We start from the raw sequence: 57671 nt of genomic DNA, 5'->3' as shown, positions 1-57671 counted from the left end.
ACGAGACGGAGGACGCGTTCGACAAGCCGTTCGGGCTCTTCTACCGCTTCCTGCCGAACAAACCGCTCGGCGGCACCGGCTCGCTGCGGGCCGGCGGCCATCTGGAGGCCATGCGCGTGCCGGGTGTGCCCGACCTCTCCGTGGTCCAGGAGACCGGGGCGTGCTTCGAGGGCATCGAGTGGGTGCCCGTACCCGATCCGCTGGCGGCCGAGACGCCGATCCGGTTCCAGGACTTCGGTCCCAAGGGCATCACACACGCGCAGAAGCTGGAGGGCTGCTACTGGGGCGGCTCCTCGGTCTACTTCGTCTCCAGCTTCGCGCACAGCTCACAGGGGTCGGCCGCCGACCACTACGGCCAGGTGTGGCGGTACGAGCCGAAGCGGCGCCGCCTCACGCTCGTGATCGTCTTCGGCCCCGGCACGGACGTGCAACTGCCGGGCGAGTCCCCGGACAACATCTGCCTCGCCGCAGACGGCGGGCTGATGGTGTGCGAGGACGGCGACGGCGCGCAGCATGTCTTCGGCCTGACGCGGGGCGGCGAGGTCTACGCGATGGCGCGGGGCCGGCAGAACATCGGGACGCCGCAGGAGCCCGAGTGGGGAGAGTTCGCCGGGGTCACGTTCGCTCCGGACGGCGCGACGATGTACGTGAACTGCTACACGCCGGGGACGACGTTCGCGGTGACGGGGCCGTGGCGCTGACGCGCTGAGGTGCCGGGGGGCGGACAGGCGTTGCCCGCCCCCCTTGCGCTGCCCGAACGACCCACGGCCCGGCGGGGTCGAGGTGGTAGGCGGCGACGTGGTCGGCGTTGGTGTCTACGCCGACCATGCCTCGGGCGCGGGCGGCCTCCAGCGGGATCGTCTGGACGGTGGGGCGTTGCCAGGACGCGGTGAGGTACCAGCGGCCACGGTCCACATCGTGGTGGATGCGGTAGGCCACGGCCCGGTTCGCGGCGATCCGGTCACCCCACTCCGCACCACGGCGCGTAAACGTGACGGTGGAGGCGAGGATGTACCGGCCATGCTTGGCATTGGCCAGATGCGCGAGCGGGGCGGGCAGCTTGATCGACACCTCACCGGTGTCGGTGACGCGGATGGTCTCGTTGCCGAACCGCTTCTGGAGCTGACCTGGCCGCAGCCGGTGACGCTCAGCCGGATCGACGTGCTCGCTGATAACGATGTCAACGAGGATCTGATCAACCTGCACCACCACCGGACGCCGTTCGAGACGCTGCCCACCCTGCTGCGGGACTACCGCGTCGAGACGCGCGACGCGGACGGCGCCTGGCGGACCGTCTCCCGCACGACGGACAACCGGTGGCGCCGCCAGGTGCACACCCTGGACGAGCCGGTCACGTCGACGGCACTGAGGACCGTCGTCGAGGCGACCAACGGAGCCCCTTCGGCGCACGTCGTGGCGGTTCGCGCGTACGCGTAGAAGCGGATCGCCCGGGTGAATCCGTACGCGACTCCGTCGAGGAGAAGCACCATATCAACCCATTAGTCGGATAAGTCGATACTTTCCATTAGTGACACATTCCGTAAGGAAAACGACCGCTCTGACCGTTCTTGGTGTGGTGCTCGGCAGCCTCACCGGCTGTGGGGGCCACGGCGGCGCACCCGCCGACGGCCCCCCGGCCGCAGGGCGCACACCTGCCGTGGCCCATGCGCCGTCGCATCCGGCCCCGGCCCCACCGGCCACCCTGGCTCCCGGCCCCGGCGGTCTGACACCGGTCTTCGCGCACGGGGCGAGGACCGGCGAGAAGGTGGTGGCACTGACCTTCGACGCCGACATGACGGCCGCCGAGGGGCCGCGCGCGGCGGCGGGCGAGCGTTTCGACAATCCCGGACTGATCGATCTGCTGCGCGACTTGGAGGTGCCCGCGACGGTGTTCATGACGGGTCGGTGGGCCGATGAGTACCCGGCGCAGGCCAGGTCCATCGGCGCCGACCCCCTCTTCGAGGTCGCCAACCACTCGTACAGCCACTACGCCTACACATCCCCCTGCTACGGGCTGCCGACCGTGGCGAAGGACGACATGCGCGCCGATGCGGCACGGGCCTTCGCCTCGTTCCGGAAGGCCGGGGTGCGCAATACGGTGCCCTACCTCCGCTTCCCCGGCGGCTGCTACGACGATGCGTCGCTGCGCGCGCTCGCGCCCGAGAAGGTGACGGCGGTGCAGTGGGACGTCATCAGCGGCGACGCCTTCGCGACGGACGCGGAAGCGGTGGCCGAGCAGGTGCTGAACGGGGTGAAACCGGGCTCACTGGTCGTCATGCACTGCACCCGCAGCGCGGCACCGGTCACGGACGAGGCGGTACGCCAGGTGGTCCCCGAACTGCGCAGGCAGGGGTACCGCTTCGTGAAGGTCTCCGACCTGATTCGCACGGCGGCCGGCTCGTAGTTCAGCCGCGCAGGGCAGCCAGTTTGCAGGCGAGCGCGGCCGCCGCGGCGGCCAGGGCGGCGGCAGCGACGAACGGCAGGACGGGCAGGTGGACCGTGCCTGTCCGCGATCCGGTGACCAGGCCCGTCACGGCGGTGTTCGCGGGCGAACCGCCGGTCACCAGGGCCAGCAGCGCGGTGAGCACGGTGGCGGCGACGGACCAGCCCCGCCGGTGCAGCAGCGGCCGGGTGCAGAGCGCGCCGACCGCCGCCCCCAGCAGCACGCAGCAGACGGCGGCGAGCAGTCCCGCGATCCCGGCGGGCAGCAGCGCCACCCGGACGGTGTTGTCGGTACTGTTCGGCTTGCTGATCAGCAGCACGACCAGGGTGGCGGCCGCGCCCAGCAGCCCGCCGCAGCCGGTCCCGGCGAGCAGCGGGGCCAGATGGGCCCTCGGCGATCCGGCCACCGCGGCGGTGACGGTCCGGGCGGCGGGCGGCTCCTGGCTGACACAGAGCTGCACGAGCCAGGCGGTGACGGGCAGGAGCCCGGCGGCTGCGTAGCCGAGCGAGTCGAGGACGGGCTGCCCCCACTGCACGCCGACGCCGACGAAGGCCGCGTACAGCAGGACCGGGGCGAGCCAGCGCTGGGAGCGGACCAACAGGGCGGTCTGGTAGCGGAGGAGGGCGGTCATGGTGCCTCGGGGGTCGGGCTGCGGTGCGGGGGCCCGTCGGTCCCCGGGTCCTGCTCGATGCCGGGGGCGGCGGCCAGTTGCCGGATGTGCCAGGGCGGCCGCGCGGTGAGCAGGGCGTGCAGCAGAGCGTCGGAGTGCGTGGCCGCGACGGTGAACAGCACGCCCCCGTCGGCCGCGGGTGCGTGCTCCGGAGCGCCCGGCAGTCCGGCGGGGATCGCGGCGCCGGGCGGGCCCGCCGCCGCGATCCGTACCCGCGGGCCCGTCTTCGCGGCCGGTGCGCCGGACGCGGCGCAAAGGCCGTTCCCCTCGATCCGGAACACGGCGTCGGCCGACCCGGCGAGCCTGCGTGGGTCGTGGTCGACGAAGACGACGGTGGCGCCTGCCGCGACCCGTTCGGCCACGGCCCGGTCCAGCTCGTCGCGGGCGGCCGTGTCGAGCCCGGTCCATGCCTCGTCCAGGATCAGCAGCTCCGGCTCGGCGAGGAGCGCCTGGGCGACGGCGACCTTCTGGCTGGTGCCCTTGGAGAGCTCGGGAAGCGGTGTACGGGCGTGGCCGGCGGCCCCGAAGCGGTCGAGCCACGACCGCGCCCGGTCCGCCGCCTCAGGGGTGCGCAGGCCGTGGATGCGGCCGAGGTGGACGAGATACCCGGCCGCGGTGAACGGCAGCGCGGCGGAGAACCGCTCGGGGACGTACGCCGTACGCGGCCGGCGGCCGGTGATCCGGCCCTCCGTCGGGGAGTCGATCCCGGCGAGCAGCCTCAACAGGGTCGACTTCCCGGTGCCGTTGGCACCCTCGATCCGGATCAGGGTGTGCGCGGGCAGGTCGAGGTCGACCCCGCGCAGCACCCAGGGGCCGCCGAGTCCGTACCGGCGGCCGACCCCGTTCAGCCTCAGTTGGCCGCCTTCTCGGGCTTGGCCTCACTGGGCCGTACGATCACGAATCCCTCTCCGTCCAGCCGCAGTTGGACGGCCTCGCCGGATCCGCCGCGGATCATCGAGCCGACGCTCTGCGAACGGTGCAGCGACGTGGTCAGGTTGGCGCTCCAGCCGACCACCGCGTCCGTGTCGACGCAGACCGGCTGCTGCGGCGTGACGGGAATCACGATGGGGTGGCCCTCACACATCAGGCCGAGCTTGCCGTACCCGGTGAAGACGCTGTTGAAGAGCCCGCCACCGGTCATCCCGGCGCCCTTCACGGTCTTGATCTCGTAGGAGAGGGTGGCGTCGAAACAGAGCACGTTGCGGCCGTTGATGGTGAGGACGTCGCCGTGCTCCATGTCCACGATGAAGCAGTTGGCGGCCTCGTGCGCGAACCATGCCTCGCCCTGGCCGCGGACCGCCATCAGCGGCAGCCCCTCGCCGGTGACGGCGCGCTTGAGCATGCCGCCTATGCCCTGGCCCTTGCGGTCGAACTGCAGATCGCCGCGGAAGGCGATCATCGAACCCTGACGGGCGTGCATCTCGCCGTTGACTGCGTACTTGATGGATTTGGCGTTCTGCAGGGTCATTCCGGGGGCCATCGCCTGCTGCGCCATGTTCTCGCTGGAAAAGAGATCGCTCTTCATGCGGTGCATCCTCACCCGGAGCGATCCATTCCGCCAAGAAACCTTTCCCGGGCGGCTGGCAGACTGGACGGGTGAGCAGCAACGACACTCCCGTATCCCCCTCCGGATCCCCGGCCACGCCCCACTCGCCCGCGACGGACAGCCCGTTCATGCCGGAGCCGACGAACCGCGACGAGGCGCCGCAGTACGTACTGCCGCTGGTCGTGCACATCGAGAAGACGGCTCCCCCGGCCCGTACCGACGCGTTGCGGACCGCCGCCCGCGCGGTGCTCGTGATGCTCTCCGACGAGCGCTCGAACGGCGAGGGCGAGTGGGCGCGGGCGATGCGCGACTGGCAGGACGCACGCATCCGCAAGGTGGTACGGCGGGCGCGCGGCGCGGAGTGGCGCAAGGCGTCCGCGCTGCCGGGCATCACGGTCACGGGCGAGAGCGCCGAGGTGCGGGTCTTCCCTCCGGTGCCGCTGGACGGCTGGCCGAAGGAGCTGGCGAAGCTCCAGGTGTCGGGGACGGATCTGGACGACCCCGAGCCGCCGGCCGCGCCCGGTCCCTCGGACCCGGTGCTGTGGCTCAACCCGGAGCTGGACATGTCGGCGGGCAAGGCCATGGCACAGGTCGGGCACGGCGCGCAGCTCGCCTGGTGGGAGCTGTCGGAGACGGAGCGCAAGGCGTGGCGCGAGGCGGGCTTTCCGCTCTCGGTGGCCACCAGGGAGGCGGACCGCTGGCGGGAACTGACGGAGAGCGGGCTTCCGGTGGTGCATGACGCCGGATTCACCGAGATCGCTCCCGGCTCGTGCACGGTGGTCGCCGACCACCCGGCACTGCGACGCGGCTGAGCACGAGCGGGGCGAATCCGTCCTCGCCCGGTTTCCCGGGGCCCGTCCCCGAGGGCCCTCCCCGCCCTGGCTTCCTCGGACCGGGAACCTCAAATCAAGCTCTGAACGTCCTCCTGTTCGGATTCGGCACCGCCCTCCGGGGCCATGAGCCCTGCACGGAGTGGAGGAGGGGGACGGCATGAAGCTGGGAATCGGTATCGGCTGGCGGCCGGAGATCGCGGAGGCCATCGAGGCGCTGCCGGGGATCGACTGGGTGGAGGCGGTGGCGGAGAACATCTGCACCGGCCATCTGCCCGATTCGCTGGCCCGGCTCAGGGAGCGCGGGGTCACGGTCGTGCCGCACGGCGTCTCGCTGGGCATCGGCGGGGCCGAACGCCCCGACGCGGGACGGCTCGCGGATCTCGCCGCCCGCGCCGAGCTGCTCTCCGCGCCGCTGGTGACCGAGCACATCGCGTTCGTACGGGCCGGGGGGCCGCGCACCTCTTCGCCGGGGCTGGAAGCGGGCCATCTGCTGCCGGTGCCGCGGACCCGGGACGCGCTGGACGTGCTCTGCGAGAACGTACGCATCGCGCAGGACGCGCTGCCGGTGCCGCTGGCCCTGGAGAACATCGCGGCGCTGATCTCCTGGCCCGGCGAGGAACTGACCGAGGGGCAGTTCCTGGCGGAGCTGGTCGAGCGCACCGGGGTCCGGCTGCTGATCGATGTCGCCAATCTGCACACCAACCACGTCAACCGGGGCGAGGACCCGGCCACCGCGCTCGACGAACTTCCGGTGGAGGCCATCGCGTACGTACATGTGGCGGGCGGCGTCGAGAAGGACGGCGTCTGGCACGACACCCACGCCCACCCGGTCACCGCGCCCGTCCTCGACGTCCTCGCCGAACTCCGCTCCCGGGTCGACCCGCCCGGCGTCCTCCTGGAACGCGACGACGACTTCCCGCCCGCCGGGGAGCTGGCGGGCGAACTGGATACGATCCGCGCCACCTTGGACCGGGCGGCGGCGAACATGACGCGGCCCGCGCAGGGTGTCCGTACGGCCGCGCGGACCGGAGCGTCCGCGCCCCCGGACGCCACCCGCGACCGGCTCGCGACCGCCCAGACCTCGCTGCTCTCCGCCCTGGTCGCCGGTGGCCCCGCCCCGCAGGGCTTCGACCGGCGCCGCCTCGGGATCCAGAGCCGCGCCCTGGCCGCCAAGCGGGCCGGGGTCGTCGCCAAGGTGGCACCCGAACTGCCGGACATCCTGGGCACCGGCTACCGGGACGCCTTCCTCGCGTACGCCGCGGACCGTCCCATGTCCGCCGGATACCGGCGCGACGCACTGGACTTCGCCGAGGACCTGCTGATCGCGGGCCGGCCCGCCGACGGCGCCGCGCGGCGCCGTCTGACCCAGTGGTGGCAGGATCGGGCCGGCGCACGCCCGCCGCGCCGCACCACCCGGCTCGTACGAGCGGCCCGCGCGGCCCTGACAGGAAGGTGACCGGCATGAACACCGTGGCACTGCTGGTGGATCTCGGCGTCGTGGTCTCCTGTGTCCTCCTGATCGTGGGGCTGGCGCGGGCCCGCGGCGGCGCCGGCGGCTCGGTCCACGACCTCTACGAGGCCGCCTTCCTCAACGGCGGTCCGGGCAGGGTCGTGGACACCGCGCTCACCGCGATGCATGTGGACGGACGGATCGCCGTCGGCGGTCCCGGAATCGTCGCCGTCCAACGGGCCGACGCCCGGGACCCGGTGGAGCGGGCGGTGCTCCAGGAACACGCCATGGCCCCCAGCGGCGCGCTGCACACCCTGCGCGAGGCGGTGATGCGGCACCCGGCGGTGCAGGAGATCGGCGACGGGCTCGCGGCCCGCGGTCTGCTGGCCGCGCCCGCCGCGGGCCGGACCTGGCGCCGCTGGGGCATCGCCCAGGGGCTGGTCTGCGTACTGGCCGTGCCGCTCACCGTCGTGGCGACCGTCACGCAGTCACTGTCCGACGAACTGTCCCCGGACTCCCCCGTACCCTTCGTCTTCAAGGTGCTCCCGGTCCTGATCCCCGGCTTCCTCACCGGCTTCATCTGCGCCGGCATCGCCCGGGGACGCGTCACCGGGTCGGGGCGGCGGGCCGCCGAGGCGTACCGCTCCGCCCGGGCAGGCAACCCGCAGCCGGCCCATCTGGTGGCCACGCACGGGCTGCGGGCCCTCCCCGATCCCGTGCTCCAGGCCCAGCTGATCGCGGCGGCCAGGATGCAGCCGGGCGGACGGGCGGCGGGCCGGCACGCACACACGGCGGCGACGGCGTCCACGGGCGCCTCCGCCCTGCTCCTCGCACCGGTGGTGTGGTGCGCCGGTACGAGCCCCGGGCACGGCAGTTGCGGGAGCTCCGGCGACGGGGGCAGCGGCGGAGGCGGGGGCGGATGCAGCTCCGGGTCGGGCTGTGGTTCGGGGTCCGGCTGCGGCGGGTCGAGCGGCTCCGGTTGCGGTGGCAGCAGCGGTTCCTCCGGCAGCAGCTGCGGCGGTGGGTCCAGTTGTGGCGGTTAGGGTGATTTCGGCGCCGCCGAATCGTCCGCATGATGAACAGGCCATGGCTTTCCCGGCCCGCCTCGCATAGAAATCCGCCATGCTCTGGGTTCTGTTGCTGCTGGTCGCATGGGGTGCGGCAGCCATCTCGTGCGCCCGGCTCTGCCTCGTATCGGCCCGCACGGGGCTGCTGTACGACGCGTCCGAGGAGGCCGTGCCGGGCATCGGCACCGGTCATGAACTGACCCTGTACGAGACCGCGTTCCTGGCCGGCGGCCCCCACCGGGTGGTCGATCTGGCGCTGGCCACCATGCATCTGCGCCGACGGCTGCTGCTCGCCCACACCGGCTGGGCGACGGTCGTCGACCCGGAGGGCCGGGACGAGATGGAGCGCACGGTGATACGGGCGATAGGTCCGCAGGGCCAGTCCCGGACAACGCCGGTACGGGCGGCCGCGGCCACCGCCGACGCCGTGCGCGCCCTGGGCGACCGGCTCGTCGCCGTCGGCCTGGCGCTGCCGGGCGGTGCGGGGACCGATGTCGTCGGCGCGGTGCGCGCGGTGCGGGGCGCGGCTCTGCTGGTGGTCGCGATGGGCGCGGCAGTGCTGCTGATGCCCGGTCAGGAACACGGGCCCGGCGGCGCGGTGATGTCGCTGCTCGTCTGGTTCGGGCTGCCGTTCGCGCTGACCGTCGGCTGTCTGGCCATCGCCCGGATGGAGATCCATCCGTACAGCTCATGGGCCTCACCGGCCGGTCAGCGGCTGCTGGCCGCGAACGAGGTCCCGGCCGCGGGGGCGGACCGCGACGTCCTGGCGGCGCTCGCCGTACGGGGTGTGCGCGCCGTGGCCGATCCGGCGCTGCGGGCCGCGCTCGGCGGCGGGTCGGGCGGACCGCTGCGGTAGTTGCCGCCGGTCCGTCACGGGGTGGTGCGGATGACGCCGGTGCGGCGCGCGGAACGCGCGCCGCACCGGGAGCCGAACCCGGTGTCGCTGGAACGACGGGCAGCGCGAAAGCGCCGGTGCCCGCCGTCTGATCTTCCGGGTTGGGGTGGTCGGAGCCCGCTCGCTACGCGAGCCCGGCCACCAGGTCTGCAACCGACTTCCTGCGCCCCGTGTAGAACGGGACCTCTTCGCGGACATGCATCCGCGCCTCGGAGGCCCGCAGGTGACGCATCAGGTCGACGATGCGGTAGAGCTCGTCGGCCTCGAAGGCGAGGACCCACTCGTAGTCGCCGAGCGAGAAGGAGGCGACGGTGTTGGCCCGGACGTCGGGGTAGCCGCGGGCCATCTTGCCGTGGTCCGCGAGCATGCGGCGACGGTCCTCGTCGGGCAGCAGGTACCAGTCGTAGGAGCGCACGAAGGGGTACACGCTGATGTAGTTGCGCGGCGTCTCGTCGGCCAGGAACGCCGGAATGTGCGACTTGTTGAACTCGGCGGGGCGGTGCAGCGCCATGTTCGACCAGACCGGCTCCAGTGCCAGGCCGAGCCTGGTGCGCCGGAAGAGGTTGTACGCCTCCTGCAGCTCGTCCGCGGTCTCGGCGTGCCACCAGATCATGACGTCGGCGTCGGCACGCAGGCCGGAGACGTCGTAGGTGCCGCGGATGGTGATGTCCTTGGCCGCGAGCTGGTCGAACAGCTCCTGGACCTCGTCGGCGTAACCGGCCCGGTCCGCGGGCAGGACGTCGCGCAGCTTGAAGACGGACCACAGCGTGTAGCGGATGACCTCGTTGAGGTCCTTGGCCTTCTTACCCGCGTTGGGGCCCTTGCTTGATTTCACAGTCTCAGGCGCACTCATACGGCTATTGTCCCGCCTCGCTCCGTGTGCCCGTAACCAGGGTCGACGTGGCGATGATCTCTTCCCCGGAACCGCCGCCGAGCTCGGCCGCGATCTCGTCCGCGGCGCGGTGGGCGCTCGCGATGCACGCCGGGATGCCGACGCCGTCGTAGACCGCTCCGCAGACCCGCAGCGCGGGCAGCTCGGCGACCTCGTCGCGGATCCGGGCGACCCGGGAGAGATGGCCCACGGGGTACTGGGGCAGTCCGCCCGTCCACCGGGTGACTTCGGTGTCCACGGGCTTCGCGGCCAGTCCGGTCGCCTCGGCGAGGTCGCGCAGCGACACGTCGACGAGCTCGTGGTCCTCGCGGTGGATGTGGTCCTCCTCGCCGTAGCGGCCGACGGAGGTACGCAGCACGAAGAGGTCCGGGGCGGAATCGGCGACCCAGTTCCACTTGTGGGAGGAGAAGGTGGACGCCTTGATGGTGCGGCCGTCGACCGGGGGGACGAGGAAGCCGGAGCGGCCGTCGAGTGCGGTCGTGGCGGCGACGTCGGAGCGGCGGAACGCCATGGTGACGAGCGCCATCGACGCGTACTCGACGGCGGCGAGCTCGGCGGAGGCCGCGGGGGACTCGGCGGCGAGCAGGGTGGAGGCGGACCAGGCCGGGGCGGCGAGCACGATGCCGTCGGCGGTGATCACCCGGCTGTCCGTGCGGATGTCCCAGCCCTCGGCGGTACGGCTCAGGCCGAGGACGGGGGTGGCGGTCAGGATCTCCCCGCCCGCCGCGCGTACGGCGTCGGCGACCGCGCCGGGCAGGGTGCCGATGCCGCCGTCGATGCCCTGGAAGACCGGTCCGGTCTGCTGCCGGGCCGCGGCCCGCTCCTGGATGCGCCGGACCCCGTCGAGCAGCGAGCCGCCCTCCCGCGCCGCTTCGAAGAGCTGCGGTACGGCGGCGCGCATCGAGATCCGGTAGGCGTCGCCCGCGTACACACCGCCGAGCAGCGGCTCCACGAGCCGGTCGACGACCTCGCGGCCCAGGCGGTCGGCGACGTACGCGCCGACGGCGACGTCGTCGCCGACGGTGGTCGGGGTGAGGTCGCGCTCCTGCGCGATGCGGGCGAGGCCCTGAGGGGAGAGCAGTTCGCCGAGCGCCGCCGGATCGCCGGGCACGCCCATCACATGGCCCTTGGGCATGGGCCGCAAGGCGTCGCGCGTCCAGACCGAGGCGGTGGCCGTGGCTGGTGGCTGCAGTCGGTCGCCGAGCCCGACGTCGCGTGCCAGGCCGACCGCCTCCGGGCGCCGGGCGAGCATCGACTCGGCGCCCAGGTCGACCCGGGTCCCGGCGATCTCACCGGTCATGAGCTTGCCGCCGAGCCGCTCGGTGGCTTCGAGCAGGGTGACGCGCAGTCCGGCGCCGAGGAGCCTGTGGGCGGCGGCGAGACCGGCGATGCCTCCGCCGATGACGACGACATGTCCGGTGCCCGGGACCGCGCGGTTGTGTGAACGCTGCATGACCCCACTCTCTCAAACCCCTTCCGAGTCCTGAACGTGACTGCTTCGAAACCGTCATTCGGCAACCCGCACCGGGGTCCGCTACGTCGAACCGGCATCGTCAACGACCCGCCTTGGGGGCAGTCATGCAGACCTACCGGCATCCCGGCCGTTCGTCCGTCCGTCGTCCGCGCACGCTCCTGGCGGCCGGCCTGGTCGCCGGCCTCCTCGCGCTGAGCGGCTGCGGTGCGTCGGACAGTGCGAGCGACGCGAGTACCGGGGACAGCAAGAGAGCGCTCGGCACGGCCGAGCGGGGCGCCGCCGACGCCGCGTCCGGGAAGGCGGAGCAGGGGGCGGGTGGTGCGCCTTCGCAGCGGAAGAAGTCCGATGCCCTGCCCTCGGGCACCCATGTCATCCGTACCGCCACGCTCGCGGTGGAGGTGAAGAACGTGCCGAAGGCGGCCGCGGTCGCCCGTTCGGTCGCGGAGGGTTCGGGCGGTCTGGTGGCCAACGAGGAGACCGAGCGGGTCGACGACACGCATGAGATGTCACACCTCGTGCTGCGCGTTCCGCAGGGCGAGTACGACGCGGTGCTGAAGGAACTCGCGGGCACCGGAAAGCTGCTGTCGCGCACCTCGTCGGCGAAGGACGTCACCGATCAGGTGGTCGACGTGGAGAGCCGGATCGCCACCCAGCGGGCGAGTGTGGCACGCGTGCGGAAGCTGATGGAGCGGGCCGGGAAGCTCAGCGACGTGGTCACGCTGGAGGGCGAACTGAGCAGCCGCCAGGCGTCCTTGGAGTCGCTGCTCGCCCAGCAGGCGTCGCTGGAGGACCGCACCTCGCTCGCCACGATCACCCTCGACCTCTCGGAGCCGGAGACGGCGGCGAAGGACAGCGACGACGACCCCGGCTTCCTGGACGCGCTCGCCGGCGGCTGGCATGCCTTCGTGACGGTGCTGCTGTGGCTCGCGATGGCGGTGGGCGCCGCGGCCCCGTTCCTGGTCGCGCTCGCGGTGCTCCTGCTGCTGTGGCGGCTGCTGCGCCACCGGCTGCCCGGACGCCGCAAGCCGCGGACGCCCGAGGCCGCCGGGTCCTCGCCCGCTCCCCCGGCGTCGTAGCGTGGTCCCTTCGGACTCGGCGTCGAAGGGACCAGGCATGACGGCGGAGCGACTGGTGATCATCGGCGGTGACGCGGCGGGCATGTCCGCCGCGTCCCAGGCCCGCAGGCTCAAGGGCCCCGACGAGCTGGAGATCGTCGCCTTCGAACGGTCCAATTTCACCTCGTACTCCGCCTGCGGCATCCCGTACTGGGTCGGCGGCGACGTCACGGACCGGGACGCGCTCGTCGCCCGTACGCCTCAGGAGCACCGGGCCCGCGACATCGGCCTCCGGATGCGCACCGAGGTCACGGAGATCGATGTCGCCGGGCAGCGGGTGCGGGCCGTGGACCTGGGCACCGGCGAGGCGTACTGGACGGGCTTCGACAAGCTGGTGATCGCCACGGGCGCCCGCCCGGTGCGCCCGGCGCTGCCCGGCATGGACGCGCCCGGGGTGCACGGGGTGCAGACGCTGGACGACGGCCAGGCGCTGCTGGAGTCGCTGGACCGGGCGCCGGGCAGCAGACGGGCGGTCGTCGTCGGGGCGGGTTACATCGGCGTGGAGATGGCGGAGGCGATGCTGAAGCACGGCTTCGACGTGACCGTGCTCAACCGCGGTGAGCAGCCGATGGCGACGCTCGACCCCGACATGGGGCGGCTGGTGCACGACGCGATGGACGGGCTGGGCATCACCACGGTCAACCGGGCCGAGGTCACCGCGATCCGCACCGGTTCGGACGGCCGGGTCCGCGCGGTCGCCACGGGCGACGCCTCCTACCCGGCGGACGTGGTGGTGCTCGGCATCGGGGTGGAGCCGGAGACGACGCTGGCGCGCGCCGTCGGCCTCCCGCTGGGCCCGCACGGCGGGCTGCTGACCGATCTGTCGATGCGGGTCGTCGGACACGACAACATCTGGGCGGGCGGCGACTGCGTGGAGGTCCTGGACCTGGTGGCGGGCCGCACCCGTCACATCGCGCTGGGCACCCACGCCAACAAGCACGGCCAGATCATCGGGTCCAACGTGGGCGGCGGCTACGGGACGTTCCCGGGAGTGGTCGGCACGGCGGTGAGCAAGGTGTGCGATCTGGAGATCGCCCGCACCGGGCTGCGCGAGAAGGACGCCCGCGCGGTGGGCCTGCGGTTCGTCACGGCGACGATCGAGTCCACGGGCCGGGCGGGCTACTACCCGGGGGCGCGGCCCATGACGGTGAAGATGCTCGCGGAGTACCGTACGGGCCGGCTTCTCGGGGTGCAGATCGTGGGCCGGGACGGGGCGGCCAAGCGCGTGGACATCGCGGCCGTGGCGCTCACGGCCGGGATGACGGTGGAGCAGATGACCGCCCTGGACCTGGGCTACGCCCCGCCGTTCTCCCCCGTCTGGGACCCCGTCCTGGTGGCGGCCCGCAAGGCGGTGACCGCGGTGCGCCGGGCGGGCACCGCCTGAGTGCGCGGTGCCCGGCCCCGGCGGCTCAGCGCTCGGTGCTGGTGTGCACGTACTCGACGAGCCGGGTCAGCGCGTCCGGGTCCATCGTCGGCATCACGCCGTGGCCCAGGTTGAAGACATGGCCTTCCAGGCCGGCGGCCGCGTCCAGCACCTCCTGGGTCTTCTCCTCCACCGTCGCCGTCGGCGCGAACAGCACCGCGGGGTCGAGGTTGCCCTGGAGCGCCTTGCCGGGCCCGACCCGGCGCGCGGCCTCGTCCAGCGGGACGCGCCAGTCGACACCGACGACATCCGCGCCCGCCTCGCCCATCAGGCCGAGGAGTTCACCGGTGCCGACGCCGAAGTGGATGCGCGGGACGCCGTACGGGGCGACGGCCTCGAAGACCTTGACCGAGGCGGGCAGCACCGAGCGCCGGTAGTCGGAGGGGGCCAGCGCGCCCACCCAGGAGTCGAAGAGCTGGACGGCCGAGGCACCCGCCTCGATCTGCACCTTGAGGAAGGCGCCGGTGATCTCGGCGAGCCGGTCCAGCAGATCCGCCCAGAGCTGCGGGTCGCCGTACATCAGGGCCTTGGTGTGCTCATGGTTGCGGGACGGGCCGCCCTCCACGAGGTAGCTGGCGAGGGTGAAGGGCGCCCCGGCGAAACCGATCAGGGGGGTGGCGCCCAGCTCGGCGGTGAGCAGGCCGATGGCCTCGGTGACGTAGCCGACGTCCTCGGGCGTGAGGTCGCGCAGCCGGGCCAGATCGGCGCGGGTACGGATCGGGTCAGCGATGACCGGGCCGACACCGGGCTTGATGTCGAGGTCGATGCCGATGGCCTTGAGCGGTACGACGATGTCGCTGAAGTAGATCGCGGCGTCGACCTTGTGCCGGCGGACCGGCTGCATCGTGATCTCCGCGACCAGCTCCGGCATCATGCAGGAGTCGAGCATCGGGATGCCTTCGCGGACCTTCAGGTACTCCGGCAGCGAGCGCCCGGCCTGGCGCATGAACCAGACCGGCGTGTGCGGCACGGGCTCGCGGCGGCACGCCTTCAGGAACGCCGACTCATGGGTGGCGGAGGTCTTCGTCTGCTGGCCCATGGGGCGATCGTTGGCACTCACACCAGGAATCTTCGCACGAAGCGGTATGCAGCCGGGCCCGCCCGGGTGTCTCTCCCTGCGCGAAGCGCCGGTTCCGCCTACTCTTCCCCGCATGGCTCCGGCTCAGGGACAGTTCTCCGATCAAACCGATGGCGCTGACAGCAAGGACAGCGAAGAGGGCGACTCCGTCCCGCCCGCGTTCCGGTCGGCGGTGGACGCGTTGCATTCGGCGCGGCTCCGCCCCGAGCTGGAGGTGGAGCCGACGAGGCCGCCCAAGCGGCTGGCTCCGTACGCGTACGCCCTGGAGGCCGCGGTCGTCGACGGCGAGGACGATCTCGCCGACGGCCGCCTCGTGCTGCTCCACGACCCGGCCGGGCACGACACCTGGCAGGGCACCTTCCGCCTGGTGACGCTGGTGCGGGCCGAGCTGGAGCCGGAGATGGCCTCCGATCCGCTGCTGCCGGAGGTGTGCTGGTCCTGGCTGACCGGTGCGCTGGAGGCGCGCGGCCTGTCGTACGGGGAGGCGGGCGGCACGGTGACCCGGGCGGGCTCGCACTACTTCGGCGCGCTGGGCACCAGACGCCCGGCGACCCAGATCGAGATCCGGGCGTCGTGGACGCCGCGCGAGGGCCGCGGCGGGGTGCCGGACACGGCGGCGCATCTCATGGCGTGGGGCGACCTGCTGTGCCAGATCGCCGGCCTGCCGCCGTCGGACCCCGTCGACGCGGCGGTGGTGACCCTCCCGCAGCGGCGCGGCCCGCAGGTTCCCTGAACTTTTCTCTCCGACTTCTTCGACGAACTTCATCTCTGGCCGAAATCACCCCCCGCCGGTAACTGTGCGTCACATTCGCCGCCCAGTCACCGGCGTTCTTTTCGTACAATCGATCGCATGTCCGATTTGCCCGAATTGTTACTCACGAAATCGTGATCTTCCCCTAAAGGAGCACGGGTCTGCTGCCGAAGAGGTCAATGACCCTTCAAGCACGGTTCGCCCCGGCTTCATCCCCGAGCCGGCCCGTCCCGCCACTCCCCAGGAGGCCTGGTGTCCGTTCTCCTAGAGCAGCCCGCAAGCCTGGTCGCCTACCGCCCGAACAAGCCGACGGCCATGGTCGTCGTGGCCGACCCGCGCGTCCGTTCCACCGTCACCCGCCATCTGTGGGCCCTCGGAGTACGTGACGTCATCGAGGCGTCGTCCATCGCGGAGGCTCGTCCCCGCGTCGGCAATCCGCGCGACATCTGCGTAGCCGACGTCCACCTGCCCGACGGTTCCGGGCTGACCCTGTTGTCCGAGACCCGAGCAGCCGGCTGGCCGAACGGCCTCGCCCTTTCCGCCGCCGATGACATCGGCGCCGTACGCAACGCCCTCGCGGGCGGTGTGAAGGGTTACGTCGTCACCGGCACACGTACCAATATCGGCCACCCCACCCGTCCCGGCGTCGCCCCCATCGGCGCCAACGCAGCCCGTATGCAGCGCCGGCCCCCCGGCACCCCGAGCCACCCGGGCGGCTACCGCGAACTGTCCGGCCGCGAGGTCGAGGTCCTCCGGCTGGTCGCCGAGGGCCAGTCCAACAAGGCCATCGGCGTCTCCATGGGCCTGTCCGCCCTGACCGTCAAGAGCCACCTCGCCCGAATCGCCCGCAAGCTCGGCACCGGAGACCGCGCAGGAATGGTCGCCGTCGCCCTGCGCACGGGAATCATCCACTGACGCCCGCGCTCCGGCCGGTCCACGCAGGCACGGACCGGCTGGTTTGCATTCATCGGCGCCCGTCGACGGAACGTTCCGTCGACGGGCGCCGTACATACACAGATACCCTTGACACGTGACCGACGCCCAAGAGACCGCAGCAGACACATCACTGCGAACCACCGGGGGCGCTCCCCCGGACGACGTCGCCCCGGCGCCGATCCCCTTGCTCGAACCTCGCGAGGGCATCCCCCCGGTGGTGGCGTCCGACGACGCCCTCGCCCGGGTGATCGCCGCCTTCGCGGCCGGCTCCGGCCCGGTGGCCGTCGACGCCGAGCGGGCCTCCGGCTACCGCTACGGCCAGCGCGCCTATCTCGTGCAGCTGCGCCGTGACGGCGCGGGCAGCGCGCTGATCGACCCCGTCGGCTGCCCCGACCTGTCGGGCCTCGGCGAAGTCCTGACCAGCAGTGAGTGGATCCTGCACGCCGCCACCCAGGACCTGCCCTGTCTGCGGGAAATAGGGATGACTCCCACCGGGCTCTTCGACACGGAGCTGGCCGGGCGGCTGGCCGGCTTCCCGCGCGTCGGCCTCGGCGCCATGGTCGAGAGCGTGCTCGGCTACTCGCTGGAGAAGGGCCACTCCGCCGTCGACTGGTCCACCCGCCCGCTGCCCGACCCCTGGCTGCGCTACGCGGCGCTCGACGTCGAGCTGCTGATCGACCTGCGCAACGCCCTGGAGGACGAGCTCGACCGGCAGGGCAAGCTGGAGTGGGCCCGCGAGGAGTTCGACGCGATCGCCTCGGCGCCGCCCGCTCCCCCGCGCAAGGACCCCTGGCGCCGCACGTCCGGCATGCACAAGGTCCGGCGTCGCCGCCAGATGGCGGTGGTACGGGAGCTGTGGACGGCGCGTGACCAGGTCGCGCAGCGCCGTGACATCTCGCCGGGCAAGGTGCTGGGCGACGCCGCGATCGTCGAGGCGGCGCTCGCACTCCCGCCGAACGTCCAGGCGCTGACCGCGCTGCCCGGGTTCGGCCACCGGATGGGGCGGCGCCAGCTGGAGCAGTGGCAGGCGGCCGTCGACCGGGCCAAGGCGCTGCCGGACGCCGAGCTCCCCCAGCCCGGCCAGACCCTCGCCGGTCCGCCGCCGCCCCGCGCCTGGGCGGACAAGGACCCCGCCGCGGCGGCCCGGCTCTCGGCCGTCCGCACCGCGGTGTCGGAGCTCGCCGAGCGGCTGCACATGCCCCAGGAGAACCTGATCACCCCGGACACGGTGCGCCGGGTCTGCTGGGAGCCGCCCAAGAACCCGACCCCGGACGCGGTGGAGACCGCGCTCGCCGGGTACGGGGCGCGCCGCTGGCAGATCGAGCAGGTTGCCCCGCTGCTGCTCCGCGCGCTGACACCGGCGGCCTGAGGGGCTCCGACGGGGGCGCAATCGCGCCAGGTTGTGCGGCCGGTGGCCATGTGGTGTTCCCGATCGCCGGACGGGCTGATTACAGCCCGTCCGGCGATGGCGTTTTCGGGGCCGGGCCGCCGCGCGCCGATGCCGACGTCCGGGGCGGAAGGGCCCGCGCACCGGACCCGACCGCATGTGACCTTCGCCGCTCCCGCCGTGGGGGGTGGGCAGTCTGGTTACCCGCAAGTAGCATGATGGTGGCGGCTCGCTTCCGGGCGTGCCGCGCAGCAGTGCCATCCCGCACCCTGGAGGAGAGCCACCGTGCCTCGTACCATCCGGGACGTCGTCTTCGTCGACGGCGTCCGCACCCCGTTCGGCAAAGCGGGCCCGAAGGGCATCTACCACGAGACCCGCGCCGACGATCTCGTCGTGAAGGCCATCCGGGAGCTGCTGCGCCGCAACCCGGACCTGGACCCCGCGCGGATCGACGAGGTCGCCATCGCCGCGACCACGCAGATCGGCGACCAGGGCCTGACGCTGGGCCGTACCGCCGGAATCCTGGCCGGGCTGCCGCAGTCCGTCCCCGGTTACTCCATCGACCGCATGTGCGCGGGCGCCCTGACCGCCGTCACCTCGACGGCCGGCTCCATCGCCTTCGGCGCGTACGACGTCGTCGTCGCCGGTGGTGTCGAGCACATGGGCCGCCACCCCATGGGCGAGGGCGTGGACCCGAACCCGCGCTTCGTCTCGGAGAAGCTGGTCGACGAGTCCGCCCTGTTCATGGGCATGACCGCGGAGAACCTGCACGACCGGTACCCGCAGATCACCAAGGTCCGCGCCGACGAGTACGCGGTCCGCTCGCAGGAGAAGGCCGCCAAGGCGTACGCCAACGGCAAGATCCAGCAGGACCTGGTGCCGATCTCGGTGCGCCGCACCGCTGCAGCCGATGGCGGCTCCACCGCGGGCTCGGCCGGCGAGACCGGCTGGGGCCTGGTCACCGCCGACGAGCCGATGCGCCCGGGTACGACCCTGGAGTCGCTCGCCGGTCTGAAGACCCCGTTCCGTGCCCACGGCCGGGTCACCGCCGGTAACGCCGCCGGTCTCAACGACGGCGCCACCGCCTCCCTGCTCGCCGCCGAGGACGTCGCCCGTGAGCTGGGCCTCCCGGTCAAGATGCGCCTGGTCTCGTACGCCTTCGCGGGCGTCGAGCCGGAGGTCATGGGCTACGGTCCGATCCCGTCGACCGAGAAGGCCCTGGCCAAGGCCGGTCTGACCATCGACGACATCGGTCTGTTCGAGATCAACGAGGCGTTCGCCGTGCAGGTGCTCGCCTTCCTCGACCACTACGGCATCGCCGACGACGACGCGCGCGTCAACCAGTACGGCGGCGCCATCGCCTACGGTCACCCGCTGGCCTCCTCCGGTGTGCGTCTGATGACGCAGCTGGCCCGCCAGTTCGAGGAGCAGCCGGAGGTCCGCTACGGCCTGACGACGATGTGCGTCGGCTTCGGCATGGGCGCCACGGTCGTCTGGGAGAACCCGAACTTCGACGGAGGCAACAAGTGAGCTCCACCACAGAGCTTCTGAAGGGTGCGGCCGAGCTGTTCCCCGGTGAGGTCGTCACCCAGGCGCACGTACGCCACCTGGACCTTCCGGCCGGTGCGGGCCGCTTCGCCCTCATCACGCTGGACAACGGCCTGGACCACACCAAGCCGACCACCTTCGGACCGCAGTCGCTGGCGAATCTCGACGCCGCCGTCGACCAGGTCGAGAGGGAGGCCGCCGAGGGTGCGATCACCGGTGTCGGCATCACCGGAAAGCCGTTCATCTTCGCGGTCGGCGCCGACCTCAAGGGCGTCGAGCTGCTGAAGAACCACGACGACGCACTGGCCATCGGCAAGGGCGGCCACGACGTCTTCCGGCGCCTCTCCGGTCTCGCGGTCCCGACGTTCGCGTACTACAACGGCGCGGCGATGGGCGGCGGTGTCGAGGTCGGTCTGCACTGCTCCTACCGCACCGTCTCCAGGGCGCTGCCCGCCTTCTCGCTGCCCGAGGTCTTCCTCGGTCTGGTCCCGGGCTGGGGCGGCTGCGCGCTGCTTCCCAACCTGATCGGTGCCGACCGCGCGGTCTCGGTCATCATCGAGAACTCGCTGAACCAGAACCGTCAGCTCAAGGGCAAGCAGGTCTTCGAGCTCGGGATCGCGGACGCGCTCTTCGACGGCGCGGACTTCCTGGAGCAGTCGCTGATCTGGACCGCGAACGTGCTGAACGGCACGGTCGTGGTGGAGCGTCCCGAGGTCGACCGCGGTGAGGCCTGGGACCAGGCCGTCGCGCGGGGCAAGGCCATCGCCGACTCCAAGGTGCACGGCGCCGCCCCGGCCGCCTACCGCGCGCTGGAGATCATCGCCGCGGCGAAGAACGGCGACCTGGGCGCCGGGTTCGACGCCGAGGACCAGGCCCTGGCGGACCTGATCATGGGCGGCGAGCTGCGCTCCGGGATCTACTCCTTCAATCTGGTCCAGAAGCGCGCCAAGCGCCCGGCCGGTGCTCCGGACAAGAACCTGGCCCGCCCGGTCACCAAGGTCGGCGTCGTCGGTGCCGGTCTGATGGCCTCGCAGCTGGCGCTGCTGTTCCTGCGCCGCCTGGAGGTGCCGGTCGTGCTGACCGACATCGACCAGGAGCGTGTCGACAAGGGTGTGGGCTACGTCCACGCCGAGATCGAGAAGCTGCTCGGCAAGGGCCGCATCAACCAGGACAAGGCCAACCGTCTGAAGGCCCTGGTCTCCGGTGTGCTGGACAAGGCGGAGGGCTTCTCCGACGCCGACTTCATCATCGAGGCCGTCTTCGAGGAGATCGGCGTCAAGCAGCAGGTGTTCGCGGAGGTCGAGGCGGTCGCCCCGGCGCACGCCATCCTCGCCACCAACACCTCGTCCCTCTCGGTCACCGAGATGGCGTCGAAGCTGAAGCACCCCGAGCGGGTCGTCGGCTTCCACTTCTTCAACCCGGTCGCGATCCTGCCGCTGCTGGAGATCGTCCGCGGCGAGCAGACCGACGACGCCTCGCTGGCCACGGCGTTCGGTGTGGCGCGGAAGCTGAAGAAGACCGCCGTGCTGGTGAAGGACGCCCCGGCGTTCGTCGTCAACCGCATCCTCACCCGCTTCATGGGCGAGATCCAGAACGTCATCGACGAGGGCACCCCGGTCGAGGTCGCCGAGAAGGCCATCGAGCCGCTCGGCCTGCCGATGTCCCCGCTGGTGCTGCTGGAGCTGGTCGGCCCGGCCATCGGTCTGCATGTCTCCGAGACCCTGAACCGCGCCTTCCCGGACCGGTTCACCGTCTCCGAGAACCTCGCGGCGGTCGTCAAGGCCGGCAAGCGCGGCTTCTACGTCTACGACTCCGGCAAGCCGGAGCTGGACCCGGAGGTCGCCGCCCTTCTCAAGCAGGGCGATGTCGTCCTGTCCGAGGAGCAGGTCCGCGACCGGGTCCTGGACGCGGTGGCGCAGGAGATCGGTCTGATGCTGGACGAGGGCGTCGTCGCCGAGGCCCAGGACATCGACCTGTGCCTGATCACCGGCGCGGGCTGGCCCTTCCACCTGGGCGGCATCACGCCGTACCTGGACCGTGAGGGCGTCTCGGAGCGGGTGAACGGCAAGAAGTTCCTCGCCCAGGGCGTGGCGAGCGTTCCGGCGTAACACCGACCGGCCGCACCGAACGGGCCGTACGGAGACCTCTCCGTACGGCCCGTTCCGCGTGGGGCGAAGCCGGGTACGCACGGGTCCGCGTACGCCCGTGATGTGTCATGTCACATGTGCACGTCAGCGCGCCACGACGACCAGCGCATCGGCCACCGCGCGTTCCCGCACCGGTGCTCCCTCCGCGCTCCTGGGCCGGTTGCGGAGCCGTCCGTTCACCACCATCGTGCTGGATCCTCCGCCGTCGAGGTTGATGGCGTCCCGTGCTCCCAGGGAGCGCAGGATCTCCGCCGCTTCCCGCAGGGTGACGCCCGCGCTGGCGGGGCTGCGGCCGTCGAAGACCGCGAGGAGGAGCGTGCCGTCCGCCTTGACGGCGGCGACCGTGCGGGGCTGGCGCTCGGTCGACGTGTCGCCGGTGAAGCCGTTGGCCGCGTCGTTGATCCATGTCTCCCCGCCGCGCAGCAGCGCGGGGCCCGCGCCCAGTACCGAAACTCCCGGCGTGAGGATGCTCCGTCCGCTCCCGTCCGTCACGTTCGTCCGCCGGACGAACGGAGGTCCCTGACGGGCGTGCTCCCGCAGCCAGTCGGCGCCCTCCCCGATCCCGGTGAGGGTGGAGCCGGTTCGCGGGATCTCGCCGCCGGCGGGGCTGCGGAGCTCCGTCACCCGCCGGTCCTGGTCGAGCACGGCCTCCACGCTGCCGGGTGCGCCGGGGGGTGAATGTGCGCCCCAGTCAGGTGTGAAGGCGACGATCTCGCTGTCGTCCAGGCAGAGTTGGTTGTGCCGGGGCCGCTGCTCCGGCAGCCCCGTACCGGCCGGCCGGTCCCCACCGGCGCCCCCGCAGCCGACGATTCTGCCCGGCACCCGGTCGACCCCGTCCAGTTCACGCACCGCCCCGTCCGGTGCGGTCAGCCACATCCCGGAACGCACTTCGCCGATGCGGGGCCGGCCTCCGGGACCGGGCAGGATCAGCGCGGTCCGGCCGTTCGCCGCCTCGCTGAGCAGCCGGCCGTCGACCACCAGAATGCCCAGCGGGTCTCCTGGATAGCCGCTGAAGACCGGGGAGCCGGCAGTGTCGAAGAAGGAGCCGTTCACCGCGGCCACGGCCCGTTCGTGCCGCGCCGTCCGGCGCACGGTCTCGGTGGTCGCGAGATGGTCGCCGACGACCGGCCTCACCGTGACACGGGCGGACGGGCGGACGGTCACCACGCCGATGGAGACCCGCGCTCCGTCCGCCAGCCGGCGGGTGATCCACTCCTCCCCCACCCCGCACGGCAGGCTCCGCCCGCACGCCCCGGCCGACGCGGACCGGGACGGGCGCGGCAGGTCGTCGCCCCCGGCGGGAGCGTGCCCGGTGCAGCCGGTGGCCGTGGCCGCCATGGCCAGCAGGGCCGCGCACCACCGCACGAGGCGTCCCCGGTACGGCCTCATGTTCCCGGTGCCCAGCCTCCGAGCACTCCGGGTGTCGCGCCGAGGTCTCCGACATGGACCGTCACCCGGCCGGAGACCAGGCGGCCGCCTCCGGCGTCGAGCACATAGTCGAACCAGTCGTAGCCCAGATGACCGGAGAACGGGTGGTACGTCACCGCACCGTCCACCTCGACACTCGTCACCCCGTGCCGGGCGGGTCCGACACCGACCAGCCGGACGTCCTCGCCCATCCCGGCGGTGAGACCGCTCAGCACTCCGCGGTGTCCGGGCACCACCGTCATGCTCCGCCCCTGCGGAGGCAGCGAGGCGATCCGGAATCCATGGTTCTTCAGGGAGAACGTGGTGGAGGTGAGGCCCTTTCCGCCATCGGCGATGATGCCCGCGCGAAGGACGGGGACGAGGAAGGCGTCGGGCGCGACGTGCCTGTTCACCCGGAGCGTGAACCTGGCGATGCGCTCGGCCCCTGGGCCCGTCGATGTCGCGTACCGGTCGCCCGAGGGCAGCAGGCTCATTCCGGCCATGTTCTCGATGGTGGCGACCGAGTCGAACGAGTCGGCCATGAGGTAGCCGTAGTAGCGGGTGCCGTCGCCCTGCGGGGTGAGGATCCACTCGAAGTCGATCTGCCGGCCCGGCTCGACGGGCAGCCGGGGGTCCGCGGTGGACCGGAGCTCCATGTGCGCCACGATCGAAGGGTTGTCCTGCTGGACGCTGCGCATTCCGGTGAGGGTGAAGGTACTCATGATCGTCCGACTCTCAGTTCGAGCCCAGTGTGCGTGACCTGGTCAGCTCGGTGTGTGTCTCCTCGTCGAGCCAGGTCACCCATTCCGGGGGAAAGTCCGCACGGTCGAGGTTGATGGCCCAGTGCGGTGGCACGATCCGCTGTTCCACCAGCGCGTAGGCGACATAGCGTGCGCACGCGATGGCCCCCTCCGGCGTCATGTGACCGGGGTCGTGGAAACCCTCCGGATAGTTCGGGTGCTCCTGCGGTTCGAGGTGGATGAAGAAGGGACGTACGCCCTCCGGCCCCAGTCCCTCCCACCAGCCGTGGCTCTGCTCGTAGAGATCGATGTACGCAACGCTGCACTCGGCCGCGAGGTCGCGCATCGCCATCGGGTACTCCGTGATGCTCCTCGGCATGTTGCCGTGCACATCGTGGGTGTCCCGTTCCGGCGGGCTGATCAGCACCGGGTGGGCATTGCGTTCGCGCGCGCCGTCGACGAACTTCCGCAGGTGGTGGGGGAAGTCGCCGTACGCCTCCGTGCGGAGCCACTCCTCCGGTTTGGCGTCGTTGATGCCGAAGGAGGTGAACAGATAGTCCCCGGGGCGGATGTGCTGGAGGATCCAGTCGAGCCTGCCCCGCTCACTGAACGTGCGGGCACTCGCTCCGGCCCGCGCGCAGTTGACGATCTCCACCTCCTGCGAGCCGAGGAAGAAGTGGAGCACCTGGCCCCAGCCCGTCATGGGTGCCTTGCTCGCCTCCCGCGTCACCGCGGCGGAGTCGCCCGCGAGGAAGATCCGGCGGGGCCTGCCCTGCTCGGGATTCCAGTCAGACAGCACGGTTCCACCCGCCCTCGTACGTCCCCCGGCCCGCCGCGGGCACGGCCGTCCGGCCGGCGTCCTGCGGGCTCCGTGTGCTGTCGCCCGGGTGCACGCGGGTGGCGGGCAGCGCGGCGACAGGTCCCGAGGGGCCGAGATCGGCGGCGCTCGCCGTGCCCAGGGCGTCGATCGCCTCGTAGACACGCTCGCAGTTGCCCGCGCCGCGGTGCGCGAAGAACTGTTCCGCGCGCTCGCGGTAGGGGCTCTCGACGGTGAAGTTCCCGGCCATCGAGGCGATGATCTCGTCGACGGCCTGGTCGACCGTACGGCAGACCGGGCCGAAGCCGTGTTCCGTCAGATTGAAGTAGCCCCGCTTGTAGTGGCGTCCGTAGAAGTCCTCCTCGTCGAAGGGCACATGGACGAGCGGGATCCCCATGTAGGCCACGTCGAAGAAGACGGACGAGTAGTCCGTGACCATGAGGGAGCACTCCTTCATGGCTTCCTGGACATTGCGCGTCCCGGGGTCGGCGACCTCGATCGCGGGGGAATCGATCCGGAAGTTGTGCAGGTAGGGCCGGATCTCGTAGTGCGGGAAGAACTCCAGGTCGACGCCGAAGTGTTCCAGGGCCGCGGCGAGCCGCCGGTCGGAGAGCAGCGACCGGTAGAACCGGAAGTACTCGGACTGGGTGAAGGCCGTCTTGGCCGGACCCGCGGACTTCTTGTACGAGGCCGTGACGATCCACTGCCGCCAGGTCGGCATGAGCAGAATGCGCGGACGCCGCCCCGGCTCGCGCCGCAGCGCGTCGAACCTGGGCAGGCCCGCCAGCACCGCGCGGTCGCCGAAGCCGGCCTCGCGCGCCAGGTAGGCGCGCTCCTGACGGCCCGTGGTCACGATCATGTCGTAACTGGTGATCCGCTGGTCCACACCCGAGGTCACGTCGTTGTAGATGATTCCGTGCTGCAGGAAGACCCGCTGGTACTTCAGCAGCTCACCGAACCGGTGCAGGAAGAGCACCTTCCGGTAGCCCTCGGGCAACAGATACGACTCGGAGTCGTACGAGCCGATCAGCTTGGTCGCATGCAGCAGATACATCCGGTGCTTGAAGGAACCGAGCTTGATCACCCTGCCGTAGGCGGCGACCTTCTTGTAGTCGGGCGAGTTCCCGTCGATGACGTAGTACGCCTTGCGCCGCTTGCGGTGCGTCCGCATCCACTTGAAGAAGTGGTACGAGTTGTCCTGGGCCGTGTCCGACCGTTCGCCGATGAGCCAGATCTCACGGCGGTCGAGGAACGGATGGACGAGCCAGTAGGCGAGACGCATCCGCCAGCCCGGGTTGCGGGTCTTGAGAATGCGGATCTCACGGGACATCCGCCACAGCAGGTGCTTCGCCCGCGCGCCGGCCTTCCGGTCGACGAGGCGCAGGTGCAGCGCGTCCTGGCCCCCGATGGTCAGCATGTAGGGGTAGCCGGCGATCCGGCCGGGGCCCTTCAGCCGGTGCAGCGGAAGGCGCGCCTTCATGACGATGTTGCGCTGCCGCGAGTGATCCACGCGGTGCACCCGGAGCCGGAAGTCGCCGACCCCGAATCCGCTGCGCGCCAGGTCCTTGACCGGGATCTCCGCGTACCAGCCGGCGTACAGGTCGCGGCCGTTGCGGGTGTTCCACAGGTCACGGCGGGCGACCTGGCACAGCGGCACGACGATCTTGGCGTGCGCGGTCTGGTAGACGAACTCCAGCGGGTTCTCCATGGGGCCGCTGATGTTCATGCCGGGGAAGGCCAGGCAGCCCTCCACGACCAGCACATCGCCTCGGGTACGGACCGATTCGACGACGACGTTGGGGTCGTTGACACGGGCGGTCCGGGTGTTCCGGGCGCCTCCCGGGAAGGTCCGGTGGAAACCGTCGTCGTCGATCTCCAGCGCCAGCGGGGCGTTCTCCAGCGCCGGTTCCGGGTTGCAGAACAGCTCGAAGTTCCCGCTCTTCGCCGCGTAGTGGTCGAGCTGCTGGGCGGGGTTGGTGGCGTATTCGAGGATGACCTCGTCGGGTATCTGCGCGTAGTGGCGGCAGATGTCCGGGAACATCTCCTCCAACTGCGTCCGGCCCATGACATTGCGGGCGTTGCACAGGAAGCCCTTGTAGGTGCGGGTCACATAGCGCTGGAACATGTGCCGGACGTCGGCCCGCTCGGTCGCGGTGTAGTCCAGCAGGAAGTGGTTGAGCCGCAGGTGGTCCCGGTAATTGGCCGGCTTGCTCCACAGGGAGTCCATGATCGAGGACCCGTCGGGACGCCCGCGGTAGTAGTACACCGGACGGTCGACCAGGCTGATGGCGTTGGCCCGCAGCATGCTCGGCAGCGTGACCCAGGAGTCCTCGAAGTGGACTCCTTCGCCGAAGCGCACCCCGAGCCTGCGCAGCAGTTGCGTACTGAACAGCTTGTTGCACGCGGATCCGCTGAAGATCAGATCGGGTACGGAGGCGAAGTCGTCGATGAGACGGTCGCCCTGGCCGAAGTACTGCTTCCAGGGGCCGTAGGGCCGGTCGGGGAAGTTCACCAGGTCGCCCACGACCAGCTCGGAGCCGTCCCGCCAGGCCGCCTGGAGCATGTGCGACAGGGCCCGTTCGCCAAGGATGTCGTCGGAGTCGAGGAAGGTCACATACGGTGCGGTGACCCGGTCCAGGCCGTTGTTCCGGGCGTTCCCGAGTCCGCCGTTCGTCTGGTGGACGACCGTGACGTTGGCGTAGTACTGGGCGAAGTTGTCGAGGATCTGGGGTGTCTCGTCGGTGGCGCCGTCGTCCACCAGGATGACCTGGGTGGCGGCGAAACCCTCCTGGGCCGCGATCGAGCCGAGGCAGTCGTCCAGATACTTGGCCACGTTGTAACAGGGCACGACGACGGCCATCTCGAAGGGATGGTCGAGGCGGGATATCGGCGGGTGGAGCCGGTCGCGCCACCACATCCACGGCGCGTCGGGGTCGTTCTGCGCGGACTCGAAGGTCCGGCGGCCCGCCGTCGCCGCCCGCAGGGCGAGGTTGCCGCTGATCGTGCGGTAGCCCTCCAGCTCCTCCCCGTTCGCGAAGAAGGTCAGCCCGGAGAGTTCCACGTCCCGCACATTGAGCGGGGAGCGGGACCTGGCGCGGTTCCACTCGACGACGACCGATACGTTCCAGACCGTGCTCTCGGAGAATTCGTCGCCGAGGACGGAGGGCAGGTCGGCGGTTCCCCTGAAGTCGACGAACCGTTCGTCGACCTCGATGCCGTCGATCGGGACCGTGACGTCCTTCTTCGTGTGGCGGTTGCGTACGGCCAGGGTCAGCTTGAGGTCGTGTCCGGGTTCGATCCGCCCGAAGCGGTTGACCAGCCTGCCCTCGAAGCGGAGCTTCCCGTCTGCCACGGACCACTCGTCGAGCTGGGCGAAGAGCGGTTCCTGGGCGAGCTTGGCCGCCGAGAGGCCGAGCTCCGTCACATCGAGCATGCGCCGGGCGTCCGGCAGGTGCAGATGGTCGCCCGACCAGTACACCCGTCCGTCCTCCTCCACGAGGAAGGAGGACAGCACGCTCTTGCGCTGCACATAGTCGAGCGTGGTGAGCGCGGCCTCGATCTCCTGGTACATGACGAGGTAGGCCCTGACCCGGTCGACCGGGTCGCACAGCTCGAAGGCCTCGTCGCTGAGGGAGAAGAGGTAGTTGCTCGCGATCTCGGCGAATCCCTGCTGGAACTCCGGGTCGCCCTCCGCGAGCGCCCGCATGTACAGGCGCAGGTCGTGTGCGAGGAACTTCGAGTCCTTGCGGACCTTGAGCTGCCACAGGCCGCGGTCGAGCAGGAAGGCGTCCGTGGCCCGGTGCACCGCGACCCGGTCGTTGATCGAGCGCAGCTCGCCCGTGCGGCCGGTGATCGATCCGCCCTCGGGCTCCCACATCCACCGGTAGACGGGGTCGGTGATGATGGTGATCCCATCGGCGAGGCAGCCCGCCACGGTGGAGAAGTAGGTGTCCTCGTAGAAGACCCCCTCGGGGAACCAGACCCCGCCCGCCCGGAGGAAGTCCACCCGGTACAGCTTGGCCGCCGCGATCGGGTCGGCGAGCATCAGCGGGAACTCCACCAGACCGGGCACGGTGCGCGCCAGCGCGTACACCTCGGGGGCCCAGCCCTCGCTCTCGCCGGTGGCCCGGTTGACCCTGACGGCCTTGCCCGCGGTGATGTCGCTGCCGCTCTCCAGCGCGCCGGCCAGCAGCAGCTCGCAGGCGCGGGGCGGAAGCTCGTCGTCGGCGTCGAGGAACATCACGTACCGGCCGGCGGCCTGCGCGATGCCCAGGTTGCGGGGCGCACCGACGCCGCCGCTGTTGGTGGGCCGGCGGAGCACGCGGACGCGGTGGTTGTTCCCGGCGAAGTTCTTCACGACGTCGAGGGTGTTGTCCGTGGAGGCGTCGTCGACGACGAGGACCTCGACCAGCTCGTACGTCTGGTTGACGGCGGACTGGAGTGCCTTGCCGACCGTCGTGGCCGCGTTGTACGCGGGGATGACCACCGTGACCCAGACGTCAGGCGTGTCCTGTTCGTGGTTCATCCGACGCCCTCTCGGTCTCCCGGGTATCCGTGGGTGGGCGGCACGACATAAGGGGCGTACACCTGCTGCTGCCCCTGTGCCGGGTGGCCGTGCCCCTGCGTCCCCAGCGGCCGGTACGTCTGCGTCGGCTGCTCCGGGGCCGGCGGGACCTGCGCCACGTACGAGGGGTAGGGCTCGGGGTACGGCTGGAATCCGGGGTCCTCGTAGGGCGGCGGTGCCTGGAACGCCGGGTCGGCGAGCGGGTCGCCCTGCACACCGCGGCGGTGCCGGCCACGGTGGAGGTGGGGGGCGATGGAGCCCGCGCCGGACGGGGCCTGCGACAGCTCGGCCATCACATGGGTGAAGTCGCGGGTGGAGAGCCAGAACTTGTACATGATGATCAGCTCGAAGATCCCCAGCAGGACCGCGGAGATCACCGTGGTCAGGAGGATCTGGCCGATCAGCGGCCCCACGATGAAGACGAACATCTGGAACTCGATGCCGCTGATGAGGTGTGGCCTGATACGGCTGCGCAGCAGCGCCTGCCGCACCCGCAGGTACCAGGGGAATCGGTGGCGGAACTGGGCGTGCAGGTCGACCACCTGGCCGGCGCCCGCCTGTTCCTTGAGCAGCTCCGCCTCGGCCTCGGGGTTCTCCCGCAGCAGGTCCTCCATGAACCGGATCTGCTGCTCCTCGGGCTCCGCCTGGTTCTCGCCGGCGGCCACGCGTTCCGCCTCACGGCGTTCCTGGGTGACCTTCTCGATCTTCGTCCGCATCGACATGCGCATCTTGTAGATCTGAAGCGCGTCGACGTACCGGAGCATGTCGAGGAAGACGACCATCAGAGCGGCGAGCAGAAACCTTTCATCACCGTTGCGCAGGTACTGCCCGCCCATCAGGGCGAGGGCGCAGAAGAGCACCCTGATGCGGTCGAAGACGTAGTCGAGCCAGCCGCCGAAGACGGTGCCGTTGCCCTTGAGCCTCGCGAGTTTTCCGTCGATGCAGTCGAGGATGAAACTCAGGTGGTAGAGCGCCGCCCCGATGATCAGGGACTGCATGTCGCCCTTGAGGAAGAAACCGGCGGAACCGAGTCCGACGAACAGCGCCGCCCACGTCACACGGTTGGGCGTGATGAAGTTGAACCGCGCCATCACGATGAGCATCCGCGTGGCCACGGGGTCGACCAGGACCACCGTCCACCACGCGTCACGCTTCTTGCAGGTGAGCTTCTGGACGGCACGCAAGGACAGCTTGGCCATAACCCCTCAGTCACGAGAACGACAGCGGCAGGCCCCCGTCCATCCATACACGGTCGAGGGATATCCGAATGTTCACGAGACTCCCCCGAACCCTTCACATTGAAGATTCACAGACTTTATCAAAATCCGAACAGGTTTCGGCCAACCTTGTGGCTAAAAAGATCATCAAGGGCAGCAGGCAGTCACACTGTGTACCAGTGGCCGAATTCAAACCCGTCAGAAGGTGACTCTCGGTGAGAGAGTGCCAGCTGTGATCCGGCTGTGAGCGTCGCCAAAGTGACAGTCCCCATACGATCCCGGACAGCTGCGGGCATCACCGCAGAATCCGCGGGGACCTCGTTCCACCACACGCCCGCGTCCGCCCGGCCCTCGACATGCATCCCCACCGCACAGGCGCCTCGGGGGCCGGACCGGATCAGCAGGGAGTACGCCCAGCCGTCCACCTCGACGCCCCGGGTGCCGGTGACGGGGCCCGCTCCTTCGGCGCCGCCGAGCGGCACCGGGCCCGTCGCGCCGGGCCACCAGACGCAGGGCTCGTTGGTCCTCAGGTCACGGAAGAGGATCGTTCCGGGCTCCGGCCCGGCCGCCATCGATCCCGGGCAGGGCGAGAAGGGCACCGACCGGTCCTCGGTCCACGCGCCGTCGGGCCCCGAGCGGTGCCAGCGCAGCACCGTGGCGGAGTCCCGTGCCCGGGCGTAGAGCTCGACCTCCCCGGCGGCCGTGGTCACGGCGACGAGTTCGTCGGCGACGCGGACGCCCCGCAGGTGCTGCCACGGAGTCCAGACGCCGTCGGCCCCCTGGTGCAGGTAGCTCACGCTGTGGCCGAAGTTGCGCACGAAGACGAAGAGGCCGCCCGCGCCGTCGAACGCGGCAGCCGGGAAGCCGACCTCCCGGCTGCGGTGCCGGTTGCCGGGATTCGGGCTGCCCAGCGAGTGCCACGCGGTGAGCGGGTGACCGGTGCGGTACTGGGCTGCCCGCACCACCGCGATGTCGTCGCCGCCGTCCTTGAGCGGGGTCCGGCGCAGCGCGAAGAGATGCGGGAAACCGTGTGTATCCCGGACCACCCGGAGGCCGGGCATCAGCCGCGGGCCGGGCAGGAGCTCCGGTCCCTGCCAGGCGGTACCCCCCGGTTCGCGCTGCGTCCATCGCACGACGCCCGCCGCGGAGGGCAGGAAGGCGGTGAGCCTGCCGTCGAATCCCTCGGTCAACCAGTGCGCCGGGTGCGGGTAGCGCGGCTGCGGAGCGGTGCCGGACCGTCCGTCCGCACCTGCGCGGTGACAGTCGACGAAGACCGGGGTCCCCGACTCCAGCTGGAGTTCGCGGGCCGCGGTCAGCGCGGCGAGCGCGGCGTCGGCGTTCTCGGCCGGCTCGTCGTGCACGGGGACATCGCGTTCCTCGTCGTACGAGACATGCACCGGATCGGGGTCCGCCAGGCGCACCCGCTGCGGGCGCAGTGCGCGCAGCTCCCGGAGCAGTGCGTCGCCGCCGTCCTGCGTACCGATGGTGCGCGGGGAGCCCACGACCTTGCAGCCGCGCCGTCCGGCGTCCGCGAGGGCGCGGTCCAGCGCCGCCCGTCCGTCCTTGCCGTCCTCCTCGACGCACAGGACGGTGAGCTCGGCACCGGCGCCCTCCGCCTCGACGAGTGCCACCGCCTCGCGATGGCGTGCGGCGACGATCGTCACGCGCTCCGTCGAACTCGTGGCGCTCATACCCGGCTCCAGTCGCCGAGGGTGAGCCCCTGGCCTTCCTCCTGGCGTGCGACGGCCAGCCCGCCGTCGGCGCCGACGGCCGCGACGACCGCCCTTCCGTGGCCGTCGGCCGCCAGAGCGGGGTCTCCGGTGCAGGTCATTCCGGTGCCGGTCCACCAGAATCCGGCCTGCTCGCCCTCGGTCGCGCAGACACCGAGGTTGACCGTCCCATCGGCCCCGCGGACCGCGAGCACCGTGCAGTCGAAGCCGTCCACCGTCGTCCGGACCGCGGCGATGCGGCCGTCCCCGGGGTTGCCCCCCAGCGGCAGCGGCCAGCTGCCCGCCCGGATCGCGACGGCACCGGAGCCCCGTGCGTCGGTCAGGTAGTAGGTCAGCCGGCCCGGGGCGGTCTCCAGCGCGGTCACCGATCCGGGCAGGGGAGCCACGGCCGCGTCGTATCCACGCACCAGGGCGCCGCCCGGCTCCGACTGCCGGAGCTGGAGCGCGGCGGTACGGGTGGGAACCAGGACCTCCACCAGGCCGGACGAGGTCGCCGCGGGCGCCGGCCCGTCGGTGCCGCCGGAGACCTGGAGCTGCGCCCACGCCTCCCACCGGCCCCGCTTGTCCTCGCGGCGCAGGGCCACTCCGCCCGGTCCGGTCGGGACACAGACGTACAGCGCGCCGTCGCTCGTGACGGCGGCGGCCGGGGCGCCGATCTCGACCGCCCTGTCGATCTCCTTGAACGGATTGCCCAGCGAGCGCCACTGCGTCATCGGGCGGCCCGTCTGGTACTGCGTGGCGTACATGATGTCCACGCCTCTCCAGCCGTCGGCCCGCTGCCGGACCCGGCGCCCCAGCAGATGGGCGTAACGATTCTGCCCCTGCACCACGGTGAGCCGGTCGATGTCCTTCGCGGGCAGGACGTCCGGTCCCGCCCACCGTCGGCCGCCGGGGGCGGACTCGGTCCATCGCAGCACGGCACCGTCGACGTGGACGTACGCGGTCAGCCTGCCGTCATGTCCGGTCAGCAGCCAGGGGCCGCCCAGGACGTGGGAGAGCCGCCCGGACGTCTCCGCCACGGGCTCGCTCCGCTGCTTCGCTTCACGTAGGGAGGCGCTGCGCATCGCCGTTCGTCACCCTCCCCTGTGAGCAGGCCCGCGCAGGTCACGGGCTCTGGATCGAGACATCATAAACAGGCCATGGCATGCTCAGGCCGAGGCGGCAGCGGTGGCAGGACGACGCGCCGCGGGGTGCCTGAGGCACCAGCCCTCCCACGCCGAGGCGACCATCTCGCGCGCGTCGTGCCGTGCGGACCAGCCCAGCTCGGCGCGGATCCGGTCGGCCGAGGCGACGACCCTCGCCGGGTCGCCCGCTCTGCGCGGCGCCGAGACCGGAGCCGAATCGGCCCCGTACCCCGTCACCTCACCGATCAGTTCGATCATCTCGCGCACCGAGACACCCTCGCCCCGGCCGATGTTGACGGTCAGATCGGTGCCCGGTTCCCGGTCGAGGAGCGCCCGCGCCGCGGCGAGGTGTGCCGAGGCGATGTCGTCGACGTGGATGAAGTCGCGTACGCAGGTGCCGTCCGCGGTGTCGTAGTCGTCACCGAAGACCACCGGGGCCGCCCCCTGGGTCAGCTTCTCGAAGACCATGGGCACCAGGTTGAAGACGCCCGTGTCGGCGAGGGCCGGTGTGGCCGCGCCGGCGACATTGAAGTACCGCATCGAGGCGGTGGCGATGCCGTGCGCCTTCCCCGCGGCGCGCACCATCCACTCGCCCGCCAGCTTGGTCTCGCCGTAGGGGTTGATCGGGGCGCACGGAGTCGTCTCCGTCACCACCCGTACGTCGGGCATTCCGTAGACGGCCGCCGACGAGGAGAAGAGGAATGCCCGCACCTCGCTGCCGGCCACGGCCTCCAGCAGGGTCTGCAGGCCCTGCACGTTCTCCCGGTGGTAGAACAGCGGGCGCTCGACGGACTCCGCCACCTGCTTCTTCGCGGCGAGATGGACCACGCCCCGCACCGGCAGTTCCGCCAGGGTGCTCCGCAGCAGGGCCGCGTCGAGCGTCGATCCCTGGATGAACGGGACATCCGCGGGCACGCGCGAGCGGTCGCCCGTCGAGAGATCGTCGTACACGACGACCGACTCACCGGCCTCGCGCATAGCGCGGACGACATGCGCCCCGATGAAGCCCGCCCCACCCGTGATCAACCAAGTCATGAACGAATAGTAGTTCGAGCAGCGCAGATCATGATTCCGGGGGCCAAAACACCCATTCGCACGATCCTCTGTTCTATAGTGCACGCTCAGTCATGCACGGACCGGCCACACCCCCCACCCGAGTCCCACGCACTTCACAGCCCATCTCGGGCCATGAGATTTGAGGACTCGACCAGGATGAGCCACGACGCCATGACACAGGGCACGCACGACGGTCGTCCGGCCTCCGGTGGCGGACGGAAGCGGCGGGGAGCCCCTCGCAAGCGTCGCCGCGGCCTCAAGATCACCCTGAGCGTCCTGCTCGTCCTGCTGCTCGCCGCCGGCGGCACCGTCTACTGGCTCTACAGCCGCCTCGACGGGAACATCACGGGCGTGGACATCGACAAGGCGCTCGGTGACGACCGTCCCGAGAAGCTGCCGACCAGCGGTCAGAACCTGCTGGTGCTCGGTTCCGACTCGCGGGCCGGTGCCGAGAACAAGGATCTGGGCGGCGGCGGCAACGTCAGCGGCGCCCGGTCCGACACCGCGATGGTGGTGCACATTCCCGAGGGCCGGTCCAGGGCGGTCGCCGTGTCCATACCCCGTGACACCCTGGTGTCCCGGCCCGAGTGCACCAAGGCCGACGGCTCCACGGTGCCGCCGGCGAACCGTGTGATGTTCAACTCCGTCTACTCACAGGTCGGTCCGGCCTGTGTGGTCAAGACCGTCGAGAAGATGTCCGAGGTCCGGATCGACCACTACCTGGAGATCAACTTCGCCGGGTTCAAGGATCTGGTGGACGCCATCGGGGGCGTCACGGTCGATGTTCCGCAGGACATCCACGACAAGTCGTCCGGCCTCGACCTCACCAAGGGCCCGCACAAGCTCGACGGCACCGAGTCCCTCGCGTATGTCCGTACCCGCCACGGCATCGGGGACGGCAGCGACCTCGGCCGGATCGGGCTTCAGCAGCAGTTCCTCCTCGCCCTGCTGAGCGAGGTCAAGTCGCAGGACCTGCTGGGCAGTCCGACCAAGTCCTACAAGATCGCCAGCTCGGCCACCAAGTCGCTGACCACCGACGCGGGGCTCGCCTCGCTCACGTCGCTCGCGGAGTTCGCCCGGTCGATGAACGGCGTGGACCCGGGCACCATGGAAACGATCATGCTGCCGGTGGCGTACGACAAGCAGGACCCCAACCGCGTGGTGGCGGCCCAGCCGCAGGCCGACGACCTCTGGAAGGCCATCCGCAAGGACGGCACGATCCCGGAGTCCGCGAAGAAGTCCCCCGCCACCGGCGGCTGACGGAGCGGAAGGCGCGACCGGGACGCGACAGCTCCGTCGGCCTTCGACGGAGCTGTCGCGTACGGACGGAGCTACGGACGGAGCTACGGACGGTCGAGCTGCTCGTTGATCCGGCTGTGCCCGCGCCCGTAGGCGAAGTAGACGACCACGCCGATGGCCATCCAGATGCCGAAACGCAGCCAGGTCTCCGCGGGAAGGTTGAGCATCAGCCACACCGACGCGGCCACCGAGAGGATCGGGATCACCGGTACCCACGGGGTGCGGAAGGCGCGGTGGAGTTCGGGGCGGGTGCGGCGCAGCACCATCACGCCCAGGGCGACCACGACGAACGCGAAGAGCGTGCCGATGTTCACCAGCGTCGCCAGCTCGTTGATGCTGGTGAAGCCGGCGACGATCGCGATGATCACGCCGAGCAGGATGGTCGGGCGGTACGGGGTGCCGAACTTCGGGTGCGTCCTGGAGAAGAACCGCGGCAGCAGTCCGTCCCGGCTCATCGCGAAGAAGACCCGGGTCTGTCCCAGCAGCAGGATCAGACAGACGGTGGTGAGGCCGATCGCGGCCCCGAAGCTGATGAATCCCGCGTAGACGGGATGGCCGACGGCCTTGAAGGCATCGGCCAGCGGGGCCTCCACCGACAGCTCCGTGTAGTGCTCCATACCGGTGACCACCAGCGATACGGCGACATAGAGCACGGTGCAGATGAAGAGCGAGGCGAGGATGCCACGTGGCATGTCACGTTGCGGAAGCTTCGTCTCCTCGGCCGCGGTGGCCACCACGTCGAAGCCGATGAAGGCGAAGAAGACGACGGAGGCGGCGGTGAAGATGCCCATGACGCCGAAGTTGGTGGGCGCGTAACCGAACATCAGCTGGACCAGCGGCGCGGTCAGCCCGGAACCGGAGGGCTGCGGCTGCGCCTCGGGGATGAACGGCGAGTAGTTGGCGGCCTTCACGAAGAACAGCCCCGCGACGATCACGATCAGCACCACCGCGACCTTGATGGCGACCACGAAGGTCGTGATCCGGGCGGACAGCTTCATGCCGAGCACCAGCACCACGGTCAGGACGAGCACCAGGACGAAGGCCAGGATGTCGAAGCCGAATCCTTTTGCCACATCCGTTCCGGAGAGCACATCGGGCATGTGCCAGCCGAAGTTGTCCATCAGCGAGCGGACGTAGCCGGACCAGCCGACCGCCACCACCGCCGTGCCGAGCGCGAATTCCAGCACCAGGTCCCAGCCGATGATCCAGGCGACCAGCTCGCCGAGCGAGGCGTACGAGAACGTGTAGGCGGAGCCGGCGACCGGGACGGTGGAGGCGAACTCGGCGTAGCAGAGCGCCGCCAGCGCGCAGACGACGCCGGCGACCACGAAGGCGAGGGCGGTGGCGGGTCCCGCCGTCTCCTTGGCCACCTTGCCGGTGAGGACGAAGATGCCGGTGCCGATGATGACGCCCACTCCGAAGACCGTGAGGTCCAGGGCGGAGAGGGACTTCTTGAGCGCGTGCTCCGGCTCCTCGGTGTCGCGGATGGACTGCTCGACCGTCTTGGTCCGGAACAGTCCGTCGCTGCTGGGTGGTGTGTCCTGCTGGGCAGTCACCGGCGTACCTCCACGCACTCGTCGTGTACGCCATGATTTGGGACCGCATCGGCGCCTCAGGGCTCCGCATCGGGCGATTTCACGCGAATGGGCCGGTCGGACCACCCGTACAGGGTGATTCGACCGGCCCATCGGCCGTATCGGTGCGCGCTCTCGGGGGCTCCCGCCCGCCGCGTCAGTCGCGGGCGGGCTCGATCACGGAGCGGGTGTCGGCGCCGCTCCCGAAGCGGCCGTCCAGCTTGGCCACGAGACCGGTGACCTGGCGGGCGATGTCCGGCGCGGTCAGCCCGATCTCGGCCATGACCTCCTTGCGGGAGGCGTGGTCGAGGAAGCGCGGCGGGATGCCGAAGTCACGCAGGGGTACGTCGACCCCGGCGTCGCGCAGGGCCTGGGAGACGGCGGAACCGACGCCGCCGGCCCGGCTGTTGTCCTCGACGGTGACGACGACCCGGTGCTGCTCGGCGAGCGGGGCCATGGCCTCGTCGACCGGCTTGACCCAGCGCGGGTCGACGACGGTCGTCGAGATGCCCTGGGCCTCCAGCAGTTCGGCGATCTCCAGGCACATCGGGGCGAGGGCGCCGACGGAGACCAGGAGGACGTCCGGCCGGGTGGTGCCGGGCTCGCGCAGCACGTCCATGCCGCCGACCCGGCCGACGGCCTTGACCGCCGGGCCGACCGCGCCCTTGGAGAAGCGGACCACGGTCGGTGCGTCGTCGACCTCGACGGCCTCGCGGAGCTGGGCGCGGACCTGGTCGGCGTCGCGCGGGGCGGCGATCCGGAGCGTGGGCACGCACTGGAGGATCGACATGTCCCACATGCCGTTGTGCGAGGCGCCGTCGGTGCCGGTGACCCCGGCCCGGTCCAGGACGAACGTCACACCGCACTTGTGCAGCGCGACGTCCATCAGGACCTGGTCGAAGGCGCGGTTGAGGAAGGTGGCGTACACCGCGAAGACGGGGTGCAGTCCGCCGGTGGCGAGGCCGGCCGCGGAGACCGCGCCGTGCTGCTCGGCGATGCCGACGTCGTAGATCCGGTCCGGGAACGCCTTCTCGAACTTGGTCAGCCCGACCGGCTGGAGCATGGCCGCGGTGATCGCGACGATGTCCTCGCGCTCCTTGCCGAGCTTGACCATCTCCTCGCCGAAGACGGAGGTCCAGTCGAGGCCCGAGGTGGCGACCGGGAGGCCGGTGTCGGGGTGGATCTTGCCGACGGCGTGGAAGCGGTCGGCCTCGTCGAGCAGGGCGGGGGTGTAGCCGCGGCCCTTCTCGGTGAGGCAGTGCACGATGACGGGGCCGCCGAAGCGCTTGGCACGCTGGAGCGCGGACTCCAGGGCCTCGATGTCGTGGCCGTCGATCGGGCCGACGTACTTCAGGCCGAGGTCCTCGAACATGCCCTGCGGGGCGATGAAGTCCTTCAGCCCCTTCTTGGCCCCGTGCAGCGTCTCGTACAGCGGCTTCCCGACGACGGGGGTCCGCTCCAGGAGGTCCTTGCCGCGGGCCAGGAAACGCTCGTAGCCGTCGGTGGTGCGCAGCGTCGCGAGGTGGTTGGCGAGGCCGCCGATGGTCGGCGCGTAGGAGCGCTCGTTGTCGTTGACGACGATGACGAGCGGGCGGTCCTTGGCGGCGGCGATATTGTTCAGCGCCTCCCAGGCCATGCCGCCGGTGAGCGCGCCGTCACCGATGACCGCGACGACGTGGTCGTCCTTGCCCAGCACCTCGTTGGCCTTGGCGAGGCCGTCGGCCCAGCCGAGCACCGTGGAGGCGTGCGAGTTCTCGATGATGTCGTGCTCGGACTCGGCACGGGAGGGGTAGCCGGAGAGGCCGCCCTTGCTCTTGAGCTTCGAGAAGTCCTGCCGGCCGGTGAGGAGCTTGTGCACATAGCTCTGGTGACCGGTGTCGAACAGCACCTTGTCCTTCGGCGAGTCGAAGACCCGGTGCAGGGCGATGGTGAGCTCGACCACACCCAGGTTGGGGCCGAGGTGGCCGCCGGTCTTCGATACGGCGTCGACGAGGAAGGTCCGGATCTCTTCGGCGAGCTGGTCCAGCTGCTCGGGAGTGAGCCGGTCCAGGTCACGCGGTCCACCGATGCGGGTCAGCAGAGCCACCCGTGCCTCCTTGCGTCTTGAGCTGGTCGAGCATGCCGATCCGATGAGTCTAATCTTCCGCTCGTCGTCCCGGGCATCGGGCATGGAATGTGCTGTCCCACCCCGTGCCCGGCACCCGGAAGTGCCCGGCGCCCGGTTCGGGGCGCCGGGCACTGGACCGTGCGGCGTGGTGGTTACGCGCGGCCCGCGGTCTTCTGGGTGCGGCGGGAGACCGAGTCGATGACCACGGCGGCCAGCAGCACCGCGCCGGTGATCATGTACTGGATGGCGTTGGCCATGCCGATCATGTTCAGGCCCTGCTGGATCGACTGGATCACGATCATGCCGAGCAGCGCGGACCAGACCTTGCCCCGGCCGCCGAAGAGGCTGGTGCCGCCGATGACGGCGGCCGCGATGACCAGCATCAGCGTGTTTCCGCCGCCGACGCTCTTGGTGGCGCCGCCGGAGAGGCTGGCGATGAAGAGTCCGCCGAAGGCGCCCAGCATTCCGGAGAGCGCGAAGACGGTGATCCGGATCCGGTCGACGTTGATGCCGGCGCGGCGCGCGGCCTCCGGGTTGCCGCCCACCGCGAAGACCTGGCGGCCGAAGGTGGTCCGGCGGGCCACGAAGTCCGCGACGACCAGCACGGCGAGGAAGAGCACCAGGGCCAGCGGCAGGCCGCGGGCGCCGGAGGGCTCGTTCAGCACGTACGCGACGGCGAAGCACAGGATCGCGACGATGCCCGTGCGGAGCAGGACCTCGGTGGTGGGACGGGCCGGCAGGCCCGCGGCCCCGCGGCGCCGGCTGTCCATCAGGAGCGACCCGGCGTAGGCGAGGACGGCGACCAGGGCGACACCGTACGCGACGACCTTGTCCTCGAAGAAGTAGTTGGTGAGGTTCTCGACGATGCTGCCGGACGGCGTGTTGATCGAGCCCTCACCGCCCATCATCCACTCCTGCAGACCGCTCCAGCCGAGGAAACCGGCCAGGGTGACGACGAAGGCCGGCACCCCGATCTTGGCGAAGAAGAAGCCGTGCAGCGCGCCGAGCACCATGCCGGAGAGCACCGCGACGAGCACCGCCGACCAGTCGTTCCAGCCGTGGTTGACGTTGAGCACGGCCCAGACGGCCGCACCGACACCGGCGACCGAGCCGACGGACAGGTCGATCTCGCCGAGCAGCAGCACGAAGACGATGCCGACCGCCATGATGCCGAGGCCGGAGCTGTAGACGGCGACGTTGGCGATGGAGCTGGCGGAGAGGAAGTTGCTGTTCTGGAACTGGAAGACGACCGCGATGACGATCAGGCCGACGAGGACCGGCAGCGAGCCGAGCTCGCCGCCGCGCACCTTGCGGGTGAACTCGGACCAGTAGCCCTTGAAGCCCTCCTCGCGGACGAGCAGGCGCGGATCCACCGCGGAGGCGGGGGCCGCCGACGGCTCGGCCGCGGGTGTCGCCGCGGCGGGCTTGTCGGTGGCGGGCTTCTCGGTGGAAACCTTGGGGGGCTCGGGGGACTTGGGGGACTTGGGGGTCTTGGCGAGGTCGCTCACTTCGCGTCCTCCTTCGTGGCTGCGCGGGCCTGACGGCGCGTGACGGCGTTGTCCGTGGCACCGGTGATCGCGGAGATGATCTCCTCGTGGGACGTGGTCGCCACGTCGAAGACTCCGTTGTTGCGGCCCAGCCGCAGCACCGCCACCTTGTCGGCGACGGCGCGCACGTCGGCCATGTTGTGGCTGATGAGGATGACGCCGTGGCCGCGCTCGCGCAGCCGCTCGACGAGGTCGAGGACCTGGGCGGTCTGCTCGACGCCGAGGGCGGCGGTCGGCTCGTCGAGGATGACGACCTCGGGGTCACCGATCAGGGCGCGGGCGATGGCAACGACCTGGCGCTGACCGCCGGAGAGCGAGGCGACCGGGATACGGACGCTGGGTATCCGGATGGACAGCGTGTCGAGCAGTTCCTTGGCGCGCTTCTCCATCCCGATCTCGTCGAGGACGGAGGCCTTGCGCAGTTCGCTGCCGAGGAAGAGGTTGGCGACCACATCGAGGTTGTCGCAGAGCGCCAGGTCCTGGTAGACGGTGGCGACTCCGAGCTCCTGGGCGTCGTTCGGCCGGTTGATGCGGACCGGTTCGCCCTCCCACTCGATGGCGCCTTCGTCGATCGGGTGGACACCCGAAATGGTCTTGACGAGGGTCGACTTGCCGGCGCCGTTGTCGCCGACCAGGGCGACCACTTCGCCGGAGCGAATCTCCAGGTCCACATCGGTGAGCGCCTGGACGGCGCCGAACCGCTTGGAGATTCCGCGCAACGCCAGCACGGGCGTAGCGGACACGTGAATCATCTCCTTCGCCGCCTGACCGGCGGGGATGGTACTGCTGAGCACAGGGGGCGGAGCCGGTCGCCGGACCACCGGGGCGGCCGGGGGCTCCGGGGGGATGCCCTCGAAAGGCCGTCGCCCGGGGGGCGAGGGCACGCCGAGGGCCAAAACCGTGGGAGTCCGGGGTCCGCGAGAAGTCCGGAACCGGTGAGAAGTCCGGCGCCCGCCCCTGCTGCGGGGCATGTGACGGGGCGGGCGCCGGACCGGACCGGGGTGACGTCTGCCGACGGGTGACTACTTGACGCCGGCGGCGTCGCAGGCCGCCTTGTACTGGGCGGTGCAGATCTCCTCGACCTTGTAGACCTTGTCGGCGACGATCGTGGAGGCGATGTTCTCCTTGGTCACGACCGAGGCGTCGTACAGCTTGGACGGGATGCCCTTGAACTCGCCCGAGAGGCTGTCGACCTTGACCGGGGCCAGGTCGTCGATCTTCTCGCCCTTGAGCAGCCGGACGGCGATCTCGGCGGTGGTCTCGGCCTCCGGCTTGATCTGCTTGTAGATCGAGAAGGCCTGCTCGCCCGTGAGGATGCGCTGCAGACCGGCGAGCTCGGAGTCCTGACCGCCGACCGGAACCTTCACACCCTGCTTCTTCAGGGCCGTGATGATGCCGCCGGCCATGCCGTCGTTGGCGGAGTAGACACCCTGGAAGCCGTCCTTGCCCAGGGAGTCGATGGCCGCTCCCATCTTCTTGTTGGCCTCGTCCGCCGACCAGTCCGGGATGTCCTGCTCGTAGACGACCTTCTTGACCTGCTTGTCGAGGACGCTGTGCGCACCCTTCTTGAAGAAGGGGGCGTTCGGGTCGGTCGGCGAGCCGTTGATCATGACAACGTTGCTGTCCTTGGCCTTGGCGCCCATCGCCTTGACCAGCGCCTCGCCCTGGAGCTGGCCGATCTTCTCGTTGTCGTACGACACATAGGCGGAGATCGGGCCCTCGGCGAGACGGTCGTACGCGACGACCTTGACGTCCTTCTTCGCGGCCTGCTGGACCCAGGACTTCGCGGCCTTGTAGTCGACGGTGTCGAGGATGATGACCTTCACGCCCTGCGTGACGAGCGCGTCGAACTGCTTCTTCTGGTTCTCGCTGTCCTGCGCGGCATTGTTGTACTTGACCTCGCAGTCGGAGCACAGCGCCTTGATCTTCGCCTCCATGATGGGGCGGTCGAACGTCTCGTAACGCGTGGTCTTGTTCTCCGGCAGGAGCAGGCCGATGGTCTTGCCGTCGCCGCCGCTGCCGGAGTCCTTGTCGTCGCCGGCCTTGCCACACGCCGCGAGGGAGACGGCCATGGAGAGTGCGGCCGTGCCTATGACGATGCGTCGCGTCGTTGCGTTCATTACGGGTTGCCTCCCTGACGAGGCCGCAACGTTGCGGCCGAGGTGGCTGGCAGTCAACTCGGCTGCAACGTCAGCGTCAAGGAGTAAATCCTTAACGAGATGACAACGGTGCCATCCGTTATCTAAGTGAAGGCAGAAGTGGCCTTCGGCAAGGCGCTTCCCAAAAGGGTCGAATCCCCCATCTCGCTGAGTACGAGGGCCAGGGCGCCCAGGACTTCGGCCCGGCCTCCCAGCGCCCCGGGCAGCACCGAGAGCTGCCGGGCCGCGCTCGGAATGGCGTACCTGGAGACCGAGTCACGGATCGGGGCCAGCACCAACTCGCCCGCCTCGGCGAGCGATCCGCCGAGGATCACCCGGCTGGGGTTGAGCAGATTGCAGAGGTTGGCCACGCCGCTGCCGATGTGCCGCCCCACGTCGCCGATCACCCGGCGGCAGCCCGGATCGCCCTCGCGGGCCAGCTGGACCACCCGTTCCATGGTGAGGTCGGGCCCGTGGCTGGGCTGGAGCAGTGGCAGTACGTACCGGGCGGCCGTGAAGGTCTCCAGGCAGCCGCGGTTGCCGCAGCGGCACACCGGCCCGGATTCGTCGAGCGTGATGTGCCCGATCTCGCCGGCCGTGCCGCCCGGCCCCCGGTAGATGCGCCCGTCGATCACCAGACCGGCGCCGACCCCGCTGGCGACCTTGATGTAGGCGAGGTCCTTGACGCCCCGGCCGCTCCCCCACACCAGCTCGCCGAGCGCGCCGAGGTTGGCGTCGTTGTCGACGTACACCGGCACGCCGAGCCGGCCGGCGAGCTCCTTGCTGGGGTTGATCCCCGTCCAGCCCGGCAGGATCGACGTGGAGCCCAGCGTGCCGGACTCCACGTCGATCGGGCCGGGAACACCGAGCCCCACCCCGATCACCTTGTCCACACTGATCCCGGTCGTCTCGATCAGCTGCCTGACCAGCTGCTCGGCCCGCCCGAAGCCCTGCGCGGAGGAGGCGTCGACGTCCAGCGGCTCGGCCTCCTCGGCGAGTACCTGGTGGGCGAGGTTGCCGACCACGACGCGCAGATGCGTATGGCCGAAGTCGACCCCGATCACGATGCCCGCGTCGCCGCTGAGCGAGACGCTGCGGGCCCGGCGGCCGCCCGCCGAGGTGGGGGTGACCTCGACCGTGCCGCCTTCCTTCAGTTCACGAACGATATTGGAGACGGTGGCCGCTGACAGGCCGGTGCTCCGTGCGATCTCCGCCTGGGTGAGCGAGCCGGCCATGCGTACCGCGCGCACGACCCGCTCAAGGTTGGCGCGATGCAGAGATGTCTGCGACCCCGGAGTCTCCATCGACTCTCTCACTCCTACCGTTTTCTCCAACATATGAACTCTAAGCTGAGCGTTTTGCGGTACTCCCCGTCAAGACCTTGAGCAAGCGAAGCCTCGGATGAGCACCCCGGCCGCACCCCGAGCAGCCTCGGAGCACGCAGGAACCGCCCGCCGGCGCGTGGCCGACGGGCGGTTCCTGTGTACGGGGGAAGCGGTGCCGGGCCGCTACTTCACCGCGCCCGCGGTGAGGCCGGCGACGACCTGGCGCTGGAAGATGATGTAGGCCGCGAGGACCGGCAGCATCGCCATCACCAGACCGGCGAAGAGCCCGGACCAGTCGCCCTTGTACCCCTGGCTGTTGGCCAGTTCGACCAGGCCCTGGGAGAGCACCCGGTGGTCCGGCTCCGTGTTGAGGACCTGCGGCAGCATGTACTGGTTCCACTGACCGAGGAAGTTGAAGATACCGACGCTGATCAGGCCGGGCTTCGCCATCGGCAGCATCACCTGGAAGAACGTCCGGGTGTGCGAGGCACCGTCGAGCATCGCGGCTTCCGCCACCGAGCTCGGCAGGGTCCGGAAGAACGAGGTGAGGAAGAAGACGGTGAACGGCAGCGAGTACGCGATGTAGACCATGATCAGTCCGTGGCGCGTGTTCAGCAGGGCCATGTTGTTCATGACGAAGAACAGCGGGACCAGCGCCAGGATGATCGGGAAGCTCATCCCGCCGATGAACATGTAGTAGATGAAGCGGTTGCCGGGGAAGTCGAACCGCGCCAGTACGTACGCCGCCATCGAGCCGAGCAGCAGGGTGCCGACGAGCGAGCAGCCCACCACCACGACCGTGTTGAAGAAGTAGTCGCTCATGTGCGCCTGGCTCCAGGCGCGCGACCAGTTCTCGAAGTGCAGCTTGTCGGGCAGCGCCCACGGCGTCGACAGGATCGAGTCGTCCGTCTTGAACGACGCCATCACCGCCCAGAGCAGCGGCATGACGACCAGGATCGCCCAGATGATCAGCACGCCGTGCGAGAAGACATTGAGGACCTGGCCCTCGCTGCTCTTCTCCTTGGTGGCGGGGGCGGGCGCCTTGACCACCGGGGCCGGGCCGGCGGCCGGGGCGGCGGGCGGGGTGTCAGTCGTCTTCACGTGTACTCACCTCGTACTGTCGAGCCGGACACGGAGGCCGACCTGTGGTGCCTGCTGGGGGTCCGGGGACCGTCTCCCGGGAGTCGCAGCATCAGAACTCCAGCCGATCGCGCCGGCCCAGTCGCATCACGATGGCGGCGAAGGCCATGGTGACGATGAGCAGTCCGACACCGATCGTCGTCGCGTAGCCGGCCTGCCCGTCGCGGAAGGCCGTCTGGTACACGTACAGCGGCAGGACGGTGGTCGAGTAGTCGGGGCCACCGGGGCCCACGGTCATGACCTGCACGGCGGTGAACGCCTCGACGCCGAGGGCCAGGATCCCCATGTAGACCCAGCCCGACTGCACCGTGTCCCAGAGCAGCGGAAGTGTGATCTTGAAGAACGTGGTGAAGCGGTTGGCGCCGTCGAGCAGCGCCGCCTCGTAGAAGTCCTTCGGGATGGACGCCATTCCGGCCGAGAACAGGACGACGAAGAATCCGACCGTCGACCAGACCAGCACCGACATGACACAGACCAGCGCGAGACTGGGGTCGCCCAGCCAGTCCGGCTGGATGGAACCCAGACCGATTCCCTCCAGTGTCGAATTCAGCATCCCGTCACGGGGGTTGAAAGCGAACTGGAAGAGCAGGGCCACGATGACGATCGAGAGCACCTGCGGGAAGAAATAGGCGATCTTGTAGAAACTTGAGCCACGCACGCCGGAGACCGCGGCGTTCTTGCGCCGCCGGCCCCCGACATTGAGCATGAAGGCGAAGAAGAGCGCCAGGCCCAGCGTCACCAGCGGCAGCAGCAGCACGAGCAACACGCTGTGCTGCAACGACTTCCAGAAGATGTCGTCCTTCAGCATCCTCGTGTAGTTGTCGAACCCGACCATCTTGAAGTCCGGGCTCAGGCCGGTCCAGTCCGTGAACGAGTAGTAGATGGACTGGATGAACGGCCAGATGACGAAGACCGCGTACAACGCGAGTGGGAGTACCAAGAATCCCACGATGAAACGGTACTTGCCGTGCTGCATCGTTTACCGACCCCGATCTTTCCGCGGGTGCCGCCGCTGGTGACGGTTGCTCACTGGTGCTTGTAGTGCTTGATGGACTGGTCCTTGGCCGCCGCGTCGGCGAAGGCCTGGATCTTCTTGATGGCTTCCGCCGGGGTCGCGCGGCCGGCCATCATCTCGCCGATACCGGCGACACCGATCTGCTCCTTCTGGAGCTTCACGTACCAGTCCTGCAGGCGCGGGTTCACCACGTTGTCGCCGGCCTTCTTCAGCGCGTCGACACCGGACTGCATGGCGGTCGACAGGGTCAGACCGTCGGTGCCACCGTTGAACGCGCTGAGCGACTTGACCTGCTTGGTGAAGTTCTTCGAGGACTCCTCGGAGAGCATGATGCGCAGCTGCTCCATGCCGCCCTGGGGGTTCTTCGCGTTGGCCGGGACGACGAAGGGCTCGCCGCCGGAGGCCCAGATGGTGCCGAACGGCATCTTGTCGGACGAGTCCAGGCCGGACGGCGCCGCGACCATCATCTTGAAGTCCTTGGGCGTGGTCGGCGCGGCCTCGTTCTCCACCCACGAACCGTTCGGGAGGAAGAGCGCCTTGCCCTTGGTCCACTCGGTCTGCGACTGGATGTGGGTCAGACCGGGGGTGCCCTTGAGGATGTACCCCTTCTTGTACAGCTCGTAGTACGCCTCGAAGGCCGCCTTGACCGCAGGGTCCTTCCAGGCGTTCGGCTCCAGGTTGTCGATCTTGTCGAGAACCTCCCGGCCACCGATCTTGCCGATGAACGGGTAGAGCGAGAACGGCAGGTAGTACGGGTACTTACCGGCGTACGTCCAGCCCGCGATGCCCTGCTTCTTCGCCTTCGCGCAGAGGGCGAGCATGGCGTCCCAGTCCTCCGGGTACTCCGCGTCGAGCTTCTCCAGCGCGGTCTGCGAGTACCAGACGCCGTACACGGTGTACGCGTAGTACATGATCCAGACCGGGTCGCCGTCGAACTGACCCATCTCCAGGACACCGGGGCGCAGCGTGTCGCGGACCTTCTTGCTCGGGTCGTCGATGGACGGGGCGTCCATCAGCGGCGTCAGGTCGAGCAGCTGCTTCTTGCCGACCAGGACACCCATGTCCATCTGCTCGGCGCCGGAGTTGTCGATCAGGTCCGGCGGGGTGCCACCGTTGAAACGGGGCTGCAGCTGCGACTGGATCTTCTGGGTCGCGACGTGCTTGACCTTCGGGGCCTTCGGGAACGCGGCGTTGTACTTCTTCTCCGCGTCGATCGCGTACTGCTGGCCGAAGCCGCCGTCGAAGATGACCACCTCGAGCGGGGCCGTCTCGTTGACGCCGAGCGGGTTGGCCTTGGTGACCTTGCCCTTCTCGACCTTCTTGTCGCTGCCGCTGTCGCCGCTGGCGCACGCCGACAGGAAGCCCATCGCCGGAACGCTGATCAGGCCGAGTGCGGCCGATCGCTTGATCACATCGCGACGGCCAAGGCCCTCATTCTTGTGGGCGGAGGTGGATCCCATGCTCAAGTCCTCGCCTTCTCCAGGACTCAGGCGGTGTGTACCGGTCGCCCGTAGATATTCGCCTCAGGCGAAGGGCCCCGCCACCGCGGTCAGTTGCGCTTGGGTGGTGCTGATTTCAGGCTAGCCATGTGCAGTGGGGGGCTCAGGGGGATCAGGCGTCGGATGCACCCGTCGTGCCGTCCTCGGCCGTTCCCCCTTGTCCCCCTTGCCCGCGTCGCCGAAAAGCTGTGCAGACGCCGACAGGTATAGTCCACTCCCGGCCGACTGAGCAAGATCGAATGCGAGTTTGAACAGCAGTCTTTCCCGAGTTGAGACCTCAGGGATACATGGCCCCCGCACGCTCCTGGTCCGGGTGTAACGATTTCCGCATTCCGGTCGATTCGGCTTGCCATTCACGCCCAACACCCTTGACACATCCCGGCACTTGGCTCCCTACTGGACCTTGCTCATCGCTCTGACAACGTTGTCCAGATGCACTTCCCCCGGGAGGAATGGCTCGACATGCAGCCCCGACATGGTTCTCGTAAGAGACAAAGCCGTACGGCCGCACTGATCGCGGCTTCACTGGTCCTGGTCGTGACCGCCCCCGCCGTGGCCACCGCGCAGCCGCCCGGCGCACACGAAAAGGGCCGGGCCCCTTCGGGGGACCGGACATTCAGCTCGTCCTTCGAAGCGGATGATAAGCAGCCGGACTGGCGCAACACCGTAGAAGAAGGTCCTGACGGAAAGAAGCGGTCATCGGGTGTCGATGGCGGCTTCTCCGCAGGAATACCGGGCAATGTGACCGACAAGGTGACAGACGTCCGTGCCAGTGGTGAGAACACCGGTGGCGGGGAGGTCAAGGAAAACCTGATCGACGGGGAGTCCGGCAGCAAGTGGCTGGCCTTCGAACCCACCGGCTGGATCGAGTTCGATCTCGACGAACCGGTCAAGGTCGTGACATACGCGCTGACTTCGGCCAATGACCATGCCGAGCGCGACCCGAAGGACTGGACCCTCCAGGGCTCCGCCGACGGCAAGGACTGGAAGGACCTCGACTCCCGGACCGGCCAGACCTTCACCGAGCGGTTCCAGACGAAGTCGTACGACTTCACGTCCGACACCGCATACCGGCACTTCCGCCTGCAGATCACGAAGAACAACGGCGCCTTGAACGCCACCCAGCTCGCCGACGTCCAGTTCTCCGACGGCGACACCTCCACCCCGGCCCCCGAAGAGATGCGCAGCCAGACCGACCGCGGCCCCTCCGGCTCCCCCACCGCGAAGGCTGGCGCGGGCTTCAGCGGCAAGAAGGCCCTGCGGTACGCCGGTACGCACAAGGCGGACGGCCGGGCGTACTCGTACAACAAGGTCTTCGATGTGAACACGGCTGTCACCCGTGACACCTCACTGTCCTATCTGGTCTATCCCCAGATGGGCGAGACCGACCTCTCCTACCCCGCGACGCATGTCGCGGTGGACCTGGCGTTCACGGACGGCACGTATCTGAGCGAGCTGGGGGCCACCGACAGCAACGGCGGCCTGCTGACCCCGCAGGGCCAGGCCGATGCCAAGCGGCTGTACGTCAACCAGTGGAACAAGGTCGAGTCGACGATCGGCACGGTCGCGGCGGGCAGGACCGTGGACCGGATCCTGGTGGCGTACGACTCCCCCAAGGGCACGGCGAAGTTCCAGGGCTGGATCGACGACATCGAGATCGCCCCGAAGACGCCCGAGAAGCGCCGCTCCCACCTCTCGGACTACGCGTCGACAGTCCGCGGCACCAACTCCAGCGGCGGTTTCTCCCGGGGCAACAACTTCCCCGCCACTGCGGTCCCCAACGGCTTCAACTTCTGGACCCCGGTCACCAACGCCGGGTCCACGAGCTGGCTGTACGACTACGCGCGGGGCAACAACGACGACAATCTGCCCACCCTCCAGGCCTTCAGCGCCAGCCATGAGCCGAGCCCCTGGATGGGCGACCGGCAGACCTTCCAGCTGATGCCGTCGGCGGCCCCCGGCACCCCGGACGCCTCCCGCAAGGCGCGTGCGCTGCCGTTCCACCACGAGAACGAGACGGCGAGGCCGCACTACTACGGTGTGACCTTCGACAACGGTCTCAAGGCCGAGATGACACCGTCCGACCACGCGGCCCGGATGCGGTTCACCTACCCCGGTGGCGACGCGAGCATCGTCTTCGACAACGTCTCCAACGACGGCGGGCTCACCCTCGACCCGGGGACCAGTTCCTTCACCGGCTTCTCCGACGTCAAGAGCGGCGGCTCGACCGGCGCCACCCGCCTCTTCGTGTACGGCGTCTTCGACGCCCCGGTCACCGCGAGCGGCAAGCTGTCCGGCGGCGGTGGCGACGACGTCACGGGCTACCTCCGCTTCGACGCCGGCAAGGACCGCACGGTCGAACTGCGCCTGGCGACCTCGCTGATCAGCATCGACCAGGCGAAGCAGAACCTCGCCGCCGAGATCCCCGCCTCCCGCTCCTTCGGCCGCGTCGAGGACCGGGCGCAGCGGGCCTGGGACGACATCCTGGGCAAGGTGGAGGTCGAGGGTGCCACGGCCGATCAGCTGACCACCCTCTACTCCAGCCTGTACCGGCTGTACCTGTACCCGAACTCGGGCTTCGAGAAGGTCGGCGGCAAGGACAAGTACGCCAGCCCGTTCTCCCCACAGGTCGGCTCCGACACCCCGACGCACACCGGGGCGAAGATCGTCGACGGCAGGGTGTACGTCAACAACGGCTTCTGGGACACCTACCGGACGACGTGGCCCGCGTACTCCCTCCTCACTCCGGACAGGGCCGGCGAGATGGTGGACGGCTTCGTCCAGCAGTACAAGGACGGCGGCTGGATCTCCCGCTGGTCCTCCCCCGGCTACTCCGACCTGATGACCGGCACCTCCTCGGACGTCGCGTTCGCGGACGCCTACGTCAAGGGCGTGAGGTTCGACGCGGAGGCGGCGTACGACGCGGCGCTGAAGAACGCCACGGCCCTCCCGCCGTCCTCGGGCGTCGGCCGCAAGGGCATGGCGACGTCCCCCTTCGTCGGCTACGCCGACACCTCGACGCACGAGGGACTTTCCTGGTCGCTGGAGGGCTACCTCAACGACTACGGCATCGCGCGGATGGGCGAGGCTCTCTACGAGAAGACGAAGAAGGCCCGGTACAAGGAGGAGTCCGAGTACTTCCTCAACCGCGCCCGCAACTACGTCCAGCTCTTCGACGACAAGGCCGGCTTCTTCCAGGGCAAGGACGCCGAGGGCGACTGGCGGCTCCCCTCGGAGAAGTACGACCCCCGCGTCTGGGGCTACGACTACACCGAGACGAACGGCTGGGGCTACGCGTTCACGGCCCCGCAGGACAGCCGCGGTCTGGCGAATCTGTACGGCGGGCGCGAGGGCCTGGCGAAAAAGCTCGACACGTACTTCGCCACGCCGGAGACGGCCGGTCCCGAGTTCGTCGGCTCGTACGGCGGTGTCATCCACGAGATGACGGAGGCGCGTGACGTACGGATGGGGCAGTACGGCCACAGCAACCAGGTCGCGCACCATGTCACGTACATGTACGACGCGGCCTCGCAGCCGTGGAAGACGCAGGAGAAGGTCCGCGAGGTCCTGAGCCGGCTCTACACCGGCAGCGACATCGGCCAGGGCTACCACGGCGACGAGGACAACGGCGAGCAGTCGGCCTGGTACCTCTTCTCCTCGCTCGGCTTCTACCCGCTGGTCATGGGCAGTGGCGACTACACGATCGGCTCCCCGCTCTTCAAGAAGACCACCGTCCATCTGGAGAACGGGCACGACCTGGTGGTCAGAGCGCCGAAGAACAGCGCGAAGAACATCTATGTGCAGGGTCTGAGGGTCAACGGCAAGAAGTGGACCTCGACTTCGCTGCCGCACGACCTGCTGGCCAGGGGCGGGGTGCTGGACTTCGACATGGGCCCGAAGCCGTCGTCGTGGGGCACGGGCAAGGACGCGGCGCCGACCTCGATCACCACGGACGACAAGGTGGCGTCGCCGCGGGCGGACGTGATCAAGGGCGAGGGTGCCCTGTTCGACGACACGTCGGCCACCTCGGCGAAGGTCGCCACGGTGGACCTGCCGGTCGACCCGGCCACGGAGGCGGTCCAGTACACACTGACGTCGGACAAGGCCGCCGGGGCCCCGGCCGGCTGGGTCCTCCAGGGTTCGTCGGACGGCACCACGTGGAAGGACCTCGACAAGCGGTCGGCCGAGTCCTTCGCCTGGGACAAGCAGACGAGGGTGTTCTCGGTGGGCGAGCCCGGCTCGTACGGGCACTACCGCCTGGTGTTCGCCGGTGAAGGCACGCTGGCGGAGCTGGAGTTGCTCTCCTGACCCGCTGTTCCACCTGTGTCATGCCGACGGCCGGTACCCCGCCCCGGGGTGCCGGCCGTCGGTCCGCTCACGGGGCGGCGTGGCTCCCGCTCAGTCGTGTTCGGGGGTCTCCGGAACGGCCTGGGGGAGCAGGCTCTCGGGCAATGTCACATTCCATGCCGTGATGACCGGCTTGCCGTGCTCGGTGCCGAGCCGGGAGACGGCGCCCGTGGCGAGCTGGAACAGTGTGCCCTCGGCCGGGGTCAGACCGAGGTAACGGGCGGTGAGCACGCGCAGGAAGTGGGAGTGGGCGACGAGCGCGATGTCCTCGTCCGCGTCATGGCTCGCCGCCTCCGCGACCTCGGCCAGCACCCGGTCGGCGCGGGCGCCGACCTCGGCGGGGGTTTCACCGGGGTGCGCCTCGGGGCCGGTGGCGACTCCGTCGGTCCAGAGGTTCCACTCGGGGCGGGTGCGGCGGATCTCGTCGGTGGTCACCCCTTCGTAGCCGCCGTAGTCCCATTCACGCAGCTCGGGCGCGATGCGGGGGGCGGCGAGCCCGGCGAGCTCGGCGGTGCGCCGGGCGCGTACGGCGGGGCTGACGAGGGTGAGCGCGATCCGCCGGTCGGTGAGCAGGGGCGCCAGTGCGCGGGCCTGTCGCTCCCCGAAGGGGGTCAGGGGCAGATCGGTGTAGCTCGTGTGCTGCCCGGACCTCGACCACTCCGTCTCGCCGTGCCGGATCAGGATCAGCTCACCCATGGGTGTCATCCGCTCTCTGTGCTGTTCGTTCCGCGTGGTCCGCAGATCTGTGAACCCGCTCGGCCACCATCGCATTCCGCACGCCCACGACGAGGTGGGCGGTGGCCCGTTTCCGGGCACGGCAGTCGCATGGTCCGCGACATTCCGTCCAATGCCCCAGCCGGACGGACCGACCGGCCGGGGACGCGAACGGTCACACGGCGTGCTGCTCCCGGCTGTTGCCGCCGGATCCGCCGCCGGATCCGCCGCCGGATTCGCCGTCGGTGAGGACTTCGCGGATGACGTGCCGGGCGATCGCGGCCATGGCCGGGTTCGACTCCCGGTAGTAGCGCAGTTCGCCGAGCGCGGTCGACAGCGCCCAGCCCCGGCCCCGCGCCCAGGCCGCGTCATCGGCGTGCACTGCGGTACGGAAGGTTCCGCGCGCGTGCGCCGGCAGCAGGTACCACGCCGCGATCAGGTCGACGGCGGCATCGCCCAGCCCCATGCAGCCGAAGTCGATGACGGCGCTGAGCCGTCCGTTCGCGAGCAGCAGGTTGCCGGGTTGCAGATCCGCGTGGATCCAGACGGCCGGACCGGTCGGGGCGCAGGCGCTCAGCGCCGCCTCCCACACGGCGAGCGCCGCGCCGGTGTCCACCGCCTCGTGCAGCTCCGCGAGCGCGGCGCGCGTCGAGGCGTCGCGGGCCGCCAGGGGCTCGCTGCGGAAGGAGGGCGGCGCGCCGGCGGGATCGATCCGGTGCAGCGCGGTGACGAAGTCCGCCAGGTCCGTTGCGAACAGGCCGGGTTCGGCCAGTTGTCCGACCACCGGGTTCGCGCCGTCGAGCCACCGGAAGACGGACCAGTGCCACGGATAGTCCTCCGCGGGCACACCCCTGCCCAGCGGTACGGGGATCGCGGCGGGCAGCCGGGGGGCGAGCCGGGGCAGCCAGCGCTGCTCCATGTCCACCTCACCGGCCGTCCCCGCCGTACGGGGCAGTCGCACCACCAGGTCCTCGCCGAGCCGGTACATGGCGTGGGACGTGCCCACGGGGACGACCGGTTCGACGGGCAGTCCGGCCCAGTCCGGGAACTGCGAGGCGATCAGCCGGTGTACGAGGGATTCGGTGAAGTCCGGTTCGTCGGCGTGCATCTTGCCCGGCCGCATGAGCGCCCTCCGGGGGTCGGGGTGGCGACGGTTGTCGGCCGGGTTCATACGACCGGTCCGAGCCCTCACCGGTCAACTCCTTTCCGGAGCGAGAAGCCCGGCTCCGAGAACACCGGGCGAGCGGGTACGGGAAAGGGCCGCACCCCTTCGTCCTGCGAAGAGGTGCGGCCCGCTGCCCTGCCGGATCGGCTACTTGCGGATCAGGCTGCGGAGCACGTACTGCATGATGCCGCCGTTGCGGTAGTAGTCCGCCTCACCGGGGGTGTCGATGCGGACGACCGCGTCGAACTCCACACCGGTGTCGGTGGTCACCTTGACCGTGCGCGGCGTGGTGCCGTTGTTCAGCTCGGTCACGCCGGTGAAGGAGAAGGTCTCCTCACCGGTCAGGCCGAGGGCCTCGGCGCTCGCGCCCTCCGGGAACTGGAGCGGGAGGACGCCCATGCCGATGAGGTTCGAGCGGTGGATGCGCTCGTAGGACTCGGCGATGACGGCCTTGACGCCGAGGAGCGCGGTGCCCTTGGCGGCCCAGTCGCGGGACGAACCGGAGCCGTACTCCTTGCCCGCCAGGATGACCAGCGGGGTGCCGGCGGCCTGGTAGTTCTGCGAGGCGTCGTAGATGAACGACACCGGAGCACCTTCATCGGACCGGGTGAAGTCGCGGGTGAAGCCACCCTCGGTGCCCGGGGCGATCTGGTTGCGCAGGCGGATGTTGGCGAAGGTGCCGCGGATCATGACCTCGTGGTTGCCTCGGCGCGAGCCGTAGGAGTTGAAGTCACGACGCTCGACACCGTGCTCCGTGAGGTACTTGCCGGCCGGGGTGTCGGCCTTGATCGCACCGGCCGGGGAGATGTGGTCGGTGGTGACCGAGTCGCCCAGCTTGGCGAGCACCCGGGCGCCGGTGATGTCCTCGACCGGGGTCGTCTCCATCGTCATGCCCTCGAAGTACGGGGGCTTGCGCACGTAGGTGGACTGCGGGTCCCACTCGAAGGTGTTGCCGGTCGGGATCGCCAGCGCCTGCCACTGGGCGTCGCCCGCGAAGACGTCCTGGTAGGACTTGTTGAACATGTCCTCGCCGATGGCGTTGGCGACGACGTCGTTCACCTCGGCCTCGGTGGGCCAGATGTCGCTGAGGTAGACCGGCTTGCCGTCCTGGTCGATGCCCAGGGCGTCCTTGGTGATGTCCACCTTCATCGAACCGGCGATGGCGTACGCGACGACCAGCGGCGGGGACGCCAGGTAGTTCATCTTGACGTCGGGGTTGATCCGGCCCTCGAAGTTACGGTTGCCGGAGAGCACCGAGGTCACGGCCAGGTCGTGCTCGTTGACGGCCTTGGAGACCTCCTCCGGCAGCGGGCCGGAGTTGCCGATGCAGGTGGTGCAGCCGTAGCCGACGAGGTTGAAGCCGACCTTGTCGAGGTACGGGGTCAGGCCCGCCTTGTCGAAGTAGTCGGTGACGACCTTCGAGCCCGGGGCGAGGGTGGTCTTGACCCACGGCTTGCGGGTCAGGCCCTTCTCGACCGCCTTCTTCGCCACGAGCGCCGCGGCGACCATGACGTACGGGTTCGAGGTGTTGGTGCAGGAGGTGATCGCGGCGACGGTGACGGCGCCGTGGTCGATCTCGTACGTGGTGCCGTCGGGGGCCGTGACCGTGGTCGGGTTCGTCGGGACGCCGTTGTGGGCGGCCGGGGAGTCGGAGGCCGGGAAGGACTCCTTGCCCGACTCCTCGTCGTCCGAGACGTAGTTGCGCACGTCCTGGGCGAACTGCTCCTTGGCGTTCGCGAGGATGATGCGGTCCTGCGGGCGCTTCGGGCCGGCGATCGACGGGACGACCGTCGAGAGGTCCAGCTCCAGCTTCTCGGAGAAGTCCGGCTCGGCGGCCGGGTCGAGCCAGAGGCCCTGCTCCTTGGCGTACGCCTCGACGAGCGCGACCTGCTGCTCGTCACGGCCGGTCAGGCGCAGGTACTTCAGCGTCTCGTCGTCGATCGGGAAGATCGCGGCGGTGGAGCCGAACTCCGGCGACATGTTGCCGATGGTGGCACGGTTCGCGAGGGAGGTGGCGGCGACGCCCTCACCGTAGAACTCGACGAACTTGCCGACGACACCGTGCTTGCGGAGCATCTCGGTGATGGTCAGCACCAGGTCGGTGGCGGTGGTGCCGGCCGGGAGCTCGCCGGTCAGCTTGAAGCCGACGACGCGCGGGATGAGCATGGAGACCGGCTGGCCGAGCATCGCGGCCTCGGCCTCGATGCCGCCGACGCCCCAGCCCAGCACACCGAGGCCGTTGACCATGGTGGTGTGGGAGTCGGTGCCGACGAGGGTGTCGGGGTAGGCCTGGCCGCCCCGGACCATGACCGTACGGGCCAGGTGCTCGATGTTGACCTGGTGGACGATGCCGGTGCCCGGGGGGACGACCTTGAACTCGTCGAAGGCGGTCTGGCCCCAGCGCAGGAACTGGTAGCGCTCCTTGTTGCGGCCGTACTCCAGCTCGACGTTCTGCGCGAACGCGTCGTTGGTGCCGAACTTGTCGGCGATGACGGAGTGGTCGATGACCAGCTCGGCCGGGGCGAGCGGATTGATCTTGGCCGGGTCGCCGCCCAGCTCCTTGACGGCCTCACGCATGGTGGCGAGGTCCACGACGCACGGCACACCGGTGAAGTCCTGCATGATCACGCGGGCCGGCGTGAACTGGATCTCCTGGCTGGGCTGCGCCTGGGAGTCCCAGCCGCCGAGCGCCCGGATGTGGTCGGCGGTGATGTTCGCGCCGTCCTCGGTGCGGAGCAGGTTCTCCAGCAGCACCTTCAGGCTGTAGGGGAGGCGCGCGGAGCCCTCGACCTTGTCCAGCTTGAAGATCTCGTACGACTCGTCGCCCACGCGCAGCGTGCTGCGGGCGTCGAAGCTGTTCGCCGACACGACAGTCTCCTTCATCAATGTGCGCGTACTCCGCGCCGCGCCTCATTTGGCCGGGCGCCGCGTGGTGCCGCCTACGGCCCCTCGACCATCCGCTAAGGTAAGGCTTAGTTAGGTAACCCTTACTGGCTGGCGGACTGCGGTGCGCCTTCGGCATATATCTCGATGTCGAGATAACTCTAGTACATCACCGTCGCACGGTCATGCGCGGGCGCCACTGACCTCTCGCAGCGAAGGTTGAGCATTGTCAGCGAAGTCTGGTGACCGCTGGGTTTTCTCAGCGAAGGTTGAGTGGCCGCAGAGGCCGGGGCGTCTGGGGAGACGGTGGGGGGACCCGTTACACGCGTACGGCGATCAAGCACTCAGCGCCTTCGACCTGGACTTCTTGGACGGCGGACAACGCCGCCGCACCGCTTTGGGTGCCGGATGGAACGTCCGCTTCGAGGATGTGCCACCGGTACGCGGGTTCCGCTGGAACAAGGGCAGTCGCAGTTTCCCCGGTTGGTACTACGCGGTGACCACCCGCGATCACGTGGGCTACGAGTCGTGGCTGGAACGGGACCGGCTGATCCTTTTGGACTTCGACCCGGACGTGGTGGGGATCGCCTCCCAGCCGTTCTGGTTGC

Annotated in this window: 42 protein-coding genes and 2 pseudogenes (2 of these 44 running past the window's edge); 17 read left to right on the top strand and 27 right to left on the bottom strand. The window is 70.0% G+C overall.

What is annotated here, in order from left to right; all coding sequences use genetic code 11:
- A protein-coding gene (locus tag BT364_RS16845; RefSeq protein WP_072485980.1) for an alkaline phosphatase PhoX crosses the window boundary here: on the top strand, positions 1-701 show its 3' portion. It extends 700 nt beyond the left edge of the window; only the last 701 of its 1401 coding nucleotides appear in the window; its start codon lies beyond the left edge, outside the window; it ends in the stop codon at positions 699-701.
- A gap of 67 nt (positions 702-768) precedes the next feature.
- On the opposite strand, the pseudogene BT364_RS43005 reads toward BT364_RS16845, so the two are convergent.
- Positions 769-1128: pseudogene (locus BT364_RS43005) on the bottom strand (IS200/IS605 family accessory protein TnpB-related protein); the annotation flags it as partial.
- On the opposite strand from BT364_RS43005, the gene BT364_RS16835 reads away from it, so the two are divergent.
- Entirely contained in the window at positions 1021-1437 is a 417-nt protein-coding gene (locus BT364_RS16835) for a hypothetical protein (RefSeq protein WP_177328147.1), read from the top strand. The pseudogene BT364_RS43005 and the gene BT364_RS16835 sit on opposite strands and share 108 nt — an antisense overlap.
- A gap of 136 nt (positions 1438-1573) precedes the next feature.
- A complete protein-coding gene (locus tag BT364_RS16830) occupies positions 1574-2404 on the top strand; it encodes a polysaccharide deacetylase family protein (RefSeq protein ID WP_256259890.1) in 831 nt (276 codons plus the stop codon).
- Position 2405: 1 nt separating this feature from the next.
- Here the strand turns inward: BT364_RS16830 and BT364_RS41550 are convergent, their stop codons facing one another.
- From BT364_RS41550 to BT364_RS16815, 3 genes are read right to left on the bottom strand one after another with little or no spacing between them, the layout of a single operon-like run.
- Positions 2406-3074, bottom strand: coding sequence for an ABC transporter (locus BT364_RS41550; protein ID WP_072485979.1), 669 nt, complete (start codon positions 3072-3074; stop codon positions 2406-2408).
- Positions 3071-3919, bottom strand: coding sequence for an ATP-binding cassette domain-containing protein (locus tag BT364_RS41545; protein WP_072485978.1), 849 nt, complete (start codon positions 3917-3919; stop codon positions 3071-3073). Before BT364_RS41545 ends, BT364_RS41550 begins: the two co-directional genes overlap by 4 nt.
- Positions 3920-3963: 44 nt before the next feature.
- On the bottom strand, positions 3964-4638 hold the full coding sequence (locus BT364_RS16815; RefSeq protein ID WP_072485977.1) for an AIM24 family protein: 675 nt from the start codon (positions 4636-4638) through the stop codon (positions 3964-3966).
- Between the two features lie 71 nt (positions 4639-4709).
- On the opposite strand from BT364_RS16815, the gene BT364_RS16810 reads away from it, so the two are divergent.
- The 4 genes from BT364_RS16810 (at position 4710) to BT364_RS16795 (ending at position 8865) form a co-directional block, all read left to right on the top strand.
- Positions 4710-5471: a peptidyl-tRNA hydrolase gene (locus BT364_RS16810; RefSeq protein ID WP_072485976.1), complete on the top strand. Its 762-nt coding sequence runs from the start codon at positions 4710-4712 to the stop codon at positions 5469-5471.
- 178 nt (positions 5472-5649) lie between these two features.
- Positions 5650-6948 carry an MbnB/TglH/ChrH family RiPP precursor modification enzyme gene (locus tag BT364_RS16805; RefSeq protein ID WP_072485975.1) on the top strand — a complete coding sequence of 433 codons (1299 nt, stop codon included), beginning with the start codon at positions 5650-5652 and terminating at the stop codon, positions 6946-6948.
- A 5-nt stretch (positions 6949-6953) separates the two neighbouring features.
- Positions 6954-7985: a TIGR04222 domain-containing membrane protein gene (locus tag BT364_RS16800; RefSeq protein ID WP_143166501.1), complete on the top strand. Its 1032-nt coding sequence runs from the start codon at positions 6954-6956 to the stop codon at positions 7983-7985.
- 79 nt (positions 7986-8064) lie between these two features.
- On the top strand, positions 8065-8865 hold the full coding sequence (locus tag BT364_RS16795) for a TIGR04222 domain-containing membrane protein (protein ID WP_072485973.1): 801 nt from the start codon (positions 8065-8067) through the stop codon (positions 8863-8865).
- Positions 8866-9028: 163 nt separating this feature from the next.
- Here the strand turns inward: BT364_RS16795 and hemQ are convergent, their stop codons facing one another.
- Both hemQ and hemG read right to left on the bottom strand, forming a co-directional pair.
- Positions 9029-9757: a hydrogen peroxide-dependent heme synthase gene (gene hemQ / locus BT364_RS16790; protein WP_072485972.1), complete on the bottom strand. Its 729-nt coding sequence runs from the start codon at positions 9755-9757 to the stop codon at positions 9029-9031.
- Positions 9758-9761: 4 nt separating this feature from the next.
- Complete coding sequence (gene hemG, locus BT364_RS16785) at positions 9762-11249, bottom strand: protoporphyrinogen oxidase (RefSeq protein ID WP_072485971.1); 1488 nt, start codon at positions 11247-11249, stop codon at positions 9762-9764.
- A gap of 125 nt (positions 11250-11374) precedes the next feature.
- On the opposite strand from hemG, the gene BT364_RS16780 reads away from it, so the two are divergent.
- Both BT364_RS16780 and BT364_RS16775 read left to right on the top strand, forming a co-directional pair.
- The gene (locus BT364_RS16780) at positions 11375-12346 is read left to right on the top strand and encodes a DUF4349 domain-containing protein (protein WP_072485970.1); all 972 of its coding nucleotides are present in this window, start codon (positions 11375-11377) and stop codon (positions 12344-12346) included.
- A gap of 37 nt (positions 12347-12383) precedes the next feature.
- Complete coding sequence (locus BT364_RS16775) at positions 12384-13769, top strand: FAD-dependent oxidoreductase (RefSeq protein WP_072485969.1); 1386 nt, start codon at positions 12384-12386, stop codon at positions 13767-13769.
- Positions 13770-13794: 25 nt separating this feature from the next.
- On the opposite strand, the gene hemE is transcribed toward BT364_RS16775, so the two are convergent.
- Positions 13795-14868, bottom strand: a complete 1074-nt coding sequence (hemE, locus tag BT364_RS16770) for a uroporphyrinogen decarboxylase (RefSeq protein WP_072485968.1) — start codon at positions 14866-14868, stop codon at positions 13795-13797.
- Between the two features lie 91 nt (positions 14869-14959).
- Here hemE and BT364_RS16765 point away from each other — a divergent pair, with 91 nt between their 5' ends.
- The 5 genes from BT364_RS16765 to BT364_RS16745 all read left to right on the top strand — a co-directional run bounded on the left by BT364_RS16765 (position 14960) and on the right by BT364_RS16745 (position 21616).
- The gene (locus BT364_RS16765; RefSeq protein WP_072485967.1) at positions 14960-15619 is read left to right on the top strand and encodes a DUF3000 domain-containing protein; all 660 of its coding nucleotides are present in this window, start codon (positions 14960-14962) and stop codon (positions 15617-15619) included.
- 270 nt (positions 15620-15889) lie between these two features.
- The gene (locus BT364_RS16760) at positions 15890-16552 is read left to right on the top strand and encodes a helix-turn-helix transcriptional regulator (protein WP_072485966.1); all 663 of its coding nucleotides are present in this window, start codon (positions 15890-15892) and stop codon (positions 16550-16552) included.
- 115 nt (positions 16553-16667) lie between these two features.
- Positions 16668-17942: a ribonuclease D gene (locus BT364_RS16755; protein WP_072485965.1), complete on the top strand. Its 1275-nt coding sequence runs from the start codon at positions 16668-16670 to the stop codon at positions 17940-17942.
- 303 nt (positions 17943-18245) lie between these two features.
- Entirely contained in the window at positions 18246-19490 is a 1245-nt protein-coding gene (locus BT364_RS16750; protein ID WP_072485964.1) for a thiolase family protein, read from the top strand.
- A complete protein-coding gene (locus BT364_RS16745; RefSeq protein ID WP_072485963.1) occupies positions 19487-21616 on the top strand; it encodes a 3-hydroxyacyl-CoA dehydrogenase NAD-binding domain-containing protein in 2130 nt (709 codons plus the stop codon). The genes BT364_RS16750 and BT364_RS16745 overlap by 4 nt, the downstream gene beginning before the upstream one ends.
- Positions 21617-21739: 123 nt before the next feature.
- Here BT364_RS16745 and BT364_RS16740 read toward each other — a convergent pair whose 3' ends face one another.
- From BT364_RS16740 to galE, 8 genes are all read right to left on the bottom strand, one after another.
- Entirely contained in the window at positions 21740-23044 is a 1305-nt protein-coding gene (locus BT364_RS16740) for a phosphodiester glycosidase family protein (protein ID WP_256259884.1), read from the bottom strand.
- Complete coding sequence (locus BT364_RS16735; protein ID WP_072485962.1) at positions 23041-23784, bottom strand: Ig-like domain-containing protein; 744 nt, start codon at positions 23782-23784, stop codon at positions 23041-23043. The genes BT364_RS16740 and BT364_RS16735 overlap by 4 nt, the downstream gene beginning before the upstream one ends.
- Positions 23785-23797: 13 nt before the next feature.
- On the bottom strand, positions 23798-24601 hold the full coding sequence (locus tag BT364_RS16730; protein ID WP_072485961.1) for a rhamnogalacturonan acetylesterase: 804 nt from the start codon (positions 24599-24601) through the stop codon (positions 23798-23800).
- A complete protein-coding gene (locus BT364_RS16725) occupies positions 24591-29144 on the bottom strand; it encodes a bifunctional glycosyltransferase/CDP-glycerol:glycerophosphate glycerophosphotransferase (protein WP_072485960.1) in 4554 nt (1517 codons plus the stop codon). Before BT364_RS16725 ends, BT364_RS16730 begins: the two co-directional genes overlap by 11 nt.
- Positions 29141-30382: a CDP-alcohol phosphatidyltransferase family protein gene (locus BT364_RS16720; RefSeq protein ID WP_072485959.1), complete on the bottom strand. Its 1242-nt coding sequence runs from the start codon at positions 30380-30382 to the stop codon at positions 29141-29143. Before BT364_RS16720 ends, BT364_RS16725 begins: the two co-directional genes overlap by 4 nt.
- A gap of 182 nt (positions 30383-30564) precedes the next feature.
- On the bottom strand, positions 30565-32091 hold the full coding sequence (locus BT364_RS16715) for a PLL family lectin (RefSeq protein ID WP_107408244.1): 1527 nt from the start codon (positions 32089-32091) through the stop codon (positions 30565-30567).
- Entirely contained in the window at positions 32088-33149 is a 1062-nt protein-coding gene (locus BT364_RS16710) for a PLL family lectin (RefSeq protein ID WP_371268596.1), read from the bottom strand. The genes BT364_RS16715 and BT364_RS16710 overlap by 4 nt, the downstream gene beginning before the upstream one ends.
- A 129-nt stretch (positions 33150-33278) precedes the next feature.
- Complete coding sequence (galE, locus tag BT364_RS16705) at positions 33279-34289, bottom strand: UDP-glucose 4-epimerase GalE (protein WP_072485957.1); 1011 nt, start codon at positions 34287-34289, stop codon at positions 33279-33281.
- A gap of 192 nt (positions 34290-34481) precedes the next feature.
- Here galE and BT364_RS16700 point away from each other — a divergent pair, with 192 nt between their 5' ends.
- Positions 34482-35570: an LCP family protein gene (locus tag BT364_RS16700; RefSeq protein ID WP_371268599.1), complete on the top strand. Its 1089-nt coding sequence runs from the start codon at positions 34482-34484 to the stop codon at positions 35568-35570.
- Between the two features lie 83 nt (positions 35571-35653).
- Here BT364_RS16700 and BT364_RS16695 read toward each other — a convergent pair whose 3' ends face one another.
- The 9 genes from BT364_RS16695 to ngcE form a co-directional block, all read right to left on the bottom strand.
- The gene (locus tag BT364_RS16695) at positions 35654-37165 is read right to left on the bottom strand and encodes an amino acid permease (RefSeq protein ID WP_072485955.1); all 1512 of its coding nucleotides are present in this window, start codon (positions 37163-37165) and stop codon (positions 35654-35656) included.
- 175 nt (positions 37166-37340) lie between these two features.
- Positions 37341-39269 carry a 1-deoxy-D-xylulose-5-phosphate synthase gene (gene dxs, locus BT364_RS16690; protein ID WP_072485954.1) on the bottom strand — a complete coding sequence of 643 codons (1929 nt, stop codon included), beginning with the start codon at positions 39267-39269 and terminating at the stop codon, positions 37341-37343.
- A 173-nt stretch (positions 39270-39442) separates the two neighbouring features.
- Positions 39443-40798, bottom strand: coding sequence for a sugar ABC transporter permease (locus BT364_RS16685; RefSeq protein ID WP_072485953.1), 1356 nt, complete (start codon positions 40796-40798; stop codon positions 39443-39445).
- Positions 40795-41589 carry an ATP-binding cassette domain-containing protein gene (locus BT364_RS16680; protein ID WP_072486047.1) on the bottom strand — a complete coding sequence of 265 codons (795 nt, stop codon included), beginning with the start codon at positions 41587-41589 and terminating at the stop codon, positions 40795-40797. Before BT364_RS16680 ends, BT364_RS16685 begins: the two co-directional genes overlap by 4 nt.
- A 270-nt stretch (positions 41590-41859) precedes the next feature.
- A complete protein-coding gene (locus tag BT364_RS16675; protein WP_072485952.1) occupies positions 41860-42957 on the bottom strand; it encodes a substrate-binding domain-containing protein in 1098 nt (365 codons plus the stop codon).
- A 122-nt stretch (positions 42958-43079) separates the two neighbouring features.
- Positions 43080-44279, bottom strand: a complete 1200-nt coding sequence (locus BT364_RS16670) for an ROK family transcriptional regulator (protein WP_072485951.1) — start codon at positions 44277-44279, stop codon at positions 43080-43082.
- A gap of 204 nt (positions 44280-44483) precedes the next feature.
- The gene (locus BT364_RS16665) at positions 44484-45401 is read right to left on the bottom strand and encodes a carbohydrate ABC transporter permease (protein WP_072485950.1); all 918 of its coding nucleotides are present in this window, start codon (positions 45399-45401) and stop codon (positions 44484-44486) included.
- 91 nt (positions 45402-45492) lie between these two features.
- On the bottom strand, positions 45493-46416 hold the full coding sequence (locus BT364_RS16660) for a carbohydrate ABC transporter permease (RefSeq protein WP_072485949.1): 924 nt from the start codon (positions 46414-46416) through the stop codon (positions 45493-45495).
- A 50-nt stretch (positions 46417-46466) separates the two neighbouring features.
- Positions 46467-47915, bottom strand: a complete 1449-nt coding sequence (gene ngcE, locus BT364_RS16655) for an N-acetylglucosamine/diacetylchitobiose ABC transporter substrate-binding protein (RefSeq protein ID WP_072485948.1) — start codon at positions 47913-47915, stop codon at positions 46467-46469.
- A 501-nt stretch (positions 47916-48416) separates the two neighbouring features.
- On the opposite strand from ngcE, the gene BT364_RS16650 reads away from it, so the two are divergent.
- Positions 48417-52262 (top strand): GH92 family glycosyl hydrolase, encoded by a 3846-nt coding sequence (locus BT364_RS16650; protein WP_072486046.1) that lies wholly within the window; start codon positions 48417-48419, stop codon positions 52260-52262.
- Positions 52263-52352: 90 nt separating this feature from the next.
- Here BT364_RS16650 and BT364_RS16645 read toward each other — a convergent pair whose 3' ends face one another.
- The 3 genes from BT364_RS16645 to acnA form a co-directional block, all read right to left on the bottom strand.
- Entirely contained in the window at positions 52353-52997 is a 645-nt protein-coding gene (locus tag BT364_RS16645) for a histidine phosphatase family protein (RefSeq protein WP_072485947.1), read from the bottom strand.
- Positions 52998-53190: 193 nt separating this feature from the next.
- Positions 53191-54138: an aminoglycoside phosphotransferase family protein gene (locus BT364_RS16640; protein ID WP_072486045.1), complete on the bottom strand. Its 948-nt coding sequence runs from the start codon at positions 54136-54138 to the stop codon at positions 53191-53193.
- 189 nt (positions 54139-54327) lie between these two features.
- Positions 54328-57048: an aconitate hydratase AcnA gene (gene acnA, locus BT364_RS16635; protein ID WP_072485946.1), complete on the bottom strand. Its 2721-nt coding sequence runs from the start codon at positions 57046-57048 to the stop codon at positions 54328-54330.
- Between the two features lie 373 nt (positions 57049-57421).
- Between acnA and BT364_RS42265 the strand changes: the two are divergent.
- Positions 57422-57671 (top strand): annotated as a pseudogene (locus BT364_RS42265) (TnsA-like heteromeric transposase endonuclease subunit); its annotated part runs 98 nt beyond the window's last position; the annotation flags it as partial.

The sequence above is a fragment of the Streptomyces atratus genome (assembly GCF_900119365.1).
Classification (GTDB): Bacteria; Actinomycetota; Actinomycetes; order Streptomycetales; family Streptomycetaceae; genus Streptomyces; species Streptomyces atratus_B.
The sequence above is the reverse complement of the archived record's forward strand: the minus strand, read 5'-3'. Positions and strand labels throughout refer to the sequence as shown.

Bases quoted from the DNA above. Each gene is read 5' to 3' on its own strand.
- BT364_RS16835 (WP_177328147.1), top strand. From the start codon at position 1,021: ATGCTTGGCATTGGCCAGATGCGCGAGCGGGGCGGGCAGCTTGATCGA.
- BT364_RS41550 (WP_072485979.1), bottom strand. From the start codon at position 3,074: ATGACCGCCCTCCTCCGCTACCAGACCGCCCTGTTGGTCCGCTCCCAG.
- BT364_RS16815 (WP_072485977.1), bottom strand. From the start codon at position 4,638: ATGAAGAGCGATCTCTTTTCCAGCGAGAACATGGCGCAGCAGGCGATG.
- BT364_RS16805 (WP_072485975.1), top strand. From the start codon at position 5,650: ATGAAGCTGGGAATCGGTATCGGCTGGCGGCCGGAGATCGCGGAGGCC.
- BT364_RS16800 (WP_143166501.1), top strand. From the start codon at position 6,954: ATGAACACCGTGGCACTGCTGGTGGATCTCGGCGTCGTGGTCTCCTGT.
- BT364_RS16795 (WP_072485973.1), top strand. From the start codon at position 8,065: ATGCTCTGGGTTCTGTTGCTGCTGGTCGCATGGGGTGCGGCAGCCATC.
- hemQ (WP_072485972.1), bottom strand. From the start codon at position 9,757: ATGAGTGCGCCTGAGACTGTGAAATCAAGCAAGGGCCCCAACGCGGGT.
- hemG (WP_072485971.1), bottom strand. From the start codon at position 11,249: ATGCAGCGTTCACACAACCGCGCGGTCCCGGGCACCGGACATGTCGTC.
- BT364_RS16780 (WP_072485970.1), top strand. From the start codon at position 11,375: ATGCAGACCTACCGGCATCCCGGCCGTTCGTCCGTCCGTCGTCCGCGC.
- BT364_RS16775 (WP_072485969.1), top strand. From the start codon at position 12,384: ATGACGGCGGAGCGACTGGTGATCATCGGCGGTGACGCGGCGGGCATG.
- BT364_RS16765 (WP_072485967.1), top strand. From the start codon at position 14,960: ATGGCTCCGGCTCAGGGACAGTTCTCCGATCAAACCGATGGCGCTGAC.
- BT364_RS16740 (WP_256259884.1), bottom strand. From the start codon at position 23,044: ATGAGGCCGTACCGGGGACGCCTCGTGCGGTGGTGCGCGGCCCTGCTG.
- BT364_RS16735 (WP_072485962.1), bottom strand. From the start codon at position 23,784: ATGAGTACCTTCACCCTCACCGGAATGCGCAGCGTCCAGCAGGACAAC.
- BT364_RS16725 (WP_072485960.1), bottom strand. From the start codon at position 29,144: ATGAACCACGAACAGGACACGCCTGACGTCTGGGTCACGGTGGTCATC.
- BT364_RS16720 (WP_072485959.1), bottom strand. From the start codon at position 30,382: ATGGCCAAGCTGTCCTTGCGTGCCGTCCAGAAGCTCACCTGCAAGAAG.
- BT364_RS16715 (WP_107408244.1), bottom strand. From the start codon at position 32,091: ATGAGCGCCACGAGTTCGACGGAGCGCGTGACGATCGTCGCCGCACGC.
- galE (WP_072485957.1), bottom strand. From the start codon at position 34,289: ATGACTTGGTTGATCACGGGTGGGGCGGGCTTCATCGGGGCGCATGTC.
- BT364_RS16700 (WP_371268599.1), top strand. From the start codon at position 34,482: ATGACACAGGGCACGCACGACGGTCGTCCGGCCTCCGGTGGCGGACGG.
- BT364_RS16680 (WP_072486047.1), bottom strand. From the start codon at position 41,589: ATGATTCACGTGTCCGCTACGCCCGTGCTGGCGTTGCGCGGAATCTCC.
- BT364_RS16675 (WP_072485952.1), bottom strand. From the start codon at position 42,957: ATGAACGCAACGACGCGACGCATCGTCATAGGCACGGCCGCACTCTCC.
- BT364_RS16670 (WP_072485951.1), bottom strand. From the start codon at position 44,279: ATGGAGACTCCGGGGTCGCAGACATCTCTGCATCGCGCCAACCTTGAG.
- BT364_RS16660 (WP_072485949.1), bottom strand. From the start codon at position 46,416: ATGCAGCACGGCAAGTACCGTTTCATCGTGGGATTCTTGGTACTCCCA.
- ngcE (WP_072485948.1), bottom strand. From the start codon at position 47,915: ATGGGATCCACCTCCGCCCACAAGAATGAGGGCCTTGGCCGTCGCGAT.
- BT364_RS16650 (WP_072486046.1), top strand. From the start codon at position 48,417: ATGCAGCCCCGACATGGTTCTCGTAAGAGACAAAGCCGTACGGCCGCA.
- BT364_RS16645 (WP_072485947.1), bottom strand. From the start codon at position 52,997: ATGGGTGAGCTGATCCTGATCCGGCACGGCGAGACGGAGTGGTCGAGG.
- BT364_RS16640 (WP_072486045.1), bottom strand. From the start codon at position 54,138: ATGCGGCCGGGCAAGATGCACGCCGACGAACCGGACTTCACCGAATCC.